32 protein-coding genes and 1 pseudogene are annotated in these 43,016 nt (G+C 57.0%); 22 read left to right on the forward strand and 11 right to left on the reverse strand.

Translation table 11 applies throughout. The features are described 5' to 3' along the window. Positions 1-172 precede the first annotated feature (172 nt). The 6 genes from recC (at position 173) to FHW68_RS26640 (ending at position 11,884) form a co-directional block, all read left to right on the forward strand. A complete protein-coding gene (gene recC, locus FHW68_RS26615; protein WP_183683867.1) occupies positions 173-3,625 on the forward strand; it encodes an exodeoxyribonuclease V subunit gamma in 3,453 nt (1,150 codons plus the stop codon). Next, on the forward strand, positions 3,622-7,311 hold the full coding sequence (gene recB / locus FHW68_RS26620) for an exodeoxyribonuclease V subunit beta (RefSeq protein ID WP_183683869.1): 3,690 nt from the start codon (positions 3,622-3,624) through the stop codon (positions 7,309-7,311). The genes recC and recB overlap by 4 nt, the downstream gene beginning before the upstream one ends. Then, complete coding sequence (gene recD / locus FHW68_RS26625) at positions 7,308-9,416, forward strand: exodeoxyribonuclease V subunit alpha (protein WP_183683871.1); 2,109 nt, start codon at positions 7,308-7,310, stop codon at positions 9,414-9,416. Before recB ends, recD begins: the two co-directional genes overlap by 4 nt. Before the next feature lie 118 nt (positions 9,417-9,534). After that, on the forward strand, positions 9,535-10,110 hold the full coding sequence (locus tag FHW68_RS26630) for a YfiR family protein (RefSeq protein ID WP_183683874.1): 576 nt from the start codon (positions 9,535-9,537) through the stop codon (positions 10,108-10,110). Further along, complete coding sequence (locus tag FHW68_RS26635) at positions 10,107-11,375, forward strand: diguanylate cyclase domain-containing protein (RefSeq protein WP_183683876.1); 1,269 nt, start codon at positions 10,107-10,109, stop codon at positions 11,373-11,375. Before FHW68_RS26630 ends, FHW68_RS26635 begins: the two co-directional genes overlap by 4 nt. A 5-nt stretch (positions 11,376-11,380) precedes the next feature. Beyond that, the gene (locus FHW68_RS26640; RefSeq protein ID WP_095631163.1) at positions 11,381-11,884 is read left to right on the forward strand and encodes an OmpA family protein; all 504 of its coding nucleotides are present in this window, start codon (positions 11,381-11,383) and stop codon (positions 11,882-11,884) included. Here FHW68_RS26640 and FHW68_RS26645 read toward each other — a convergent pair. After that, complete coding sequence (locus FHW68_RS26645) at positions 11,881-12,828, reverse strand: LysR family transcriptional regulator (protein ID WP_095631164.1); 948 nt, start codon at positions 12,826-12,828, stop codon at positions 11,881-11,883. The two genes, FHW68_RS26640 and FHW68_RS26645, sit on opposite strands and share 4 nt — an antisense overlap. A 160-nt stretch (positions 12,829-12,988) precedes the next feature. Here FHW68_RS26645 and FHW68_RS26650 point away from each other — a divergent pair, with 160 nt between their 5' ends. Together FHW68_RS26650 and mmsB are read left to right on the forward strand one after the other, a co-directional pair. Next, on the forward strand, positions 12,989-14,506 hold the full coding sequence (locus FHW68_RS26650) for a CoA-acylating methylmalonate-semialdehyde dehydrogenase (protein ID WP_183683879.1): 1,518 nt from the start codon (positions 12,989-12,991) through the stop codon (positions 14,504-14,506). Positions 14,507-14,516: 10 nt separating this feature from the next. Next, on the forward strand, positions 14,517-15,404 hold the full coding sequence (gene mmsB, locus FHW68_RS26655) for a 3-hydroxyisobutyrate dehydrogenase (protein WP_095631166.1): 888 nt from the start codon (positions 14,517-14,519) through the stop codon (positions 15,402-15,404). Between the two features lie 207 nt (positions 15,405-15,611). Here mmsB and FHW68_RS26660 read toward each other — a convergent pair whose 3' ends face one another. Together FHW68_RS26660 and FHW68_RS26665 are read right to left on the reverse strand one after the other, a co-directional pair. Next, the gene (locus FHW68_RS26660; RefSeq protein WP_095631167.1) at positions 15,612-15,956 is read right to left on the reverse strand and encodes a cupin domain-containing protein; all 345 of its coding nucleotides are present in this window, start codon (positions 15,954-15,956) and stop codon (positions 15,612-15,614) included. A 212-nt stretch (positions 15,957-16,168) separates the two neighbouring features. After that, a complete protein-coding gene (locus FHW68_RS26665; protein WP_183683881.1) occupies positions 16,169-17,053 on the reverse strand; it encodes a LysR substrate-binding domain-containing protein in 885 nt (294 codons plus the stop codon). Positions 17,054-17,270: 217 nt separating this feature from the next. On the opposite strand from FHW68_RS26665, the gene FHW68_RS26670 reads away from it, so the two are divergent. Further along, entirely contained in the window at positions 17,271-18,035 is a 765-nt protein-coding gene (locus tag FHW68_RS26670; RefSeq protein WP_183683883.1) for a sulfite exporter TauE/SafE family protein, read from the forward strand. Here the strand turns inward: FHW68_RS26670 and FHW68_RS26675 are convergent. Next, positions 18,025-18,339, reverse strand: a complete 315-nt coding sequence (locus tag FHW68_RS26675; protein WP_183683885.1) for a putative quinol monooxygenase — start codon at positions 18,337-18,339, stop codon at positions 18,025-18,027. The two genes, FHW68_RS26670 and FHW68_RS26675, sit on opposite strands and share 11 nt — an antisense overlap. A gap of 160 nt (positions 18,340-18,499) precedes the next feature. On the opposite strand from FHW68_RS26675, the gene FHW68_RS26680 reads away from it, so the two are divergent. The 5 genes from FHW68_RS26680 to FHW68_RS26700 all read left to right on the forward strand — a co-directional run bounded on the left by FHW68_RS26680 (position 18,500) and on the right by FHW68_RS26700 (position 22,695). Beyond that, the gene (locus FHW68_RS26680) at positions 18,500-19,090 is read left to right on the forward strand and encodes an NAD(P)H-dependent oxidoreductase (RefSeq protein ID WP_183683887.1); all 591 of its coding nucleotides are present in this window, start codon (positions 18,500-18,502) and stop codon (positions 19,088-19,090) included. Positions 19,091-19,313: 223 nt separating this feature from the next. Then, positions 19,314-20,225, forward strand: a complete 912-nt coding sequence (locus tag FHW68_RS26685; RefSeq protein WP_095631172.1) for a LysR family transcriptional regulator — start codon at positions 19,314-19,316, stop codon at positions 20,223-20,225. 204 nt (positions 20,226-20,429) lie between these two features. After that, positions 20,430-21,875 (forward strand): SulP family inorganic anion transporter, encoded by a 1,446-nt coding sequence (locus tag FHW68_RS26690; RefSeq protein ID WP_183683889.1) that lies wholly within the window; start codon positions 20,430-20,432, stop codon positions 21,873-21,875. 137 nt (positions 21,876-22,012) lie between these two features. Beyond that, positions 22,013-22,258 carry a FitA-like ribbon-helix-helix domain-containing protein gene (locus FHW68_RS26695; protein WP_095055567.1) on the forward strand — a complete coding sequence of 82 codons (246 nt, stop codon included), beginning with the start codon at positions 22,013-22,015 and terminating at the stop codon, positions 22,256-22,258. Then, the gene (locus FHW68_RS26700; RefSeq protein ID WP_183683892.1) at positions 22,255-22,695 is read left to right on the forward strand and encodes a type II toxin-antitoxin system VapC family toxin; all 441 of its coding nucleotides are present in this window, start codon (positions 22,255-22,257) and stop codon (positions 22,693-22,695) included. The genes FHW68_RS26695 and FHW68_RS26700 overlap by 4 nt, the downstream gene beginning before the upstream one ends. 79 nt (positions 22,696-22,774) lie before the next feature. Here the strand turns inward: FHW68_RS26700 and FHW68_RS27615 are convergent, their stop codons facing one another. Then, positions 22,775-23,638 carry a methyl-accepting chemotaxis protein gene (locus FHW68_RS27615; protein ID WP_409258788.1) on the reverse strand — a complete coding sequence of 288 codons (864 nt, stop codon included), beginning with the start codon at positions 23,636-23,638 and terminating at the stop codon, positions 22,775-22,777. 42 nt (positions 23,639-23,680) lie between these two features. Continuing rightward, a pseudogene (locus FHW68_RS27620) lies at positions 23,681-24,871 on the reverse strand (methyl-accepting chemotaxis protein); the annotation flags it as partial. 154 nt (positions 24,872-25,025) lie between these two features. Between FHW68_RS27620 and FHW68_RS26710 the strand changes: the two are divergent. Continuing rightward, positions 25,026-25,553: a GNAT family N-acetyltransferase gene (locus FHW68_RS26710; RefSeq protein ID WP_183683897.1), complete on the forward strand. Its 528-nt coding sequence runs from the start codon at positions 25,026-25,028 to the stop codon at positions 25,551-25,553. 337 nt (positions 25,554-25,890) lie between these two features. Here FHW68_RS26710 and FHW68_RS26715 read toward each other — a convergent pair whose 3' ends face one another. The 4 genes from FHW68_RS26715 to FHW68_RS26730 all read right to left on the reverse strand — a co-directional run bounded on the left by FHW68_RS26715 (position 25,891) and on the right by FHW68_RS26730 (position 29,341). Further along, positions 25,891-26,256 carry a DUF6124 family protein gene (locus tag FHW68_RS26715; RefSeq protein ID WP_095631175.1) on the reverse strand — a complete coding sequence of 122 codons (366 nt, stop codon included), beginning with the start codon at positions 26,254-26,256 and terminating at the stop codon, positions 25,891-25,893. A 346-nt stretch (positions 26,257-26,602) separates the two neighbouring features. After that, positions 26,603-26,860, reverse strand: coding sequence for a hypothetical protein (locus tag FHW68_RS26720; protein WP_007900566.1), 258 nt, complete (start codon positions 26,858-26,860; stop codon positions 26,603-26,605). 18 nt (positions 26,861-26,878) lie between these two features. Then, on the reverse strand, positions 26,879-27,268 hold the full coding sequence (locus FHW68_RS26725) for a DUF6124 family protein (protein ID WP_183683899.1): 390 nt from the start codon (positions 27,266-27,268) through the stop codon (positions 26,879-26,881). A gap of 1,224 nt (positions 27,269-28,492) precedes the next feature. After that, on the reverse strand, positions 28,493-29,341 hold the full coding sequence (locus FHW68_RS26730; RefSeq protein WP_183683901.1) for a hypothetical protein: 849 nt from the start codon (positions 29,339-29,341) through the stop codon (positions 28,493-28,495). An 879-nt stretch (positions 29,342-30,220) separates the two neighbouring features. Between FHW68_RS26730 and FHW68_RS26735 the strand changes: the two genes are divergently transcribed. The 7 genes from FHW68_RS26735 to FHW68_RS26765 all read left to right on the forward strand — a co-directional run bounded on the left by FHW68_RS26735 (position 30,221) and on the right by FHW68_RS26765 (position 42,027). Then, entirely contained in the window at positions 30,221-30,421 is a 201-nt protein-coding gene (locus tag FHW68_RS26735; protein WP_183683903.1) for an AlpA family transcriptional regulator, read from the forward strand. Positions 30,422-30,850: 429 nt separating this feature from the next. Beyond that, positions 30,851-31,507: an inovirus Gp2 family protein gene (locus tag FHW68_RS26740; protein ID WP_183683905.1), complete on the forward strand. Its 657-nt coding sequence runs from the start codon at positions 30,851-30,853 to the stop codon at positions 31,505-31,507. Between the two features lie 236 nt (positions 31,508-31,743). Continuing rightward, the gene (locus tag FHW68_RS26745) at positions 31,744-34,500 is read left to right on the forward strand and encodes a DUF499 domain-containing protein (RefSeq protein WP_183683907.1); all 2,757 of its coding nucleotides are present in this window, start codon (positions 31,744-31,746) and stop codon (positions 34,498-34,500) included. Beyond that, positions 34,500-35,528, forward strand: coding sequence for a hypothetical protein (locus FHW68_RS26750; protein ID WP_183683909.1), 1,029 nt, complete (start codon positions 34,500-34,502; stop codon positions 35,526-35,528). Before FHW68_RS26745 ends, FHW68_RS26750 begins: the two co-directional genes overlap by 1 nt. A gap of 13 nt (positions 35,529-35,541) precedes the next feature. Next, entirely contained in the window at positions 35,542-38,745 is a 3,204-nt protein-coding gene (locus tag FHW68_RS26755) for a DUF1156 domain-containing protein (RefSeq protein ID WP_183683911.1), read from the forward strand. Next, a complete protein-coding gene (locus FHW68_RS26760; RefSeq protein ID WP_183683913.1) occupies positions 38,742-39,242 on the forward strand; it encodes a hypothetical protein in 501 nt (166 codons plus the stop codon). Before FHW68_RS26755 ends, FHW68_RS26760 begins: the two co-directional genes overlap by 4 nt. Before the next feature lie 7 nt (positions 39,243-39,249). Then, positions 39,250-42,027, forward strand: coding sequence for a DEAD/DEAH box helicase (locus tag FHW68_RS26765; RefSeq protein ID WP_183683915.1), 2,778 nt, complete (start codon positions 39,250-39,252; stop codon positions 42,025-42,027). Positions 42,028-42,313: 286 nt separating this feature from the next. Here the strand turns inward: FHW68_RS26765 and FHW68_RS26770 are convergent, their stop codons facing one another. Further along, positions 42,314-42,616, reverse strand: coding sequence for a hypothetical protein (locus tag FHW68_RS26770; RefSeq protein ID WP_183683917.1), 303 nt, complete (start codon positions 42,614-42,616; stop codon positions 42,314-42,316). Between the last annotated feature and the right edge of the window lie 400 nt (positions 42,617-43,016).

The raw sequence follows: 43,016 nt of genomic DNA on the forward strand, positions 1-43,016 counted from the left end.
TAGGTCATCGTCAAGATCAAATTCCGAAACCCCTATCTGCATCTGCAGGTAGGGGTTTTGTTTTGTCCGCAGGAAAGTTCGTACGGCATTATCGGACTGCTCCTGGCTGTCACAGTCTGACGACAGTGCTAAGGTTCGGCCCTAGCTTTTGTATTTTTCCAAGGAAGCCTTTATGCCGGACGCTACGTCCCTCAGTGCTGGTTTTATGGTGGTTCACGGCAACCGCCTGGATGAGTTACGCAGTCTGGTGGTCAGCTGGATGCGGCGCTACCCGCTGGCTCCCTTGGAAAATGAAATCGCCCTGGTACAGAGCAATGGCATCGCCCAATGGCTGAAGCTGGCATTGGCTGAAGACCCTGAAGATGACGACACGGGCGGCTGCGGAATCGCGGCAGCCATCGACGTGCAATTACCGGGCAGCTTCATGTGGCAGCTCTATCGCATGGTGCTGGGACGTGACGAAATCCCGGTCAAATCCCTGCTCGATAAAGCTCCGCTGACCTGGCGTCTGATGCGCCTGCTACCGCAGTTGATTGACCAACCGCACTTCGAACCCCTGCAACGCTTTCTTACCAATGACACCGACTTACGTAAACGCTATCAATTGGCGGAGCGTCTGGCTGACCTGTTTGACCAATATCAGGTCTACCGCGCCGATTGGCTCGAAGACTGGGTAGAAGGCCGTCATCAGTTACGAAATGGCAGAGGCGAAGCCAAAGTCCTGACCTCGGCCAACTGCTGGCAGGCAGAACTGTGGCGTGCGCTGTTGCTGGATGTCGGTGAACAAGGCATGGCGCAAAGCCGCGCAGGCGTCCATCAACGCTTTATCGAGCGCATCACTAGCCTCGATGTAGCGCCCAGTGGATTGCCTTCGCGGGTGATCGTTTTCGGCATTTCTTCATTGCCTGCTCAAGCCCTGGAAGCGCTTGCCGGGCTTGCTCGATTCAGCCAGGTCTTGCTGTGCGTACACAATCCATGTCGTCACCATTGGGCGGACATCGTCGCCGATAAAGATCTGTTGCGACATCAATACAAGCGTCAGGCTCGCAAGAGCGGCATGCCAGTTGTGCTCGACTTGCAAACGCTCCATCAGCATGCCCATCCACTATTGGCTGCGTGGGGCAAGCAGGGGCGGGATTACATTAATCTTCTCGATAGCTACGACGATCCCAATAGCTATCGCTCGGCATTTCGCGACGGTCGCATCGATCTTTTCAGCGAAAGCCAGCCACAGAACATGCTCAATCAGTTGCAGGACGATATCCTGGAATTGCGTCCCCTGAACGAGACACGCGAGCGTTGGCCTGCTGTCGATCTGAAAAACGACGAATCGATCCGTTTTCACATCGCCCACAGCGCTCAACGTGAAGTGGAAATACTTCACGATCAGTTGCTCGCGCGATTCAGTGCTAACACAGACCTGAGGCCTCGCGACGTAATCGTGATGGTCCCGGACATCGACAGTTATGCGCCGCATATACGTGCTGTTTTTGGTCAGATCGATCGCTTTGATCCGCGCTTCATTCCTTTCACACTGGCGGATCAAGGTCAGCGCGGGCGTGACCCGTTATTGATCGCTGTCGAATATCTGCTCAAATTGCCCGATAGCCGCTTCCCCGTCAGCGAAATTCTCGATCTGCTCGACGTTCCGGCGTTACGCGCCCGGTTTGGTGTAGAGGAACGAGATCTGCCGACCTTACATCGCTGGATCGAAGGCGCAGGTATTCGCTGGGGGATGAACGCCGAGCAGCGCGCGCGCCTGGGTCTGCCTGACGAACTGGAGCAAAACAGCTGGCGTTTCGGTCTGCGACGGATGTTGCTGGGTTATGCCGTGGGCAGTGCCGGTGCCTGCGAGGGGATCGAACCCTACGACGAAATTGGTGGCCTGGATGCCGCGCTCATAGGCCCTTTGGTGGCGTTGTTGGATGCGTTGGAAGTGGCCCATCAGGAACTCACTCAACCCGCAGCGCCTAAACAATGGGGAGCGCGGCTGCAAGCGTTGGTGCAGCTATTCTTCCTGGCCAGCAACGAACATGACGATTATTTGTTGGCTCAACTTGAAGAGCTACGTGAGACCTGGCTTGAGACCTGTGAGTCTGTAGGTTTGCACGATGAATTACCGCTGACCGTCGTCCGTGAAGCCTGGCTTGCAGGTCTTGACCAAGGTCGCCTGTCTCAGCGTTTTCTTGCCGGGGCCGTTAACTTCTGTACCTTGATGCCCATGCGAGCGATCCCCTTCAAACTGGTCTGCCTGCTTGGGATGAATGACGGCGATTACCCTCGCGCGCAGCCACCGCTGGATTTCGACTTGATGGGCAGTGACTATCGCCCCGGTGATCGCTCCCGACGTGAAGATGATCGCTATCTGTTGCTGGAAGCATTGTTGTCGGCACGTGATCAACTCTATATCAGCTGGGTCGGCCGCAGCATTCGGGACAATAGCGAGCGCCCTGCTTCGGTATTGATAGGGCAGTTGCGTGATCATCTAGGCAGCGGCTGGCGACTGCACGATGATAATGATGACCTGCTTGAGTCCATGACTGAGGAACACCCGCTGCAACCTTTCAGCGCTCGTTACTTTCATGAAGGCGACGATCTATTCAGCTACGCCAGCGAGTGGCAGGTTCTTCATCAAGCCAATGATCTGGCAACTGATATCGAAGTGCTTGAGCCCTATATCCAGGACGAGCCGCTGAGCCTGGGTCAGCTACAGGATTTTCTGCGCAACCCTGTACGGCATTTTTTCAGTCAGCGGCTCAAAGTATTCTTCGAGGCCGCCGAAGTCCCTTTGGCTGATGAAGAGCCATTTGTACTCGACGCGCTGCAACGCTATAGCCTCAGCGACAGCTTGCTTGAAGCGGCACTGGGGCAACTGGATCAAACCGATCAGGTACTGGAGGCGCAGGCAAAACGACTGCAAAACAGCGGGCTCTTGCCCATGGCCGGTTTCGGTGAATGTCTTCAGCGAGAGTTGATCGAGCCGCTGCCGGATCTGCTGCTGCGCTATCAGCAACTTCTGGCGTTATGGCCGACCCCGCTCACCAGCGCGTTGCCGGTGAGTCTGGAACTACAAGGATTGCGTCTGGAAGGCTGGCTCAGTGGCCTGTATCAACGCGCAGATGGCGGGTTGTTGTCGGTGACTACGATTCCCAACAGCATCGGTTCGATCAAGGCCCGCAAATGGCATCGCCTGACCCGACCTTGGGTCAATCACCTGGTTGCCTGTGCCAGCGGCATGCCGATGACCACTGCGTTGGTGGCCAGCGACGACAGCTTGTTGCTCGGTCCGATGGAGGAGGCCGCCGCATCCCGGGTTCTGGGCGACCTGTTGTTGGCTTGGCAAACGGGCATGCGCCAGCCGCTGCCGATTGCAGTAAAAACAGCGTTCGCCTGGCTCGCTCAAACCGACCCGGTCAAAGCTGACGCCGCTGCCCGCAAGACCTATGAAGGCGACGGCCAGACCACTGAAGGCGAGCGCCGCGAAAGCCCGGCACTCACTCGGCAATATGCCGATTACGATGCACTGATTGCCGACGAGACCTTCCCCGATTGGTGCAACGCTTTGTATCGGCCACTGTTTGAGGCCCCCTGGCGTTCATCGACCAGCGAGGAGGCGCGCTCATGACCACGAAAACACCGCTGGCCCTGGCATTTCCCCTGCGTGGCAGCCAACTGATCGAAGCCAGCGCCGGTACCGGCAAGACCTTCACCATTTCAGCGCTGTACTTGCGTCTGGTCCTTGGCCACGGCGGCGAATCGAATGGTTTTGGTCGTGAATTGCTGCCGCCGCAAATCCTCGTGGTGACCTTCACCGATGCGGCGACCAAGGAGCTGCGCGAACGTATTCGTACCCGACTGGCTGAAGCCGCTCGGTTTTTCCGCGATGAGACGCCGGCACCGGATGGCCTCATTGCCGAATTGCGCGAGCAGTACTTCCCTGAACAGTGGTCCGGCTGTGCAAACCGCCTGGACATCGCCGCCCAGTGGATGGATGAAGCGGCCGTTTCGACCATTCACGGCTGGTGCCAGCGCATGTTGCGCGAACATGCATTCGACAGTGGGAGCCTGTTCACCCAGACCCTGGAAACCGATCACAGCGATTTGCTCGGCGAAGTCCTGCGCGACTACTGGCGACTGTTCTGCTACCCGATGCAAGGCGATGCGTTGAACTGGGTTCGCGGCAATTGGGGAGGGCCAGCGGCGTTGCTGCCGCGAGTGCGTGGGTTGTTCGCCAGCGAGCGTGACAGCGTTCAAGGTAAAGAGCCTGCCGAGTTGATTGCCGAGTGCCTGCAAGAGCGACGGGCTGCTTTGCTCGAGCTCAAGATGCCATGGCGCCAATGGGCGGATGAGTTGCTTGCCATCTGTCACCAGGGTGTCGTGAACAAAAGCGTCGATGGCCGCAAGATGCAGCCGCGCTACTTCGAACCCTGGTTCGAAAAGCTACGGGCCTGGGCCGAAGATGAGTCTATCGAGCAACTGGACCTTGGCACCGGTTTCACTCGCCTGACCCCCGATGGCATCGCTGAAGCCTGGAAGGGTGAGGCACCTTGTCATCCCGGTCTCGATGCGATGGCCGGCCTCAAGCGCAGTCTTGATGGTTTGCCGACCCCCGATGCCGCGGTGCTGCAACACGCCGCTCATTGGGTCGGTGCACGGTTCGAGGAAGAGAAGCGTCGCCGCGCGGAAATGGGCTTCGATGACATGCTCCTGCGTCTCGATACGGCTTTGCAATCCGAAGGCGGTGAGCGCCTGGCAACCCTGATCCGCGAGCAATTCCCGGTCGCGTTGATTGACGAATTCCAGGACACCGACCCGGTGCAGTATCGAATCTTCGAGAGCATTTATCGCATCGAAGACAACAATCCTCAAACCGGCCTGTTTCTGATTGGCGACCCGAAGCAGGCGATCTATGCCTTCCGCGGGGCCGACATCTATACCTACTTGCGTGCTCGTCAGGCCACCACTGGCCGCTTGCATACCCTGGGCACCAACTTCCGTTCCAGTCATGGCATGGTCAGTGCGGTGAACCATGTATTCGAGCGCGCCGAATCTCGTGAGCAGGGGCGCGGAGCGTTCCTGTTTCGTGAGAAAAACGGGGAGAACCCGGTACCGTTTCTATCCGTCGAATCCCAGGGGCGCAAAGAAGTTCTGCACATTAATGGTCAGGTTGTACCTGCCCTGAATATCTGGCATCTGTCCGCCGATCAGCCATTGTCTGGCGCGGTGTATCGACAACAACTGGCTGCCGCCTGCGCCAGTGAAATCACCGCGCTGCTCAATAGTGGTCAGCAAGGCCGCACGGGTTTCATCCAGGATGGCAAGGACTTCAAAGGTCTGCTGCCATCGGATATCGCAATTCTGGTGCGTGACGGCAAAGAGGCCCAGTCCGTGCGTGGCGAACTTTCGGCCCGCGGTGTGCGCAGTGTCTACCTCTCAGACAAGGATTCCGTGTTCGCCTCACAGGAGGCCCATGACTTGCTGACCTGGCTCAAGGCGTGTGCCGAGCCGGATGTCGAGCGTCCCCTCCGTGCCGCGCTGGCCTGCATCACGCTGAACCTTTCCCTGGCTGAGCTGGAGCGGCTGAATCAGGACGAACTGGCCTGGGAAGCACGGGTCATGCAGTTCCGCGGTTATCGCGAGCTCTGGCGCAAACAGGGTGTGCTGCCGATGCTGCGACGTTTGCTGCACGACTTCCAGCTGCCCCAGGCGCTGATCACGCGCAACGATGGCGAGCGGGTGCTGACCAACTTGCTGCACCTGTCCGAGCTGTTACAGCAGGCCGCCGCCGAGCTTGATGGCGAGCAAGCGCTGATCCGGCATTTGGCCGAACATCTGGCATTGTCCGGTCAGGCTGGCGAAGAACAGATCCTGCGCCTGGAAAGCGACGAACAGTTGGTCAAGGTCGTGACCATTCACAAATCCAAAGGGCTTGAATATCCGTTGGTGTTTTTGCCATTCGTCTGCTCGGCAAAACCGGTGGATGGCAGCCGTTTGCCGTTGTATTACCACGATGCAATGGGCAACGCTCAAGTGAGCTTGAAGCCGACGCCGGAGTTGATCGTCCAAGCCGATGATGAGCGCTTGGCCGAGGATCTTCGCCTGCTCTATGTCGCATTGACCCGGGCACAGCATGCCTGCTGGCTTGGTGTGACTGACCTCAAGCGCGGCAATAACAATGGCTCGACGCTGCATCTTTCCGCGTTGGGTTACCTGTTGGGCGGTGGTGCGCCATTGGCCGAGTCGGCAGGGTTGCGGCATTGGCTGGAAGATCTGCAGCAAGATTGCCCGGCGCTGAACTACGGTGAAATGCCTGAAGCGAACGCCGAGCATTACCATCCACCGCGCAATGGAGCGACCTTGCTTGCGCCGCTGATACCCAGGCGCAAGGCCAGCGAAAACTGGTGGATCGCTTCCTACAGCGCTTTGCGCATTGGCGACCATCTGAGCAGGGGCAGTGACGAAGCGCCGGAGAGTCCGCAAGCACAAAAGCTTTTTGACGACGAACGTCTCGATCCGCAAGCGCCGCGGGAAGTGATTGCCGGCGGCGCGGATATCCATCGATTCCCTCGCGGGCCGCACCCCGGCACTTTTCTCCATGGATTGCTCGAGTGGGCCGGTGATGAAGGTTTTGCCGCTGCACCACAAACTGTGGAAGACGCCATCGCTCGCCGCTGCAATCGCCGTGGCTGGGAAGGCTGGATCACGACGTTGAGTGACTGGCTACAGCACTTGCTCAAATCCCCGCTGCACATCGGTGGCGGGCAAGCACCGGTGGTGTTCGAGCAACTGACCCAATACCGGGTCGAGATGGAATTCTGGTTCGCGAGCCATAAAGTCGATGTGCTTAAACTCGATGAACTGGTGCGCCAGTACACCCACAACGGCGTGGCCAGGGTGGCCGCCGAACCGGTGCTGCTCAATGGTATGTTCAAAGGCTTTATCGACCTGACGTTCGAGCACGACGGTCGTTATTACGTCGCTGACTACAAATCCAACTGGCTGGGCGTCGATGATGCGGCCTATACCGAGCAGGCCATGGAGCAGTCGATTCTGGATAATCGTTACGACCTGCAATATGTGTTGTACCTGCTCGCCTTGCATCGCCAGCTCAAGGCGCGGCTGGTCGATTACGATTACGACCGGCATGTCGGCGGGGCGTTGTACCTGTTCCTTCGCGGTACTCGCGCGATCAGCCAAGGCGTGTATTTTGCCCGTCCGCCACGCGAGCTGATCGAGCGTCTGGACCGCTTGTTCCAGGGCAAGCCAGAGCCCAAGGCCGAACCCGCCTGGGAACAGGGAGTACTGCTATGACTCGTTCCTTCGCCGATTTGCTGCCCATGCCATTGGTGGCCGAAAGTCTGGCGGATCTGGCCCCGCTGAGTCGCGCAGATGACTTGTTGCTGCTGCTCACGCGCTGGGTCGAACGCGGTTGGCTGCGGGCACTGGACAAGGCCTTCGTCGCCTTTCTTCACGAGCTCGCCCCCGACGATGATCCACTGGTGCTGCTGGCCGCGGCGTTGACCAGTCACCAGTTGGGGCACGGCCATGTTTGCCTGGATCTGTTCGAAACGCTGAAAGAACCGGACTTCGCCCTGTCGCTGCCGCCGGAAGGTGATCTGCAAAGTAATGCGATGTTGCTGCCGTCGCAATTGCTTGAGGCGCTGGAGGGAACTCATTGGTGCAAGGTGCTGGCGTCCAGCCGTCTGGTAGCGCTGGCCGTCGACGGGCGTGAGGCCGCTCAGCACCGGCCGTTGGTATTGTCGGGTAAACGCTTGTACCTGCGCCGCTACTGGGCTTACGAACGGCGCATCGACAACGCCCTGCGTCAGCGTCTGGCGGCACACGAAACAACACCGGATGATTTGCCCCAACGCCTGACCGGCCTGTTTGGTCCAGCCCGGCCTGATGAAATGATCGACTGGCAAAAGCTCGCTTGCGCCCTCGCTGCTCGTAGCGCATTCAGCATCGTCACAGGCGGCCCGGGGACCGGCAAAACCACCACGGTCGTGCGCTTGCTCGCGTTACTCCAGGCGCCCGCGGTGGAGGCCGGAAAACCGCTACGCATTCGTCTCGCGGCACCCACTGGCAAAGCTGCCGCACGATTGACCGAGTCCATCAGCCAACAGGTTCAAACCCTGAAAGTTGCTGAAACGGTGCGGCAGAAGATCCCGTCGGATGTGACCACTGTGCACCGTTTGCTAGGCAGCCGTCCCGGCACCCGGCATTTCCGGCACCACGCCGGCAATCGCTTGCCACTGGATGTATTGGTGGTGGACGAAGCCTCGATGATCGACCTGGAAATGATGGCCAATCTGCTGGATGCATTGCCGGCCCATGCTCGTCTGGTGCTGCTCGGTGACAAGGATCAATTGGCGTCGGTTGAGGCCGGTGCCGTCCTGGGTGATCTGTGTCGCGATGCCGAAGCCGGTTGGTACAGTCCGCAGACGCGCCAGTGGCTGGAGTCAGTCAGCGGAGAAAACCTTGCTACCAGCGACTTGCACGAAGACCTCAACGGAGCGCATCCCTTGGCTCAGCAAGTGGTGATGTTGCGTCACTCACGGCGCTTCGGCGAGGGCAGCGGCATTGGCCAGTTGGCCCGTTGGGTCAACCGGCAGCAATCGGACGAAGCTCGCAAGTTATTGGCGGCTGGAAGCCATGACGACGTATTTTCCCTGCCTCTCAAGGGTGAGCAGGATCGGGCGCTGGAGCGGTTGTTGCTCGAAGGCCATGGCGAGGGACCACAAGGTTATCGTCATTACCTGAATCTTTTGCGCAGCCAGCGGCCGCCGTTCGACAGCCCGCTGGATGATCCATGCTGGACCCACTGGGCTCGCGTGGTGCTGCAAGCCTTCGATGCTTTCCAGTTGTTGTGCGCGGTACGCAAAGGGCCTTGGGGTGTGGAAGGCTTGAATCAGCGAGTGACCGAGGCGTTGCTCAAGGCTCGGCTGATCGACAGCGACCACCAATGGTACGAAGGACGGCCCGTGCTGATGACCCGCAACGACTATGGCCTGGGTTTGATGAACGGCGATATTGGCATTGCCCTCAAGCTGCCGGAGCGTGAGGGCCCCGACGCGGGGCGGCAAGTGTTGCGTGTGGCCTTCCCGCGCAACGATGGTCAGGGCGGTGTGCGCTTTGTCCTGCCAAGTCGGCTGAACGATGTCGACACCGTGTACGCCATGACTGTACACAAATCCCAAGGCTCAGAATTTGCCCATACGGCGTTGATTCTGCCGGACGCCTTGAACCCGGTGCTTACCAAGGAATTGATTTATACCGGCATAACCCGGGCCAAACACTGGTTTACCCTGATTGAACCGCGTGCCGGCGTCTTCGAAGAGGCCGTGCGGCGCAAGGTAAAACGCTTGAGCGGGTTGATGCTGGAGCTGGAGGAGGGGATCGAGCCGGGTCACTGAACAGAAGCGGGCAGACGCCGGAATCTGTCGGAGCTGCCGCGGTCCGTGGCCTCGCTGGTGTTTCGGTGCTGTGCTATCGTTGCGGCATCATTTCGTTGCGATCGTAGAGAATCCGTTCATGAAGGTGGCTGTCTGGACGACAGAGCGCGTAGTTGGCTGCAAGCAAGTGCTGCTTGCCGGCCTTCTCTGTTTGTTGACGGGCGTTGCCTTCGCTCAGCCGGCAACCGATGTGAGCAAGGCCGACCAACGTGCCAGATCGGTCACTCAGGTGGTACTCGGGATCCTCAGCTATGCCCGGTGGCCTGTTGAACCTCAACAGTTGCGTCTGTGCGTGGTCGGCCCTACCGAGTACACCGACGATCTGGTCAAAGGCACTACACAGGCCACTGGTCGGCCAGTCACCGTGCGACGGCTTTTGGCCGATAACCCGGCGATTGCCGGCGAATGCGACGCGGTGTACATCGGCAAGCTGACCCGCGATGAACGCAGTCGATTATTCGCCTCGCTGACAGGACGCCCGGTGGTGAGCATCAGCGAGGATGGCGATCAATGTACCGTCGGCAGCCTGTTCTGCCTGCGGGTCGGCGATGAACAAGTGTCCTTCGAGGTCAACCTCGACTCGGTCGCCCGCAGCGGTGTGCGTATTCATCCCAGTGTGCTGCAACTGTCGCGCCGCAAGCCGGCGGCACCATGAGTCTATTCAAATCCCGCATGCGTCCGACCCTGGGGTCTATTATCGGCCGTGGACATTTGACCGTCGCCCTGGTGGGCGTGGCCATGGCCAGTGTTTCGTTGACCCTGCTGGGTGTGCTGGCTTTGCGGGTTTACGCCGATCACAACCTGCATCTGATCGCCCGCTCGATCAACTACACCGTAGAAGCTGCGGTAGTGTTCAACGATAAGGTCGCCGCCACCGAAGCGCTGGCACTGATCGCGTCGACCGAAGAAGTGGCCGATGCGCAGGTGATCGATAAGCAAGGCGAGTTACTCGCACGGTGGCAACGACCGGAAACGGGATTGCTCTCCGATCTTGAAATGCAGATCGCCCGGGCGATTCTGGAAAAACCCATCAGCATGCCGATCGTCCATCAAGGTCAGGCAGTCGGCAGCATCGTGCTCACCGGTCACGGCGGCAGCCTGATGCGTTTTTTGCTCAGCGGCCTGATGGGGATTGTGGTGTGTACCGCTGTCAGTGCCTGGGTGGCGCTCTATCTGGCGCGCCAACAATTGCGCGGGATCATCGGCCCGTTGCGCAGCCTGGCTACTGTGGCTCACGCGGCCCGCAGCGAGCGAGCTTTCGATCAACGCGTGCCACCGGCCGACATTGCCGAGCTGGACAACCTGGGCAATGACTTCAATGCCTTGCTCGATGAACTCGAATCCTGGCAGACCCACCTGCAAAGCGAAAACGAGACCCTGGCCCACCAGGCCAGTCATGACAGCCTTACCGGACTACCGAATCGGGCGTTTTTCGAAGGCCGCTTGATGCGTGCCTTGCGCAATGCCGGCAAGTTGGACGAGCGAGTGGCCGTGCTGTTTCTCGACAGTGACCGGTTCAAGGAGATCAACGACAATTTCGGCCACGCCGCCGGCGATGCGGTGCTGATCGCCGTCGCAACCCGGGTTCGTGCACAACTGCGTGAAGAGGATCTGGTCGCGCGTCTGGGCGGCGACGAGTTTGCAATCCTGCTTTCACCACTGCACAAAACTGAAGACGCAGAACGGATTGCCGACCAGATCATTGCCAGCATGGAAGCACCAATCCCCTTGCCGGGCACTTCTCAAGTGCTGACTTCACTCAGTATTGGCATCGCCGTGTACCCGGATCATGGGGTCACACCGGGCGCATTGCTCGATGCTGCCGACGCTGCGATGTACCAGGCCAAACGCCTTTCCCGAGGCGCGCAGCAAACGGCAGGGGCGGAGTTCCCTGCCGCTCATGTTCAAACCAGGAGCTAATTTCTGTGTTCACCTTCAATCAGCATTCGCTACGGCTTTTCACGATCTCTCTGGTCCTGGGCTTGCTGGCCTTGACCGGCTGCCAGACAGCACCGCAAAAGGGCCTGACCCCGGCGCAGATCGCTGTGCTCAAGCAGCAAGGTTTCGAAATGACGGATGATGGCTGGGCCTATGGCCTGTCAGGCAAAGTTTTGTTCGGCAGCGATGTCGAGAGCCTCAATCCTGCCAGTACCGAGATCGTGGAGCGCATTGGCAAGGCGTTAGTGAGTGTGGAAATCGAACGGGTGAGGATCGATGGCCACGCCGATGCTTCGGGCAAAGAATCCTATAACGAGCAGCTTTCCCTGCGACGGGCGAAAAGCGTCGGCAAGGTGTTGGCCGCAGTCGGTATAAAAGAAGAAAACATCCAACTGCGCGGCCTGGGCAGCAGTAAGCCCGTCGCCACCAACGACACTGCGGACGGACGCACTGAGAACCGTCGCGTATCGATCGTGGTCAGCGCGGATTAATCGGCGAACACCATCTCCCGACTTTCCCCCATCAACAGCGCTTGGTTCTGCTCGGTGACGCCACGGATGTAATCCCACAACAGGGTAATCCGCTTGAGCTTGCGCAGGTCTTCGCGGCAGTACATCCAGAACTGCCGGGTGATAGTGATCTCTTGCGGCAACACCGGCAACAGTCGCGGATCCTGAGCAGCCAGAAAGCACGGCAGAATCGCCAGCGACCGTCCTTGCTGAGCGGCTACGAACTGGGCAATCACGCTGGTGCTGCGCAAATTGGCAGTGGCACCGGGCAACACATTCGCCAGATACAGCAGCTCCGAGCTGAACGCCAGATCGTCCACATAACTGATGAATTGATGCTTGCCCAAGTCTGCCGGGCGGCGGATGGGTGGGTGCTTGTCCAGATAATCCTGGGTCGCATACAGCTGCAACCGGTAATCGCACAGTTTGCAGCAGACATAGGGGCCATGTTCCGGTCGTTCCAGTGCGATGACGATGTCTGCCTCACGCTTGGACAGGCTGATGAAGTGCGGTAGCGGCAGGATGTCCACCGAGATCGCCGGGTAGGCGTCGACGAAATGACTCAGCTGTGGCGTGATGAAAAAGCTGCCGAACCCTTCGGTGCAGCCCATGCGCACATGCCCGGACAACGCTACGCCAGAGCCCGAAACCTGCTCGCAGGCCATGTGCAGCGTGCTTTCGATTGACTCGGCGTAACCCAGCAGACGCTGGCCTTCGGCAGTCAGGACGAAACCGCTGGTCCGGGACTTTTCGAACAGCAACGTGCCCAACGAGGTTTCCAGTGAGCTGATGCGTCGCGACACAGTGGTGTAGTCCACCGCCAGGCGCTTGGCGGCGGTGCTGGCCTTGCGAGTACGGGCAACCTCGAGGAAAAACTTGAGGTCATCCCAGTTCAACGAGCCTAAAGACGTGATGTTTTTTTGCATGATGGACCGGCTTTTATGTGCGTTCTTGTTAGAAGTTTGCACATCTATACTCCAAAAACAGTCCGATCACCAATCGCGACACACGTCTCATCTCAAGGCGACTTTCTCGCCTTGGCCACAAAGATCGCTCTCTAAATAAGAACAACGTCCGGAGACCAATATGAACGCATCGCTAGAAACCACCGTGCAAACGGTCAAGCTGTTGATCGATGGCGAGTGGGTCGAATCCCAGGCCACCGAATGGCACGACATCGTCAACCCGGCGACTCAACAAGTGCTGGCCAAAGTGCCTTTTGCCACAGCCGCCGAAGTTGATGCCGCCATCAGCGCCGCCCATCGCGCCTTCCAGACCTGGAAGCTGACGCCGATCGGCGCGCGGATGCGCATCATGCTCAAGCTTCAGGCGCTGATTCGCGAACACTCCAAACGCATTGCCGTGGTGCTGAGCAATGAGCAGGGCAAAACCATCGCTGACGCTGAAGGCGATATCTTCCGCGGCCTGGAAGTGGTGGAGCACGCCTGCTCCATTGGCAGCCTGCAGATGGGCGAATTCGCCGAGAACGTCGCTGGCGGTGTCGACACCTACACGTTGCGTCAACCGATCGGCGTCTGTGCCGGCATTACCCCGTTCAATTTCCCGGCGATGATTCCGCTGTGGATGTTCCCGATGGCCATTGCTTGTGGCAATACCTTCGTGCTCAAGCCGTCCGAACAGGACCCGATGTCGACCATGCTGTTGGTGGAACTGGCCATCGAGGCCGGCATTCCGCCAGGTGTGCTCAACGTCGTTCATGGCGGCAAGGATGTGGTGGATGCGCTGTGCACCCACAAAGACATCAAGGCTGTTTCGTTCGTCGGTTCGACCGCGGTCGGCACGCACGTCTATGACCTGGCGGGCAAACATGGCAAGCGTGTGCAATCGATGATGGGCGCCAAGAACCATGCCGTTGTGCTGCCCGATGCCAATCGCGAGCAAGCGCTCAATGCCTTGGTCGGTGCCGGTTTCGGCGCGGCGGGGCAACGCTGCATGGCCACTTCGGTGGTCGTGCTGGTTGGCGCGGCCAGACAATGGCTGCCAGACCTGAAAGCGCTGGCGCAGAAACTCAAGGTCAATGCCGGCAGCGAGCCGGGTACTGATGTTGGCCCAGTGATTTCCAAGCGAGCCAAGGCGCGGATTCTTGATCTGATTGAAAGCGGTATCAAGGAAGGCGCCAAACTCGAACTGGACGGCCGCAACGTCAGCGTTCCCGGCTACGAGCAGGGTAACTTTATCGGCCCGACCCTGTTCTCTGGTGTCACTCCAGAGATGCAGATCTATACCCAGGAAATCTTCGGACCGGTGCTGGTGGTGCTGGAAGTCGATACCCTCGATCAAGCCATTGCACTGGTCAACGCCAACCCGTATGGCAACGGCACGGGTTTGTTCACCCAGAGCGGTGCGGCGGCGCGTAAATTCCAGGCGGAAATCGACGTTGGCCAGGTCGGCATCAACATCCCGATTCCGGTGCCGGTGCCGTTCTTCAGCTTCACCGGCTCTCGTGGCTCCAAGCTCGGCGACCTCGGTCCTTATGGCAAGCAAGTGGTGCAGTTCTACACTCAAACCAAGACCGTCACGGCACGCTGGTTCGACGACAACAGCGTCAACGACGGTGTGAACACCACCATCCACTTGCGTTAAGGAGCCGGACATGAAAATCGCTTTTATCGGTCTCGGCAACATGGGCGCGCCGATGGCGCGCAATCTGATCAAGGCCGGCCATTCACTGCGCCTGGTCGATCTGAACAAAGTTGTGCTGGCGGAGCTCGAGCAACTGGGCGGCAGCATCAGTGCTTCGGCACGTGAAGCGGCTCAAGATGCGGAGCTGGTGATCACCATGTTGCCAGCCGCGGTGCATGTGCGCAGCGTCTGGCTGGGCGAGGAGGGCGTGCTGGCGGGCATTGCCAAGGGCGTGCCCGCGGTGGATTGCAGCACCATAGATCCGCAGACGGCGCGCGATGTCGCCGCCGCTGCCGCCAAACAAGGCGTGGCCATGGCCGACGCACCGGTCTCTGGCGGTACCGGCGGTGCCGCGGCCGGGACGCTGACCTTCATGGTCGGCGCCACACCTGAGTTATTCGCGACCCTGCAACCGGTACTGGCGCAGATGGGCCGCAACATCGTCCATTGCGGCGAAGTCGGCACCGGGCAAATTGCCAAGATCTGCAACAACTTGCTGCTGGGGATTTCCATGGTCGGCGTCAGCGAAGCCATGGCCTTGGGTGATGCGCTGGGGATCGACACGACGGTGCTCGCAGGGATCATCAACAGTTCCACCGGGCGATGCTGGAGTTCGGAGATGTACAACCCGTGGCCGGGCATCGTCGAAACAGCGCCGGCTTCGCGTGGGTACACCGGCGGTTTCGGTGCTGAACTGATGCTCAAGGATCTGGGGCTGGCCACTGAGGCGGCACGTCAGGCGCACCAACCGGTAATGCTCGGCGCGTTGGCACAGCAGTTGTATCAGGCGATGAGTCAGCGTGGGGAAGGGGATAAGGACTTCTCGGCGATCATTAACAGCTATCGCAAACCCCAATAGGGTTTTTCCGGAAACTGTGGCGAGGGGGCTTGCCCCCGTTGGAGTGCGTAGCGCTCCCTCTGCATTCCTTCATTCATACCGCATAGGCAGGTTTGACGACGGCTTCGCCGCCGAACGGGGGCAAGCCCCCTCGCCACAAAACCACGGGTATTGCGTATTCCAGTATTTACCGAGGGACCACGTCGGGTGGTCTCTCGGTTTTTTGCATCAGGCAAACACGAAATACTTGCGCACAGTCTCAACCACTTCCCATGTGCCCTTCATCCCTGGCTCGATGACGAAAATGTCACCGGCCCGCAGATGAATCGGCGCCATGCCTTCCGGTGTGATGATGCAGTAGCCTTCCTGGAAATGGCAGTATTCCCACTTCACATATTCCACATACCACTTGCCTGGCGTGCAGATCCAGGTCCCCATGATTTTGCTGCCGTCTTCGCTGGTGTAAGCGTTGAGATTGACGGTGTGCGGGTCGCCTTCGAGTTTTTCCCATTTGCAGGCGTCGAGCACGGGCAGTGGGTGGGTATCGCGTAGGACGGTGATAGGTGCGGGCATGTCAGCTCCAGGCTAGCGGCAGGATTGAAGGACCAGCCTATTCCGAGAGGGGGCATCCCGGATGTCTGGGGTCGACATTCAGTTACCTGTAAACGCTGAGAACAAGAGACTGTGCAAAGCTGTTTCGCCCCATTGCCGTGCCTAAGTGAAGGTTTTATAACAACGCACGATCAATAATTTTCTGGACGTTGTTGGTGGGTAAAGTCTGCCCCTCAGGGGAGAGTCAAGACGTTCAGCAAGGCCTGGGCATAACCAGGCAGCACGGTGAAGTCCCGGGCGCACAGCAACAGTTTGCGGCGGGCCCATGGCTCTTTGAGTTCGATGCTTTTGAACGGCGTTTCCATCGGCCAACGTTCGACTGCCGCCAAAGGCACGATCGCCAGCCCGGCACCTCGGCCGACCATGCGCATCACCCCATCGAAGCCATCGGCACGGATGCGAATCTGCATCCGTAAACCACTGTGCAGGGCTTGTTCTTCCAGGTACACGGCCAAGGCGCTGTTAGCGTTCAGGCTGACGTATTCGTGCTGCAAAGTGGTGCTGAAACTCAATGGCCCAGTGTCGCCCAAAGGATGATCGAGCGGCAGAATCAGCACCAGTGGATCGTCCCGGAAATAGCGGGTCTGAAGGCCGTCGGTATCCACCGCGTCCGACACAATGCCCAAGTCCGCCGCACCTTGGCGCAAGGCGTGGGTAATGCGCGCGCTGGGCAGCTCTTGCAGGTCGATGTCGAGGTTCGGATGGTCGCGCAGAAAGTCCGCCAGCAACTCCGGCAGGTATTCGGTGATCGCTGTGGTGTTGCACAACAACCGCACTTGGCCTTTGACCCCTTTGGCGTATTCGGCCAGGTCCTGCTGCATGCGTTCGGCCTGTTGCAACAGGACGCGGGCGTGCTGCGCCAGGGCCTTGCCGGCCGGGGTGGGGCTGACACCGCGGCGACCTCGCTCAAGAAACTCGATGCCCAGTGACGCTTCCATGGCGCGGATTCGCGCACTCGCCGCCGCCAGCGACAAATGACTGCGAGCGGCGCCGGCGGTGATGTTGCCGGTGTCGAGGATGTTCAGGTAGAGGCGCAGGTCGGTCAGGTCGAAGTGCATCGTTACAGCCTCGGGAGGTTTGTTGTCTGAACGGGGCCCTTCGCGGGCAAGCCTCGCTCCTACAGGGACTGAGTGATCGACACATCCTTGTAGGAGCGAGGCTTGCCCGCGAAGACGTCATCAGCCGCCACGAAAACTTTAGCCTCTATCAAATCAAGAGGCAGCCTCAGTATATGGCAGATGTTCAAGGCAACCTTCAGGGCTCACCATAGCCCCCATGAATACACTCGCCGCGTTCTACCAACATCTGGGTTTGGCCCTGTCCTTATTGGTTATCGCCACCTTTCTACTGGCCGGGATGATCAAAGGTGTAATCGGCCTCGGCCTGCCGACCATTGCGATGGGCTTGCTCGGTCTGGCTATGGCGCCGTCGCAGGCTGCGGCGTTGCTGATAATTCCCGCGACGCTGACCAACGTCTGGCAACTGGCCTTCGGCGGTCATTTGCGCGGGCTGCTGAACCGGTTGTGGCCGATGCTGCTGGCGATTTTCATCGGCACGGGCGTCGGTACGCTGTGGATCGGCATGGCCGGTGGGCATTGGGTCGTACGGGGGCTGGGGGCGGCATTGTTGATATACGCCTTGAGCGGGTTGTTCCTGCCGACCTTGCGGGTCGCAGGTCGCAGCGAGCGTTGGCTCGGTCCGCTGTGTGGTGTGCTGACGGGCATCATCACTTCGGCCACCGGCGTCTTCGTGATTCCTGCGGTGCCTTATCTGCAAGCGCTGGGCTTGAGCAAGGATGAACTGGTGCAGGCGCTGGGCCTGTCGTTCACCGTCTCGACCCTCGCGTTGGCCGCCGGCCTGTTATGGCGCGGCGCCCTCGGCGCCGGTGAAGTGAGCGCGTCGCTGCTGGCGCTGGTTCCTGCGGTGCTCGGCATGTTGATGGGGCAATGGCTGCGCCAGCGGATCAGTGCCGTGTTGTTCAAGCGCGCGTTCTTCATCGGCCTCGGCCTGCTTGGCGGCCACTTGCTGATCAGCGGCTAGCGGACGAAGTGCTGAGCATCTCGATCGGCCGGATATCAAAATCCCGTTCCAGGTACTCCATGCGCATGTCGAGGAACTGCTTCATATGTGGCAGGTTCGAGTGCACGTCCAGATGGGCCTGGGACTGCCAGATTTCGTAGAAGATAAACAGCGTCGGGTCCTGTTTGTCTCGCAGCATGTGGTACTCGATGCAACCGGGTTCGGCGCGACTCGGTTCGACATAAGCACGGAAAAACGCTTCGAAGGCCTCGGCCTTTTCCGGGCGGGTCTTGGCGTGCAGGATGAAGCCTTGCATTTCGTTCATCAGGTTCTCCTTGAAAATCAGAATCGGCGCAAGTTTACGGCAACAATCTGCTGTCGATTCGTGCGTATTAGTCAAATGAATTTTGCTGAAGGAGGGCTTATTCCACGCGAGGCCGATCTCTATTCTGCCGTCATCGAATTTCAACCTTGCGAGACTTCTCATGAAAAAAGTCCTGTTGCTCAATGGCGGCAAAAAATTTGCTCACTCCGATGGTCGCTACAACAAGACCCTGCACGAAGCGGCGCTGAGCGTGCTGGATCGCGGCGGTTTGGATGTAAAAGCCACGTTCATCGACGAGGGCTACGACGTCGCGGAGGAAGTCGCCAAATTCCTCTGGGCCGATGTGATCATTTATCAAATGCCCGGTTGGTGGATGGGCGCACCGTGGACCGTCAAGAAGTACGTCGATGAAGTCTTCACCGAAGGCCATGGCAGCCTCTACGCCAGCGATGGCCGCACGCGTTCCGACGCGTCGCAGAAGTACGGCAGCGGCGGTTTGCTGCACGGTAAAAAATACATGCTGTCGCTGACCTGGAACGCGCCGCAGCAAGCTTTCGACGACCCGACCGACTTCTTCGAAGCCAAAGGCGTGGACGCGGTGTACTTCCCGTTCCACAAGGCCAATACCTTCCTTGGCATGAGCGGTTTGCCGACCTTCCTGTGTGTCGATGTAATGAAGCGCCCGAATGTCGAAGCTGATGTGGCGCGTTATGAACAGCATTTGAGCGAGGTGTTTGGTCTTAAGGCATAACGCTCGGCTACTATCGATAGCTGAAGCGGGACTGAATCTGTGACGCAGACAACTCTGTGGCGAGGGGGCTTGCCCCCGTTGGTGCGCGAAGCGGACCCAAAACCTGCCAACGAGGGGGTTCAGATAGTCCGCAGGCACTTATTTTACGACGGCTTCGCCGCCGAACGGGGGCAAGCCCCCTCGCCACAGTAGAGCCGCGCAGGACTATCGATAAGGGACACACGTGAAAGCCAGATCCGATGAATTGCAGATTTTCGTCTGCGTGATTGAATGCGGGTCGATTTCAGCGGCGGCCGAACAGGTCGGGCAAACGCCTTCGGCGGTCAGCCGTACGCTGTCGCGACTGGAGGCCAAGCTCGACACCACGCTGATCAACCGCACCACGCGGCGCATGGACCTGACCGAGGAGGGCAAGTATTTTTTCGAGCAGGCCAAGCTGATTCTCGATCAGATGGACCAACTCGAAGAGCGCCTGTCCTCACGCCAGCAAACCCCCTCCGGGCGTCTGCGAATCAATGCTGCCTCGCCGTTCATGCTGCACGCCATCGTGCCGTACATCGATGAGTTCCGCCGTCTTTACCCGGACATCCAGCTCGAACTCAACAGCAATGACCTGATCATCGACCTGCTTGAACAAAGCACCGACATCGCCATCCGCATCGGCACACTGGCCGATTCGACCCTGCACGCCCGCTCACTGGGTTGCAGCCCGCTGCACATCGTCGCCAGCCCGGCATATCTGGAACAACACGGCGTACCGACCGCCGTTGCCGACCTGGCCGAACATACGCTGCTTGGGTTTACCCACAACGAAGGCCTCAACCAATGGCCGCTGCGCTATGTCCACGGTGATCGCTGGCCGATCCAGGCGTCGATCAGTGCGTCCAGCGGCGAGACGATCCGGCACCTGGCGCTGGCGGGGCAGGGCATCGCCTGCTTGTCGCACTTCATGACCATCGACGACATACGTGCCGGTCGTTTGCAGGTGCTGCTGGCGGAGTTCAACAGCGGATATCGCCAACCGATCAACGCGGTGTATTACCGCAACTCACAACTTGCCCTACGGATTCAGTGCTTCCTTGATTTCATCCAGGGCAAATTGGCGGCGTATGCGATTGGGGATTTCAAGGGCTGATTCGCAGATTGCGTCATCGTTCATCGCGAGCAGGCTCGCTCACACGGGGTTTGTGTTGATCCCATTATTGTGAAACGGCACAAGTCCATTGTGGGAGCTCGCCTGCTCGCGATTGCGTTTCCGGCGTCCCATTCACTGGCCGGCCCGCCTTCGATTCCGTAACATCCGCCCTCTCTTCTCCCGCCTGTATTTTTTAGGTAAGCCATGAAACCCAAACGTCTGCGCGCCGATGTCCTGGCCGGACTCACCACCTCTTTTGCCCTGATGCCCGAATGCATCGCCTTCGCGCTGGTAGCCCACCTCAATCCATTGATGGGGCTGTACGGCGCTTTCATCATCTGCACCCTGACGGCGCTGTTTGGCGGACGGCCGGGGATGGTGTCCGGTGCCGCCGGGTCAATGGCCGTGGTGATCGTCGCGCTGGTGGTGCAGCATGGCGTGCAGTACTTGCTGGCGACGGTGCTGCTGGGTGGGTTGATCATGCTGGCGTTTGGTCTGTTGAGGCTGGGCAAGCTGGTGCGCATGGTGCCGCACCCGGTGATGCTCGGTTTCGTCAACGGCTTGGCGATCATCATTGCCCTGGCGCAACTGGAGCATTTCAAGAGCGGTGAAACCTGGCTCACTGGCGAGCCGCTGTACATGATGATCGGGCTGGTGGCGCTGACGATGGCCATCGTCTACCTGATGCCGCGCCTGACGCGTGCGGTGCCGCCTGCGCTGGTGGCGATTCTGAGCGTCGGGCTGGCGGTTTATCTGCTCGGCCTGCCGACCCGCACTTTGGGTGACATGGCGCACATTGCCGGCAGTTTGCCGAGCTTCGCGCTGCCAGACATTCCCTGGAACCTGGAAACCCTGCGCATCATCGCCCCTTACGCGATATTGATGGCGCTGGTCGGCCTGCTGGAGACCCTGCTGACCCTGAACCTGACCGACGAGATCACCGAAAGCCGTGGCTACCCCGATCGCGAGTGCGTGGCGCTCGGTGCTGCCAACATGGTGTCTGGCGTGTTCGGTGGCATGGGCGGCTGCGCCATGATCGGGCAAACCGTGATCAACCTCAGCTCAGGCGGTCGTGGCCGGCTGTCCGGGGTAGTGGCCGGGGTGATGGTTCTGTTGTTCGTGCTGTTTCTTTCGCCACTGATCGAGCGCATCCCGCTGGCCGCATTGGTCGGCGTGATGTTCGTGGTATCGCAGCAGACCTTTGCCTGGGCTTCGTTGCGGGTGCTGAACAAGGTGCCGCTCAATGATGTTTTGGTGATCCTTGCGGTTACGGTGATTACGGTGTTCACCGATCTGGCCACCGCCGTGTTGTGCGGGATCATCATTGCGGCGCTCAATTTTGCCTGGCAACAGGCTCGCGAGCTGTATGCCGACAGCTATCAGGAAAGCGACGGCAGCAAGCTCTACCGCCTGCATGGCACACTGTTTTTCGCCTCTACCACGCCATTCCTCAATCAATTCGATCCCGCCAACGACCCGCCCCAGGTGACCCTTGATTGTCGTCACCTGAGCTTCGTCGACTACTCGGCCATCGCTGCGCTGAGGACATTACGTGAGCGCTACGCCAGGGCTGGCAAGCAGCTGCGCGTGCTGCATTTATCTGAACGCTGCAAGAAACTGCTCAAACGCGCCAGCGAGCATCATGATTAAAAACCGATCCGTTCGGGAATCGGTTGATGTTTACCCATGCGATCAAGGGTCTGGGGCCGATCGGTAGTTTTGCAGTTTTTGATGGAGCAAGTTGTGTTAGCCTCAATCAATGATTTCATTGATTGCAGGAGCCCATCATGGCCAGCATCACGATTCGAAACCTGGACGATCAGATCAAGGAACAACTGCGCATCGCCGCCGCTCACAATGGGCATTCGATGGAAGAAGAGGCTCGCCTGATTCTTGGTCGAGCCCTGGCTACCGTTGATCGCGCAGGAGGGCTCGGTAGCCGAATCCGCAATAGGTTCAAAGCCAGTGGTGGGGTTGAGCTCGATCTTCCTTCGCGTCACGAGAAAGCGACAGCGGTGGATTTCTCTGAATGATAGTGCTCGATACCCATGTTCTTTCAGAGTTTATGCGAGTTGAGCCTGACACTCAGGTACTTGCCTGGGTTGATGCGCAGCCAGCAATGGAGTTGGCAATTAGTGCTGTCACTGTGGCGGAGATTCTCCATGGCATCGCCCGGCTCCCGTTCGGCAAGCGCAAACAGAAACTTGAAGCTCATGCGATGGCCATGTTCGAAGAGGACTTTGCCGGAAGAATTTTGCCTTTTGATGCCCATGCCGCCGTTGAGTACGCGACGCTGGTCGCTGGCTGTGAAGCAAATGGTCGAGCAGCGTCAATGGCTGATGCGCAAATAGCGGCAATCTGCCGAACCCATGGAGCATTGATCGCCACTCGCAATGTTCGGGACTTCGAGTTTCCCGGGATTGAGGTGATTAATCCATGGGAAAGCATGAACGACTCCAGTGATCGGTAGATAGCTTCGCGGGCAAGCCTCGCTCCTGCAGGAGCAAGGGTTGCCCGCCAATGGATCTGTCTTCACCGCGGACTTAACGTCACACCCGGAAATGGCTCACCATCATCTGCAACTGATTACCCAACCGTGCCAGTTCAACACTGGACGCCGCGGTTTCGTCGCTGGCGGCGGCAGTCTGTTCGGACACATCGCGTACGTTGATGATGCTGCGGCTGATCTCTTCGGCCACGGCGCTTTGTTGCTCGGCGGCGGCAGCGATCTGCTGGTTCATCGACTGGATGTTGGACACTGTGCGGGTGATGTTTTCCAGTGACACGCCGGCTTTGCGCGTCAACGCCACGCTGCTGTCGGTCAGGGCGCGGCTGTTGTTCATCACCACCGACACTTGTTGAGTACCGTTTTGCAAACCGGCCACCAGGCCTTCGATTTCCTCGGTGGATTTTTGCGTGCGCTGGGCCAGGCCACGCACTTCGTCGGCCACGACGGCAAAGCCACGACCGGCTTCACCGGCACGGGCTGCTTCGATGGCGGCGTTGAGCGCCAGCAGGTTGGTCTGTTCGGCCACGGCCTTGATCACGTCCATGACACTGCCAATCTTGTCGCTTTCCTGCTGCAGCACACTCATGGCTTCGGTGGAGCGCGCTACTTCGTTGGCCAGGCGCTCGATCTGGGCGATCGCTTCGTTGACCACTTTGTCGCCTTCGCGTGCTTCGCCATCAGCGGCGGCTGCGGCCTGGGACGCTTCTTCTGCGTTGCGCGCGACTTCCTGCACGGTGGCAGTCATCTCGTGCATGGCGGTGGCCACCTGATCGGTCTCGATTTTCTGGCTGTTGACCCCGGCGCTGGTTTGCTCGGTCACGGCTGACAATTCTTCGGCGGCGCTGGCGATCTGGGTGACGCCATCGCGGATACCGCTGATCAAGTCACGCAGGGTCACGCCCATGCGAGCGATGCCTTGTTGCAGCACGCCAAGTTCGTCGCGGCGAGTCACTTTGACGTCTTGGGACAGATCGCCGCTGGCGATGCGCTCGACCACGGCCAGGGTATCGCGCAACGGGCCGGTGATCTGGCGGGTGATGATCACGGCGGCGATGACGCCCACCAGCAATGCCAACAAGGTGCTGATCAGTTGCAGCGTACGGGCCTGAGCGCTTTCGGCGTCGCGGCGATCGAGCTGGATCTGGTACAGCTGATCGCTCAGGGTCACGATGGTGGCGCCCTGTTCGGTCATTTCCTTGCGCGCCTGCACCGCCTCGGTGTTGGCGGCTTTATACGCTTGCAAGGCGCTGCGGTAGTTGCTCAGCGCGGTTTCCAGCTGACGCAGCGTATCTTGCCGGGTCTCGGCGAAATGCACATTGAGCTGTTTCAGGCTGGCGATGGCCGTGTCCAGTTGGGCGACGGCTTTTTGCTCCGTTTCGGGGTTGGTGCTGGCCGTGTAGCCACGCACTTCGTAGCGCGCCAGGATAAACGCTTCCTTGGCCGCGGTAATGGCCTGGAACTGTTCGAAGCGCTGGTCGCTCAAGGGCATTTGCTGCACGCCGGTGCTGATCGCCTCAATCAACGTACTGGCGGCTTCGGCATTGGCGCCCATGGCGTCGCGGGCGCTGTTACCGGTGCGGTAGGCACTGCGCATTTTGTTCAGGGAAATCTGGTAGGCACTGATGGTGGCGCTCTGCTCTTTGAGCAGTTTGACGTTTTCCGGGCTCTTGAAACTCGACAGCAACGCTTGTTGCTGAGCGACGAAACCGTCGAGGGTGGTCTGCACATTCTGTGCGGCGGTTTCATCACCGTTGGTTAGCATGTACTGCAGGCGAACCACACGCAGTTTGGTCAGTCCGGCGTTGAGCTGAGTGATGTCGCTCATCCAGTTGCTGCGGTCAATCAACCCGCCCAGGCTCGTCCAGCCGGTGAGGGCGAGGACAAAGGTCAGTGCCAGGACCAGGCCGAATCCCAGGCCCAGTTTCAGGTTCACGCTGATATTACCGAACCAGCTATTCATCAATATTCCTCCAGGAACGTTGTGCTTCTTGATCGTCGGTTGGCTGGAAGATTGTTGTTTTAAGAGCCAGCAAGGGGTGGTTAGCAGGTTTGTATCGGCAGCAAACCCGGGAGCTGAAAGGTTTTTGTCAGGCGATGTTTGTAACAAGGTTTTCACCGGCTGCCGACAGTGGCGCATGCCGGCAAGGCGGCCGTCTGTTCGAGCAAATCACCCATAAATGGGCGGGCTCATCCCGAACAGGACCGCTGAAGTGGCAATTACTTGAATAGCCGTGTCCTTCCCGACGCTGTTACTGTCTGAGCTGACGGAGTTTGAATTCAAGGAAGATGCAATGGAGTTTTCGCTGACGCTGGGCACTCACACATTGAGATTGAGTGCCCCCGACCCGCAATGGGGTAAAGCGTTGCAGCACGCGCTGAACGTCAGTTTTACCGCCCATTGCGAATTTCTACCCTGGGCCAAACCCCACACCACCGAGGAGGAAGCCCGATCATTCCTGGTGCGGGCAGTCGATGAATTCCAAAGCGAAACCGGTGAGCGGCGTCTGTTCATCGTCGACGATGAAGCGCGCGCGATCATCGGCTGCATTGGTTTGAAGCCCCGGCGCCGCAACCGCTATGTTGTCGGCTACTGGGCCAACACCGAGTATTCGGGCAAAGGCTATATGCGCGCCGCACTCGAAAAATTGATCAAAAGCCTGCCCGGTTTCACCTTTTACCTGACCACAGACGTGGCCAACGTGGCGAGCCAACGGCTGGCCGAAGCGGCCGGTTTTGGTTTGATCAGGAAGTGTTATCAGGCGCGGTGTTCGCAGCAGCCTAGGGAACAGGAATTCTTGTATCGACTCAAATGCCTGTAGGAACTGCCGAAAGCTTCCCATACGCGGGCTACATGAACTGACCGGCAACAAAACCGCAGACAAAAAAAGCCCGCGGGGCGCGGGCAAACTGTAGTTTCTTGAATGAGCGAGGGCAATGTACAGGTTGGGGAGAAGGGGTGGGGTGAAGAAAAATTCATGCGGATGGAAGGCCTTCGGTATGGCCACTGAGTGAACGAAACCCGGGGAGTCGCAAGTGTGTATTTCATTTTCCACGATGTAGCAACGACGGCATCAGCAAAAATGGGCGACCTCAAATGAGGCCGCCCATTTTGCTTTTCTACGCCGAAATCTGCGCTTGTAGTCGTCGCTCGATCACTCAGTGAAAAACAGGAGGCTTGCCAGCCGGCACCGAAGCGTTCGGATCGACGTTATCCCGCGCTCGGTTGACCAAAAGCTCGGTCAGCATCGTCAGTTGCTGAAGCGCCAGCGCCACATTGCGCTGTGGGCCATCGAGTTTGTTGGCAAAGTCCAGCGTCATGACATTGAGAGACGCCAGGTTTTCGCTGGCATGAGTGAGCAGCGTAAGCGTGTCGACATCGGGGCGGACGGTGAAGATGTTCCTGTTCACGTTGCGCCGGCGGGCGTTAGCGCGCTCGGTGGTTTGGGGAAGTGGGGTTGGGTCGAGGGTTTCAGGCTTTGAAGTGGCCGGATCTTCAACTAAATGCAGGGTGATTTTTTTCATAAGGGCGTTCCATGAGGTGAGGGATCCTTACGCTATTTCGGGCTTGTCAAACCGTCCGCAGGGTTTACAGCGAAGCGTGAAGACTATCTGCCGCAAATGTTGTTCGCCAGTTCATGAAAGTCGCTACGGTTTGCGGGAAATTTCCCAGGAGGACGTGGTTCTGATCTGTCAGTGAAACCCTTTTTTTACACAAGGGCGAAAGCGTGGCTATACGTCCATTGAGTCGACAGTAAGTTACAGATTATGAAACCTACTGTTGAGTCATCTAATGCTGCTCAATCCAAAAAAGGCACCTGCGATTTGTTCGTCAGGTGCCTTTTTGTGTTGGGGTAACATGCTGGGTTCGTTACAACGCCGAAACCTGCATCTGTAACCTTCGCCCAACCACATCCAGCAAATCGCAGCCATCGCGCAGCGAAGTCACCAACACCCGCGCCAGCTCGCTATGAACGCCTTCGTTCACAGCGAAACTCTCCAGCAATTGAGTCGCCGTACGGATGCGGTAGGCCGCCGTTTCATGCAGCACGTCCAGCGGTGCTTCGGTGTCAATCAGCAGCGACGCGATGGTGCAGTCGATGCCGGTAACCGGCATGTATCGATCCATGACAAAACCTCCATTCGATCAACGAGCGTGATCACTCAGTGGCAGACGGGCGTCACCGCCGGCAGGGGAATTGAGGTTATCCAGCGCTCGGTTGATCAACATCTCAGCCAGCACAGCCAGTTGCTGAATCGCCAATGCCACGTTGCGATGCGAGCCTTCAAGCTGGTCGGCCAGATCGGTAGTCATGACATTCATGGAGGCCAGGGTTTCGCTGGCATGAGCGAGCAGCGTGGGGGTGTCGACGTCGGGAAGGATGGTGAAAACATGGCTCACCGGATCGGGCTGTTTCGGGTTGCGCAAGCGGGCGCTGACGGCGCGTTGGGTGGCTTTGGAGAGTTGGGTCAGGTCGAGGGTTTCGGGTTCTGAAGGGGTATCGGTTTCTGGAGGGTTGGGGGTGATCTTCTTCATGGTGGAGCTCCTGCGTTCTTTGGAGGAGCTGCCAACCCACTGCTGTCAAACAGTATTGGGTGGCAGCTGTACGCGGGTTGACAGACCGGAAACGCAGGAAACCGGTGCATCCGAAGATGCCCCTCGCACAGCCGCCATGAAAAAGCTGCATGCGCGCAAGCATGCCGTTTTATCTGGAAGAGTGGAAGTTTCCGGTTTTCAGCCTGTCAAAGCCGATCGCTGATTTGCAGCGACATCTGAAGGCTATCCTCGATGAGCAGCGTCCGCTAGTTCATGGAAGTCGATGTGTTTTGAGGGAAATTTCCTAGGACGGTGACGAAGGCCTGGCTCGTGAACTGGGCTCCGTGGCGAAACCGGTCGGCGGTCGCCTATTGGTGGTGCCCAAGGGCGTGGCCCAAACCGTCACCGGCGCCGCCCTGCCGACCGTCGTGGTTAATGACCGGGAGAACAACAGCGGCCGGGTCAGGCTCGATGTGCGCAATCATCGCATCATCGCATCATCGCCAATCGGCTGTGATTGGTCGAGTCGATCGCGCATGTCATTGGATCGGGCGGGATATTGTCGTCAGGCAAATGTATAACGGTATTTACCTGTCATTACAGAGCCAAAACAGCCCATTCAGGCACAAAAAAGGCACTTTAGCGGATTACTAAGTGCCTGATTTGGATGGTTTATTTGGTGGGCCGGGGTAATCTGAATTGGATATTTAAGATATTGATTTATAAGGAGAATTATCGGTTAATATTTTCTTTGGAATACCAACTGGAATACCGATACGTTAGGGAGGCTCTGATATAGCACCGAAAACACATTCGGCCCCAGTGCGGGATAAAAAAAGCGGTGGCCTGGCTGAAAGTCAGACTCTTGCTCTTCTCAAATCTGGCTTGTTTATTTAATTGCACCTTTTTTGACGCGTGCAGCGGGCATCACATACCCACCACTTCAGCGTTCAGTAGAGGTTTCGCACTATCCACGGGTTCGGCAAGGCAAGCAGTATGGCTTGCTGTTCGATTTTCTTTGTCAGCTCCCGAAAGCGCACCTTCGTATAGCCAAACTGGTGCATTGATCATCCGAAACAAAGGGGGGGACTCTCTTTCTCATCCACGAGCCCCGTAAAAGTTGCGAGGCTTTATAGTTGGGCGCTCCAATATCCTGCTGCCGGGGATCTCCCCCCCCGTATGTAAAATTTATTAAGGAGGTCGGTAAATATGTTTCTGCTGAATTCAAAGGCTTCTGGCTCTCTTCACCCTTTCCGGTATGTAGATCCCCAGCTCTGTTTCCATCTGTAGCAGAGCCTCTAGCACTTGAGCGCGCTTTAGGTCATAGGTTTCAGCTAGCGCATCAAGGTGGCTGATTGCTTTGTCTGAAAGTATAAAGTTCTGCTGTTTCTTTCCTGTCAGTTTTTCTCGATATTTTTGTTGGCTCCAGCGTTTCTTAATGGTTTCAATGCATAGAATCTTTTCGGCTTCGCTGAATGGTGTCTGATCGAAAAACATTAATAATTCGATATGGCTATTGATAGGAGCTTTGCCGAGGGTGAGAAGTGGCTTGTTTTTGCATAGCCATTCCCAGGCTAATGCGCATCGCTGAGATGTATGTTTGTCATTGAACCATCTAAAGATATGGTCCTGTTGTTTGTGTTGATTCCAAGAGTGCTCAATGCCATTAAGGGCCGCTTTTTTTTGAGCAAGATCCATATTCCAAATGTCAATTGTTGCAACTACAAATTCTCTACCTAGCAAGCGTGGAGGGCAAAAAAAATAAGCCGCTCCATGGGCTTGCTGAAGGTGTGGGATCAGCCATTTGTGTTGTCTTTCATCTTTGGTGATCCACTCAAGGTGTTTTTCAGGAAGGAGCAGTCTGTTTTTTTCATGCTCTATTGCTTGTGTGGCGGCAGGAACTCTAGAGATGAACTCCGCCATCCGGTTTCTCATACTTGGGCCATTAAATTCGTCCAAGCTGAAGCCTGCATTCTGGATGTTTAAATAGAGCCACAACCAAGTGTCGTGCCGACTATTGCAGCGCGTGTCGCCTAAGATTTTTGCCAATGAATCGTCATCATGAATTGCCATGCCAAACCCAAGAAAGGAATAAAAGGAAAGTTATTTGTACGTATTTTAGCTATTTTACAAATATATCTCTAGTAGAATTCTATTATTTTTTTATGGCAATTTTAGAGTCTTTTTGTGAGTTTTTTGGTGGATTTATAGAAGGTCTTTTTTTTGTTTTTATCAGTGCTTACCTGGCTTTTATCTAGTGATCATGTTGATTGTCCGTAAAATTTTTCGCTGTCGATTGCTGTCGCAGGTCGATTAGCCGTGCGGTTGATGATTTAGGGAGCGGGTTGCCGTCCCCAGACTTCAGCGATCCGAGTCTGTCCGCACGCCTTAGCAGTGCATCAGGTAAATAAGCCTGACGCTCCGTCCCAGGTATATATTTGGCCTCTAGCCCCTGCGGCTTGAGTTGTTTGCTCAGTATTTTGCGTTTTTTAGTGGTGGATACATCTAGAGTTAATATTGGTGTTGCATAAGACTTGAGTTACTGGTGTCTAGGTATAACGCATTAAAAGGCAGCATCAGTAGCAAGTTCTTCAAGTGGACGTTTGCTGGAACTGCCTGCAGTGTGTTGGTGGTTGTAAGTAATATTGGTGGGCCGCCATTAGATAAATAACACTTGATATGTGGTGTTACTGTTCTCCGGTTTCACCGACTGTCGGTTGTGTTTCTGTGCAGAAAATCCTGTGTCAGGGCTTACGCTCACGCATGATCAGGTCAGGCCTGGTAATCGAGTGGAGCGTCGTCCAAGGGAGGGCATTATGCTGCGTGTGAACTCGATCTCTCTATTGCCTCTTTCGCTCCATTCAGTTATGTCAGGCTGTTATCTGAGTCAGTAGGTATCTGTTTAAAAATACTGCAACCCCTAATCCATTGAACGGATATGAGGAGTTCGCAATGAAAATAATTCGTCTGAAACAAGTTATCGATACCACTGGTTTGGGTCGATCTACTGTCTATAAGTACATTTCTGAAGGGACATTCCCAAAGCCGATTTCATTGGGTGATCGCTGCGTTGGGTGGTTAGAGAGTGAGGTCCAGGGTTGGATCTTGGCTAGGGTTGAAGATCGTAACCTGCAGTTGTCAGCGGTCCCTTGATAACACCGGCAGTGATAACCACATCCGGTGGATGCTTGCTTTGCTTGAGTTCAGAAAACATCATGGCTGGATGCTCTTCGGTCATGATGTTTTTTTGCCGGAGTATCAGCTTTCTTGAATGTTATGTTTTTTTAGTTGATTTTATTAGTGGTTGCTGTCTTTGGTGTTGGGTTTTTTTTCGGTATTGGTAGTATGCTTTTGTAGTATCTATTTGTAGTATCTATTTGTAGTGTGTGTCTGCAGTTAATGTTGCTTTGTGTTATAGCTTTCTAGTTTGATTAAGTGGTCGTCTGGCTGTCGCTAGTGCGTGTCGAAGTGCATCTATGGGGCGGGTGCTCAAGATGGAGCTTAATACAGTTATATCAGTTTGGCTCAGTAAAAATGTACTTGGTGTGCTGAGGATATGAACCTAAGCCCTGGAGTACTAACATGATTCGTCATCCTGACAATACCAACCTGATCCTTCACTACGAAAACACTTATCAAGGTTTGCCTGTGCAGGTGGATAAAGGCCCGTTCATTCAGCAGTACCTGAACCGTCTCCAGCAGACGATGCAGTGTGCGCTGGCTCAATATCCTCGTATGTTCGCATTCCGAGTGGATCTACGGTTTCCTGCTGGGATTCAGCTACCTGACTTCGCTGACACGAACCAGGTCATTGAGCGCTTTATCGAATCCTTTAAAGCCAAGATTGCGCATAACCGCAATCAAGCTCGCCAATTGAATCCGTATGCCCATGACAGCAAGGTCCGCTACGTCTGGGCGCGGGAGCAAGGGCAGCATGGCAAGCCTCACTATCACCTAGCAATCCTGCTCAACCGAGATGCTTTCACAGCTTTGGGTAAATTTGAGACCGGCAGGGACAACATGTTCAATCGCCTCGAGGGGGCATGGGCCAGTGCTTTGGGGTTGCCTGTAGAGGCTATCAAAGGCTTGGTCGAGATTCCCCAAAACCCGTCCTATTTTCTGAATGTTGGTGAGCTGGAAGGACAGGCTGCTTTCTTTCACAGAACGAGTTATCTCTGCAAGGCTGCAACCAAGGTCTTTGGGGGTGGTTGTCATGCGTTTGGGGCTAGCAGGCTCTGAAGGCTGGCAAAGAATTCTGCCCAAAATGATGGCATCCGCCTTATCATTTGGCCTTTAACCATTATGTGATGAGATATTTCACGATTGGGAATGGCACAATCATTGTCAAGTGGAATTTCTCATCGGTTAGCTTGGTGAGCAGCAGTCGGCTAGGTGGCAGAACCTGTTTTTGGCCCTTCAGCTACCTTCATAGGCTGGTGTTCGCTTGCTCAGTCGAACGATAGGATGCGAAAGTAATGCTTGGACTGACTCTACGAGAGGAATTTCGGGGTAAACGCCTCAGAGGGACAGCCATTGAGCTCTCCAACGACACGAACACTGGCGCAACGCAGGTCGCAGCCAAGGAGTTCCTGGAAATCACCTACCCCACGCACGACCTGCTGAAAGGTGTTGAGGCAGTCGGCCCAAACCAAGGTAGGCCGGTGGTTGTGATCGGCGAACGAGGCCTCGGTAAGTCGCACTTGATGGCCGCGCTCTACCATGCGGTGAATGACCCGGCCTCCACAGGCGCGTGGCTCAACTCCTGGGCGACAACCTTGGGCGACCCACAGATCGGCAAGATCACGTTGCGCAGCGAGATGCTCGTGATCGGCGAAAGTCTGCACCGCCAGCGCTACAAGTTCCTGTGGGATTTGCTGTTCGAGCGTCATCCCCACGGCACCTACATCAAGGGCAAATGGGAAGGCATGGGTGCGGCCAAAACCGACATCCCGTCCGACCAGCTGATTCTTGAGCTGTTGCAGCACACCCCCACGATGCTGCTGCTTGACGAATTCCAGACGTGGTACGACGGTCTGACCAACACCAAGCAGTATCCGTGGAAAAACTGGGCGTTCAATTTCATCCAGATTTTGTCGGAGATTGCCAAGGAGCACCCGGAGCTTCTGGTGCTCGTCATCTCTGTTCGCAATGGCGGCAGCGATGCCTATCAGCAGGTGCATCGCGTCAATCCGGTTGCCATCGATTTCAAGGCGGGCGGCAACGCCGAGCGCATCCAGCAGGATCGGCGGCGGATGCTGCTGCACCGCCTGTTCGATAACCGCTTGCAGATTCCAACGGCCAATATCGAAACCTTGGTGGCCAAGCACATCGCCGAGTACTTCCGCTTGCTAGACGTGCCGTCATCTGAGCAGGATCGCAAACGCAAAGAGTTCAACGAATCCTGGCCCTATGCGCCGCACCTGCTGCGCCTGCTCGAAGAGCAAGTGTTGATTGCGACTGACGCACAGGAAACGCGCGACATGATTCGCATCCTGGCCAACCTTTACAAGAGTCGCGGCGAGGCTACCCCTGTTCTTACAGCTGCGGATTTCCGGCTGGATGACGATGCGTCAGGCATCGGTGCGCTGCTGGACTCGGTATCAAACGAACATCACCGCACGCTGCGCGCCAAGGCGCAGCAGAACATCATCTCTGTCACGGAAGCCGTACCGACGCACGCCAGTATCGCTCCTCATCTGCAGGAAATTGTGGGGGCGCTGTGGCTACGCTCGATTGCTGTAGGCAATCTAGCCGGTGCCGAGCCTGTGACGCTGCAGGCCGATATCACCCGTGATACGCCCATCGACGACAACGCCTTCCAAGTGGAGCTGGCCACCGTCGTCGAGAACAGCTTCAACATCCATCAGGATGGCCATCGCCTGGTCTTTCGCGAAGAAGAGAACCCGCAGGCCAAGCTGATGGCTTGTGCACGCAACGACAAACTGTTCTCTGATGGCTCCGATCTTGCGCAGCTTGCCAAGGAAGTTCGCTACGTCATCGGCGGCACCGAAGAAGTTGCCAAAAACTTCCGCGTGATCGCACTGCCGAAGTCCTGGCAGTCCGACCCTTGGTCGACGCTCGACGAGTCGGAACAGCCCGAGCGTTGGGACGACCGCCTGCCAATACTCGTGCTGCCTGAAGAACCGGACAACATTGATCAGCGTCTTGGCCGCTGGATCAAAGATCATCTGCAAAAGCGCCGCAATACTATTCGCTTCCTACTGCCACGCTCCGGCTCATCGAATGCGTTTCAGGATCGCGATCTGCTGATCCTTGCTCGTGCTGAAATGAAGGCGATGGAGTGGAGTGGTCAGAGCCCTGAGTACAAGAAGCTGCACACCAAGTATCAGGGCGAGCTGCGTGACATTCTGAAAAAACGTTTTGATCGCTTTGCCGTGCTCCATCGCTGGAATTTCGCCGACCCAAGCCAGTGCATGTTCTGCGTCGAAAGTTTGAAGAAACAGGGTGCGCAGATTCCCGAAGGTATAGAGGAAGCTCTGATCAATGATCTGTTCGTGCCTGAAGACTTCGAAGACCTTGTGCAAGAGGCAGCTGGTGACAACTCAGCGGTTGGCAAGCTACTGCGCGAATTGCAGGAGCCGCGCCCTGCGGGCCAAGACTGCATTCCTTGGCTAGGCGAAACCTCAATGAAGGAACGCCTCCTACGTCTTTGCGCGCGGGGCAGGATCGCCATCAATGTGCGCGGCATGGAATTCCTGCAAGCGCAGCCGGGGGAAGATGAGGAGACGGCGTGGCGGCGGCTGCGTCCTAAGCTTTCCTATACCGGGCGACAGCTCGACGAAGTATTCGTGGTCGAGCCTTCGGCCGTGCCCACAACGGGTGGCGCAAATCCTCCTGTGTTGCCGCCTGCAAGTGGTTCCACTGGTGGTGGTCTCTTTGGCGGCACTGGCATCACACCATCGTCTACGCCTCCCGGTGGTAGTAACGCCCCATCCGGCGGCTTCACTACTAACCCGCCCAGCGGTGGGGGGATTTTTGGTGGCGAACCAAGCACCTCCGGTGGCAAGCCGCGTATCACATTGAACAACCCGGCCACATCTGCCCTAAACCTTATTGGTAAGCTTGAAGGCTGGGGTGTTGGCCCTGCCACGCCTGTCGCCGAAGTCTCGATCAAGGTATCAGCCGCGACCGGTGCCCAGCTCAAGGAATTACTCAAAAAGCTGCCCGACGGCATGACCTTTGAGCTCAGTCTCGAGAAGGAAGATAACTGATGGCACTCGACACTGGGGTACTGCACAGTTTGACTAAAGGCACCGCCGAGGATGCGTGGCGCGTCATCATCAACAAGGCGGTCGAGATCGCATCCAAGCCGCTGACCGTTGGCAATGCGCCAAGCGAGGTCACCAAGCGCGACCGTGAAATCGGCGCGCTGGATCATTTCCTATCTTCTGGCGGGTGGGATCTGTGGCAAGCGTTCGGCTGCACGGTGGAGCGTACTTCGGACAGACTTTCACGCTGGTGGGTTGAACCTGGATATGGCGGTAGCAGCGCTAAAGCGGTTTTGATCCTCGATGGCTTGTCACTGCGCGAACTTCCTTGGTTGTTGCAGGGCGCGAAAGAGCGCGGCTTTACCTTACACGAAGTTACGGCCAATGCGTCCGAGCTACCCAGCGAAACCAATGAATTTGCTCGCGCCTTGGGTTTCGGCAGCCGCAGTCAATTACAGAACAACGGCGGCGGCATGGCTCATCGCTTGCAGCCGGCCTATACCGAGAGTGTTGATATGCCGTGGCAAGACTGCGCTGGACTGGTCGATACTTCACCCAATTGGGTGTTCTGGCATCACTGGCCGGACAGTAAGCTGCACGATGGTGCGGGCGCAGGTCAGGGGCTCGATATGCTCACGCGTGACGCTGCCGAGCAATTGAGCAGCGACGATTTCTGGGCCTTTGTCGAACGTTTGGCGACCGGGCGACGGTTGGTTATCACCTCCGACCACGGTTACGCCGCGACGGGCTACTTCCCGGATGCGGATGGCGAAGTAGGTCAGTTCCTCAAAAAGACTTTTTCCAGCGGTCGCAACACAGCGGGCACCGGACTTTCGCAAGAAGACTGCGGCCCCTTCGTGCCACCCGTGGCGATGCAAATTAACAGCCCCCATGGCACTCATCTTCTGGCCCTTGGCCGTTGGAAGTGGAAGAGCCAAGGAGGTTACCCAACGTTGACGCACGGCGGTCTCTCGCTGCTTGAAGTGTTGTCACCCTTCGTTGAACTCTCTCGAAATAACCCAGTTAGTTAAAAGGCGGCGCGGCATGGCAAGCAAAAAAGAACTCCTGGCGCTAGAAGTCGCTAAAGCTGTCGGTGCAGGCAAAGCCGTTGCGATGGAGACGGTTGATTTTAACGACCCGAATCGCCCCCTGACTTGTTTAGAAGTCGACTTCCCAATCTTGCCGGTCAATCAGGTGGCCATCATTGAGGGTAACGCGGGCAAGCCGATTTACCAGATGTCGAAGTGGTGGGCACGGCGGCGCTCCAGCGTGTTTCGCTCAATGTTGATCGCGGCCGCCACGAAAGCGCCAGAAGACAAATCGCATGCGGCGAAACTGGTGTGGGACAACTACTACGCCAACCACCAGAAGAAAGGCGCATTCAAGCACCTGAAGGTGGCTGACATCTTTATGGGCGGCGGCACCACGCTGGTCGAAGGCTCCCGTCTCGGAATGCAGATGCTCGGCAACGATCTGAACCCGGTGGCGTGGTTTGTTGTGAAGCAGGAGCTCGCCAATGTCGATCTGGAAGAGGTGAAGCGTCTGCTTGCCGACATCGAGGCCGAGGTCAAACCGCAGATCATGCCGTACTACTATTGTGACGGCCCGAACGGTGAAAAGGGCAAATGGACGCACCTGCCGACCAGGCGCATTATGGCGGCCGATTTCGACCCGCTCAGTCTCACCCAAGAACAGCGGCGTGAGTACAGCTACGAAGGCCCGGAAATCATCTACACCTTCTGGGCCAAGCATGGTCCCTGTCAGGTGACAGGCTGTGGCCACCGTACCCCCATTATGACTAGCCCTGTGATGGCGGTTAAAACTATTAGCGTCAAGCACTGGAGGCACAGCTGCGGCAAGTGCGGCGGCGGATTCGACGTTGAGGAAAACGCCGCGCGGATGGCTCCTGATGTGCCGCTCTACGTGTCTCCGTCCGAGCAGCCCTTTTCTGTTCTTGACCGGAAAAAGGGCATTGTTTGCCCGCACTGCGATCACACCGCGCTCGTAAATCTCGGTAAAGGCAAGAACAAGAAAGTGAGCTTAAGCTTGCTCGTGCATCCGCAGTGGCTCGCGGGCAGCGCTAAACAGGATGGCAACGGTCAACCGTTTGGCGGCTCTGCTCAGGACGATTCCATAACTTCAGCTTGTTGGAACCAGGAACGTGCATCCAAGATTCGATTGCTGGAGGTGCGAGGTGAATTACCGGAAGAAGTGACTTGCCCGGAAACCAAGCTTACGTTCAAGCCCGATGTCGGGACAGTGCCTAAGAAGTCGAATTACGCTTGCAGCGCCTGCGGCACCGTCCAAGATGTTCTCGATACGATTAAGGCATCAGGGAAGACTGGAGCAATGGCGGCCTACGCTGTCCAAGGGTACGCACCTAAGCGCGATGACGATGGCGCCCCCTACAGTGGGCGCTTCTTTGCTCCTTTCGACATGAGGATTGCTCGCCAATACGACGCAGCTTCGTTGGAGTGGGAGGCACGTAAGGATGTGGACTTGGCCGACTATTGGCCTCGATCGGAACTCCCGTATGGATTCATGACGCACCATTTGCAGGGCGGTGTTCCGAACCACGGATTTACCCATTGGTGGACGATGTTCAATCCACGTCAGCTATTGGTGCATTCACAGCTGATGAAGGCGATTGTTAATGTTGGTTCGTATGACTGGTCGGTTCGCGAGTATGTACTTGGCGCTTTCCAACAGTACCTACGCAATCAGTGCATGTTTAGCTTCTGGAATCCACAGCGAGATACCCCGGAGCCCATGTTTTCAAATAACAACTACCATCCAAAATCTACAGTAGTTGAGAACTGTGTTTTCCCTGCATTGGGTCGTGGTAACTGGGCATCGTGTATTGAGGGAATTGTTGAAGGGCGCGAATGGGCGATACAGCCTTGGGAGGCTGTTAGCAATGAGAGTCTTCAACGCCGAGCCCCAGTTTTGGCTGAGCAGGTTACTGGCAAAAGCGAAAAGGTTTTCCCCGGCGACCCTGTGAAGGAGGTCACTGTTTTTCAAGGCTCGTCGACTGACCTCAACCAGCTCGCTGATGGGAGCCTGGATTTGGTGATTACTGACCCGCCCTTCGGTGGTCTGCTGCATTACTCTGAGCTTGCGGACTTCTTCTACGTTTGGTTGCGTCTCGCGCTGAAAGGTAAGTACCCAGAGTATTTTACTGCCGACTACACACCCAAGTCACTGGAAGCAGTTGCTAACCGGGCGCGTGAGCCCGAAGATCCAGATGGTTTCTATCAACGACTTTTGACTCAGTGCTGGCGTGAAGCGCACCGCATGTTGAAACCAGGCGGCATCCTTGCTTTCACCTTCCACCACAGCGAGGATGAGCCTTGGGTGGCGGTGCTTGAATCTCTATTCGACGCTGGTTATTACCTCGAAGCGACATACCCTATACGCTCGGATGAAACCAAGGGTGATGGTGAGTTTGGCTCCAAGACCATCGAGTACGACATCATCCACGTCTGCCGCAAACGCACTGAAGAGCCCAAGCCTGTGAGCTGGGGCAGGATGCGCCGCGAGGTGATGGCCGATGTGCGCCAATTACAGGCGATGTTGGAAAACCACGTCAAGGAAGGTTTGCCTGCTGCGGACATTCAGGTGATTCGACGCGGCAAGGCATTGGAGTACTTCTCACGTCACTACGGCAAGATCTATGTGGACGAGGGGCGTGTAATTTCTGTGAAGGATGCGTTGGTTGGTATCAATCAACTCATCGATGAAGACGCTGACAAGGGCAAGGAGCCGCCGCCGGTCAATGCGGAGCCGATGACGCGCCAGTTTCTGCGCACCTTTGATGGCAAAACCGAACTCGCCCGCGATCAATTGCAGAAGTTCTTAAAGGGGTCGATCACGACGCCAGATGAATTTGAGCAGCGCGGCTGGTGTAGCGAGAAGAAGAAAATTTTCACGCTGACCGACCCTCTTGACTTCGCGCGCGATTGGCAGGGCAAGCACAAGCGCAAACTCACTTCTGATTTGGATCAGGCACTGGTGTTAATCGGAGCTTGCTATGACGGTAGTGGCATCAATGCCTCGGACACACTCAAGAACGAAAACTTCAAACCTCATGTGGCCTTGAAGCCGCTTCTTGAGTGGCTGTCTCGCCGCGCCGCCAATCCGCCAGCCCGTAATGCTGCATCGCGGGCCGTATCGATCTTCAATAATTGGGCCGCAACGCAAGCTCCCAAGCCGCAACAGGGATCGCTGTTTGAGGAGTATGGAGAATGAAGCAAATTCGCGACACCGTGTGGCAGCGCCGTGGCACAAGCTGGTTGTGGGATGCCGAGGCGCTAGCGCAAGTCGGCACCGCCAGTGAGGTGTGGAGCTTGCGCCAATTCGCGCAGGCAACTGGGAATTGGCCGGAAGACCTGCCGAGCAATGACAACAACACCATGGTGGTGGCGGGGCTCGATGGTTGCCTGGATTTGCTCACCCCGGCGGATGCCGAAAATTGGCTGGCTTCTGAGATGAAGGACGCCATTTTATCCTTTCAGGAGTTTTACGACGGCCAAGCAGCATTGATTTTTTGGCTGCCGTCTGGCACGGGCCGCATTACGTCCAACTCTGCCACCGATGCGGTGAGCTGGCGCTGTGCTCACCCTTACTCCAACGAGCGCATCGACTTTGGTCGAGTCTTGTGGGGTGAGGCACACGAGTATCCCCAAGAGATTTTACTGCGTGAAGGCGCAAAGTCTTCGGGGCTCTTTCACTTGCGGATTACTTGAGGCTTCGATGACAGATCAGTCTCAATTCAATCCTGGAGAACGGATAACCCATCACGAATACGGCCAAGGCGTTGTTCTTGACCCGGGGCGTGATGGCTATCTACGGGCGTTTTTCGGCGTGGGTGAGCGCCGAGTCCCGCTTGGCTCGATTCGCCGCGAACAATCCCGAACCGAGCGCATCTTGCGCGCAGTGAGCGACAGTGCCGACCGTGCGCGCAAGGCATGGCTTTCTTACGAGGCGCATGCACTACCAGTGATGGAGAGCGCATCAGCGCTGACCTCTGCCAAGATTGATCTCCTCCCGCATCAGGTAGTGCTGACTCACCGTATTGCTACTGCATCACCACGTCGCTACCTGATTGCTGACGAGGTTGGCCTTGGCAAGACAATCGAGACTGCGCTGATCCTGCGGGAACTAGCAAGCCGGGGCGAGCTGAGCCGGGCACTGATGGTGGTGCCTGCGGGTCTTGTGAACAACTGGCACCGCGAGCTGAACGAAGTCTTCAACCTCGACTTCGAGGTGTTCGGCTCCGAGGGCGACATCACCGACCGCAAGACAAACGCTTTCGCTAAGCACGACCGACTGATTGCCAGTATCGACACCTTGAAACGCCCTGCGCGCATCAAGCGCTTACTGGATGCACCACGCTGGGATCTGGTGGTGTTTGACGAGGCACATCACCTAACTGCATATCGCACTGGCGGTAAGGTCAGGAAGACCGAGAACTACAAGTTAGCAGAAGCACTGAAAGATCATTCGCGCGACCTGATGCTGCTGTCGGCCACACCCCACCAGGGCAACCATTTTCAGTTCTGGATGCTGGCGCAACTGCTGAACCCAACGCTATTCGGCAGTCCGGAGGAAATGCTGGAGCACAGGCACCGCCTCAATACAGTGATGTTCCGCCGTACCAAGGCCGATGCCTGCCAGCCGGATGGTTCACCGCTGTTTGCACGTCGCTGGGTGCATACCGAATCCTTTCTGATGGGAGCGGAAGAGAGGCTGTTCTACGAGAAGCTGCGCGAGTACCTGGAGGATGGCTTCGACCTTGCGCGCCGCCAGGGTGGTCAGGGTCGGGCGCTCGGCTTTTTGATGGCAATCTTCCAAAAGATTGCCGCATCAAGCTTCGCCGCCGTGCGGCGAACGCTAAAGCGCCGTCTATTGATGCTGACTTTGCACGAGGCATTGCTGCGGGACAAAGACCTGGATATTGAGGGTCGTGAGCGTCTGACCGATGAAGCGCGCGAACTGATCCATGAAGAGTTCAAATTCGCGCGTGACAGTATTGGGCGTAGCGAGGTCGAACGTGTGCTAGCTGATCTTAAGTACCGGTTGGTCAAGAAGCTTGACGAAGAAGCGCTGGAGCTTGCCTCCGACCCCTATGGCAGCGAGTACTCGGCCACACACGCTGAGGAGGCTGCATCGGCTGTTGTGGAGCTGCACCTGCCCGAGGAACGGCTACGAATTGGCGATCTTCTCAAGGTATTCCCGCAGCAGCGCGAGACCAAGGCACAGAAGCTGCTCGATGGCCTTGGCATTTTGTGGCAGCGGAATCCGAATGAAAAAATCGTGATTTTCGCCACTTACCTGGGGACGGTGGATTTGATTGCGCGGGAGATTGATCAGACTTTCCCCGGACAAGGTGTGGTGGTACTTCGAGGCGGCGATCATGGAGCCAAGATTGCGGCAGAGCGCCGCTTCCGGCAGAAAGATGGCCCTCGCGTGCTGGTCTGTACGGCTGCTGGTCGTGAAGGTATCAATCTGCAATTTGCGCGTATCCTGTTCAATTTCGACCTGCCGTGGAATCCGATGGACGTGGAACAGCGTATCGGTCGCATCCACCGCTACGGTCAGAGCCACACGGCGCAGGTTTACAATCTCGTCTTGTCGGACACCATCGAGGGGCGGATTTTCCTGCTGCTGGAGGAGAAATTGACAGAGATCGCCAAGACCGTCGGCAAGGTCGATGACCAAGGCAACGTCGCCGAAGATCTGCGTGCGCAGATTCTTGGCCAACTGTCTGAGCGGCTCAACTACGACCGCCTGTACCAAGAGGCGCTGTCAGACCCTGAATTGAAGCGCACACAGGTGGAGCTTGAAGCCGCCCTGTCCAATTCGCGCGAAGCGCGACAGGTAGTGTTTGATCTGTTCCAAGACCTCGAAGGCTTCAGTCTTGACGACTACAAGCCTTTCTCCGATGTATCGTCGAGCTTGGATCGGTTGGTACGCTTCATGTCGGCCGCCGTGGCGGATCGCCAGCAGCGGCTCGTCAAGGTTGACGACGAGAGCTATGACCTTGTGACCATTGACGGTGCTCGCCGTGTTCAGTTCACCTTGAGCCGTGACACAGCTACGAGCCGCGACGATGTTGAGCTAATGGGGCTGGATCATCCGCTGGTGCAGGAAGAACTTGGTCGTTGGCGCAGTGCTCCGCCGGAAGATCTTGGTATTGCGGTTGCCGGGGATGTTGAATCACCGGTGCTGTTGTCATTCTGGCTGATTGAGGTCTCAACCGGAAACGGCGAGCGCCGTGTGATGGTGCAGCCTATTGCCGTCACGCAGGATGGTACACGGATGCCTTCGCTGGAGCGTCAATGTGAACGCTACTTAAAAGCGCCAGCCGCCACGCCGAAGTTTTCGCCTGAACAGCGGCTTGAACTTTTCTCACGCGTGGTTGAGCCAACGCTGCAGCGCGAGCTAAAGCACAAAGGAGCTGTAAACGGTGATGGCAGCTACTCTGCCGAGCTAATTGCCTATGTAGAGATTTTGGCCCAGGAGGCGTGATGCTGACAGCGACCAGTTCTGATGAAGTATGCGGAATAGAGAGGGATTTTCGAATGAGTAGTGTAAGTTTTAAGAGGGCTGTTGATCTCCATTGACAACGGTTCGGTCATTAAGAGCTGACGGGGTCTGGACTTTTCCAGAAGCCCGACAGCTGGTTCGACATCGCGCGAACGACCGGAGTCTGCAAGGCTGCTTAGAAACCAAAGTAGATCTTTAAAGAAAGGGTTGAGGAAAAGCTTGATTGCACTGGCTGAGTAGGCCCTGGAAAGTAATTCCGTTTGAAGGGCTACAGCCAGTGTCCAGGCAGCTCAATTCCGTAGTTTTTTCCTACGGTCTTCAAGGTGGTAATGATCTCTGTATGCCGGGTTTGGTGGATGGACTGCCAGCTGGCACGACGATCCAGCAGGGTCTTTAGCTCACCCAGATTGTACATGCCCAGGCGATGAAAGTTGCCCCAGCTGGGGATGCCGAACAGGTTATAGATGACCACGGTAGCGTCACGCTCACTGGCCAGGCGCTTGTCGCCGGTCAGCTTCTCGGCGGCTTCTTCGGCTTCGTCACGGTCTTCGTAGGTGTTGAGGAGTTTCATGGGGTCTTGGATGAAAAAGGAGCGGGGCGGTGATTGTGCCCGAGCCGGGGCCGTTCTGCACAGGAAAAGGAATCAATGGATATGAGTAAAAAATCTTATGCCGATGCGCTGGCTTTCGTGCTGTCTGGTACTGTGTGCGAAATTGCACTGCACTTGACCACCCACTTGCATAGCGCCTGACGAAACATTCCATTCGTCTCCCGCTGACGAGGGGTAGAGGCTGAACGGAGGCATAAGCGGTTGAATAGCAAGAGAAATTATTCAAAAAAAGCTTGACGGAAGATAAGGCTGCTGTAGAATTCGCCCCTCGGTTGAGACGAAAGATCTTAACCAACCGCTCTTTAACAACTGAATCAAGCAATTCGTGTGGGTGCTTGTGGAGTCAGACTGATAGTCAACA

It is taken from the genome of Pseudomonas sp. Tn43 (assembly GCF_014192635.1).
Taxonomy (GTDB): Bacteria; Pseudomonadota; Gammaproteobacteria; order Pseudomonadales; family Pseudomonadaceae; genus Aquipseudomonas.

Bases quoted from the DNA above. Each gene is read 5' to 3' on its own strand.
- recC (WP_183683867.1), top strand. From the start codon at position 173: ATGCCGGACGCTACGTCCCTCAGTGCTGGTTTTATGGTGGTTCACGGC.
- recB (WP_183683869.1), top strand. From the start codon at position 3,622: ATGACCACGAAAACACCGCTGGCCCTGGCATTTCCCCTGCGTGGCAGC.
- recD (WP_183683871.1), top strand. From the start codon at position 7,308: ATGACTCGTTCCTTCGCCGATTTGCTGCCCATGCCATTGGTGGCCGAA.
- FHW68_RS26630 (WP_183683874.1), top strand. From the start codon at position 9,535: ATGAAGGTGGCTGTCTGGACGACAGAGCGCGTAGTTGGCTGCAAGCAA.
- FHW68_RS26635 (WP_183683876.1), top strand. From the start codon at position 10,107: ATGAGTCTATTCAAATCCCGCATGCGTCCGACCCTGGGGTCTATTATC.
- FHW68_RS26645 (WP_095631164.1), bottom strand. From the start codon at position 12,828: ATGCAAAAAAACATCACGTCTTTAGGCTCGTTGAACTGGGATGACCTC.
- FHW68_RS26650 (WP_183683879.1), top strand. From the start codon at position 12,989: ATGAACGCATCGCTAGAAACCACCGTGCAAACGGTCAAGCTGTTGATC.
- mmsB (WP_095631166.1), top strand. From the start codon at position 14,517: ATGAAAATCGCTTTTATCGGTCTCGGCAACATGGGCGCGCCGATGGCG.
- FHW68_RS26660 (WP_095631167.1), bottom strand. From the start codon at position 15,956: ATGCCCGCACCTATCACCGTCCTACGCGATACCCACCCACTGCCCGTG.
- FHW68_RS26665 (WP_183683881.1), bottom strand. From the start codon at position 17,053: ATGCACTTCGACCTGACCGACCTGCGCCTCTACCTGAACATCCTCGAC.
- FHW68_RS26670 (WP_183683883.1), top strand. From the start codon at position 17,271: ATGAATACACTCGCCGCGTTCTACCAACATCTGGGTTTGGCCCTGTCC.
- FHW68_RS26675 (WP_183683885.1), bottom strand. From the start codon at position 18,339: ATGAACGAAATGCAAGGCTTCATCCTGCACGCCAAGACCCGCCCGGAA.
- FHW68_RS26680 (WP_183683887.1), top strand. From the start codon at position 18,500: ATGAAAAAAGTCCTGTTGCTCAATGGCGGCAAAAAATTTGCTCACTCC.
- FHW68_RS26690 (WP_183683889.1), top strand. From the start codon at position 20,430: ATGAAACCCAAACGTCTGCGCGCCGATGTCCTGGCCGGACTCACCACC.
- FHW68_RS26695 (WP_095055567.1), top strand. From the start codon at position 22,013: ATGGCCAGCATCACGATTCGAAACCTGGACGATCAGATCAAGGAACAA.
- FHW68_RS26700 (WP_183683892.1), top strand. From the start codon at position 22,255: ATGATAGTGCTCGATACCCATGTTCTTTCAGAGTTTATGCGAGTTGAG.
- FHW68_RS27615 (WP_409258788.1), bottom strand. From the start codon at position 23,638: ATGGGCGTGACCCTGCGTGACTTGATCAGCGGTATCCGCGATGGCGTC.
- FHW68_RS26710 (WP_183683897.1), top strand. From the start codon at position 25,026: ATGGAGTTTTCGCTGACGCTGGGCACTCACACATTGAGATTGAGTGCC.
- FHW68_RS26715 (WP_095631175.1), bottom strand. From the start codon at position 26,256: ATGAAAAAAATCACCCTGCATTTAGTTGAAGATCCGGCCACTTCAAAG.
- FHW68_RS26720 (WP_007900566.1), bottom strand. From the start codon at position 26,860: ATGGATCGATACATGCCGGTTACCGGCATCGACTGCACCATCGCGTCG.
- FHW68_RS26725 (WP_183683899.1), bottom strand. From the start codon at position 27,268: ATGAAGAAGATCACCCCCAACCCTCCAGAAACCGATACCCCTTCAGAA.
- FHW68_RS26730 (WP_183683901.1), bottom strand. From the start codon at position 29,341: ATGGCAATTCATGATGACGATTCATTGGCAAAAATCTTAGGCGACACG.
- FHW68_RS26735 (WP_183683903.1), top strand. From the start codon at position 30,221: ATGAAAATAATTCGTCTGAAACAAGTTATCGATACCACTGGTTTGGGT.
- FHW68_RS26740 (WP_183683905.1), top strand. From the start codon at position 30,851: ATGATTCGTCATCCTGACAATACCAACCTGATCCTTCACTACGAAAAC.
- FHW68_RS26745 (WP_183683907.1), top strand. From the start codon at position 31,744: ATGCTTGGACTGACTCTACGAGAGGAATTTCGGGGTAAACGCCTCAGA.
- FHW68_RS26750 (WP_183683909.1), top strand. From the start codon at position 34,500: ATGGCACTCGACACTGGGGTACTGCACAGTTTGACTAAAGGCACCGCC.
- FHW68_RS26755 (WP_183683911.1), top strand. From the start codon at position 35,542: ATGGCAAGCAAAAAAGAACTCCTGGCGCTAGAAGTCGCTAAAGCTGTC.
- FHW68_RS26760 (WP_183683913.1), top strand. From the start codon at position 38,742: ATGAAGCAAATTCGCGACACCGTGTGGCAGCGCCGTGGCACAAGCTGG.
- FHW68_RS26765 (WP_183683915.1), top strand. From the start codon at position 39,250: ATGACAGATCAGTCTCAATTCAATCCTGGAGAACGGATAACCCATCAC.
- FHW68_RS26770 (WP_183683917.1), bottom strand. From the start codon at position 42,616: ATGAAACTCCTCAACACCTACGAAGACCGTGACGAAGCCGAAGAAGCC.